Origin of the sequence: uncultured Algoriphagus sp. (genome assembly GCF_963974365.1) — a bacterium.
In the GTDB taxonomy this organism is placed as follows: domain Bacteria; phylum Bacteroidota; class Bacteroidia; order Cytophagales; family Cyclobacteriaceae; genus Algoriphagus.
Genome location: NZ_CAXBBX010000017.1, coordinates 1 through 57,671 on the forward strand (window position 1 = coordinate 1; position 57,671 = coordinate 57,671).

At 40.5% G+C, this 57,671-nt stretch carries 46 protein-coding genes and 1 pseudogene (1 of these 47 running past the window's edge); 19 read left to right on the forward strand and 28 right to left on the reverse strand.

Going from position 1 to position 57,671, the window contains the following annotated elements:
- Window positions 1-2,101 (reverse strand): annotated as a pseudogene (locus AACZ87_RS19835) (hypothetical protein); the annotation flags it as partial.
- Window positions 2,102-2,647: 546 nt separating this feature from the next.
- On the opposite strand from AACZ87_RS19835, the gene AACZ87_RS19840 reads away from it, so the two are divergent.
- Both AACZ87_RS19840 and AACZ87_RS19845 read left to right on the forward strand, forming a co-directional pair.
- Window positions 2,648-4,084 carry an aldehyde dehydrogenase family protein gene (locus AACZ87_RS19840; protein WP_339869781.1) on the forward strand — a complete coding sequence of 479 codons (1,437 nt, stop codon included), beginning with the start codon at window positions 2,648-2,650 and terminating at the stop codon, window positions 4,082-4,084.
- 2 nt (window positions 4,085-4,086) lie between these two features.
- Window positions 4,087-4,962 carry an alpha/beta hydrolase gene (locus tag AACZ87_RS19845; RefSeq protein WP_339869782.1) on the forward strand — a complete coding sequence of 292 codons (876 nt, stop codon included), beginning with the start codon at window positions 4,087-4,089 and terminating at the stop codon, window positions 4,960-4,962.
- Window positions 4,963-5,003: 41 nt separating this feature from the next.
- Here the strand turns inward: AACZ87_RS19845 and AACZ87_RS19850 are convergent, their stop codons facing one another.
- Window positions 5,004-5,237 carry a hypothetical protein gene (locus tag AACZ87_RS19850; protein ID WP_339869783.1) on the reverse strand — a complete coding sequence of 78 codons (234 nt, stop codon included), beginning with the start codon at window positions 5,235-5,237 and terminating at the stop codon, window positions 5,004-5,006.
- Window positions 5,212-5,814, reverse strand: coding sequence for a sigma-70 family RNA polymerase sigma factor (locus AACZ87_RS19855; protein WP_339869784.1), 603 nt, complete (start codon window positions 5,812-5,814; stop codon window positions 5,212-5,214). Before AACZ87_RS19855 ends, AACZ87_RS19850 begins: the two co-directional genes overlap by 26 nt.
- 349 nt (window positions 5,815-6,163) lie before the next feature.
- Between AACZ87_RS19855 and AACZ87_RS19860 the strand changes: the two genes are divergently transcribed.
- Together AACZ87_RS19860 and AACZ87_RS19865 are read left to right on the forward strand one after the other, a co-directional pair.
- Entirely contained in the window at window positions 6,164-6,508 is a 345-nt protein-coding gene (locus AACZ87_RS19860; RefSeq protein ID WP_339869785.1) for a DUF3127 domain-containing protein, read from the forward strand.
- A gap of 13 nt (window positions 6,509-6,521) precedes the next feature.
- A complete protein-coding gene (locus AACZ87_RS19865; RefSeq protein ID WP_339869786.1) occupies window positions 6,522-6,983 on the forward strand; it encodes a hypothetical protein in 462 nt (153 codons plus the stop codon).
- On the opposite strand, the gene AACZ87_RS19870 is transcribed toward AACZ87_RS19865, so the two are convergent.
- The 4 genes from AACZ87_RS19870 to AACZ87_RS19885 are packed head-to-tail and all read right to left on the reverse strand — an operon-like array spanning window position 6,980 to window position 10,632.
- Window positions 6,980-7,123 carry a hypothetical protein gene (locus tag AACZ87_RS19870; RefSeq protein ID WP_339869788.1) on the reverse strand — a complete coding sequence of 48 codons (144 nt, stop codon included), beginning with the start codon at window positions 7,121-7,123 and terminating at the stop codon, window positions 6,980-6,982. The two genes, AACZ87_RS19865 and AACZ87_RS19870, sit on opposite strands and share 4 nt — an antisense overlap.
- 37 nt (window positions 7,124-7,160) lie before the next feature.
- On the reverse strand, window positions 7,161-7,676 hold the full coding sequence (gene purE, locus AACZ87_RS19875; protein WP_339869789.1) for a 5-(carboxyamino)imidazole ribonucleotide mutase: 516 nt from the start codon (window positions 7,674-7,676) through the stop codon (window positions 7,161-7,163).
- The gene (locus AACZ87_RS19880; RefSeq protein WP_339869791.1) at window positions 7,673-8,818 is read right to left on the reverse strand and encodes a 5-(carboxyamino)imidazole ribonucleotide synthase; all 1,146 of its coding nucleotides are present in this window, start codon (window positions 8,816-8,818) and stop codon (window positions 7,673-7,675) included. The genes purE and AACZ87_RS19880 overlap by 4 nt, the downstream gene beginning before the upstream one ends.
- A gap of 44 nt (window positions 8,819-8,862) precedes the next feature.
- A complete protein-coding gene (locus tag AACZ87_RS19885) occupies window positions 8,863-10,632 on the reverse strand; it encodes a DNA mismatch repair protein (RefSeq protein ID WP_339869793.1) in 1,770 nt (589 codons plus the stop codon).
- Window positions 10,633-10,742: 110 nt separating this feature from the next.
- On the opposite strand from AACZ87_RS19885, the gene AACZ87_RS19890 reads away from it, so the two are divergent.
- The 3 genes from AACZ87_RS19890 to AACZ87_RS19900 are packed head-to-tail and all read left to right on the forward strand — an operon-like array spanning window position 10,743 to window position 12,504.
- The gene (locus AACZ87_RS19890) at window positions 10,743-10,916 is read left to right on the forward strand and encodes a hypothetical protein (RefSeq protein WP_339869797.1); all 174 of its coding nucleotides are present in this window, start codon (window positions 10,743-10,745) and stop codon (window positions 10,914-10,916) included.
- Between the two features lie 25 nt (window positions 10,917-10,941).
- Entirely contained in the window at window positions 10,942-11,772 is an 831-nt protein-coding gene (locus tag AACZ87_RS19895) for a hypothetical protein (RefSeq protein WP_339869798.1), read from the forward strand.
- Between the two features lie 54 nt (window positions 11,773-11,826).
- Window positions 11,827-12,504 carry a nitroreductase family protein gene (locus tag AACZ87_RS19900; RefSeq protein WP_339869800.1) on the forward strand — a complete coding sequence of 226 codons (678 nt, stop codon included), beginning with the start codon at window positions 11,827-11,829 and terminating at the stop codon, window positions 12,502-12,504.
- 53 nt (window positions 12,505-12,557) lie between these two features.
- Here the strand turns inward: AACZ87_RS19900 and AACZ87_RS19905 are convergent, their stop codons facing one another.
- The 3 genes from AACZ87_RS19905 to AACZ87_RS19915 are packed head-to-tail and all read right to left on the reverse strand — an operon-like array spanning window position 12,558 to window position 15,226.
- On the reverse strand, window positions 12,558-13,418 hold the full coding sequence (locus AACZ87_RS19905; protein WP_339869802.1) for a mechanosensitive ion channel domain-containing protein: 861 nt from the start codon (window positions 13,416-13,418) through the stop codon (window positions 12,558-12,560).
- A gap of 27 nt (window positions 13,419-13,445) precedes the next feature.
- Window positions 13,446-14,150 (reverse strand): methyltransferase domain-containing protein, encoded by a 705-nt coding sequence (locus AACZ87_RS19910; RefSeq protein ID WP_339869804.1) that lies wholly within the window; start codon window positions 14,148-14,150, stop codon window positions 13,446-13,448.
- The gene (locus AACZ87_RS19915; protein WP_339869806.1) at window positions 14,150-15,226 is read right to left on the reverse strand and encodes a type III polyketide synthase; all 1,077 of its coding nucleotides are present in this window, start codon (window positions 15,224-15,226) and stop codon (window positions 14,150-14,152) included. The genes AACZ87_RS19910 and AACZ87_RS19915 overlap by 1 nt, the downstream gene beginning before the upstream one ends.
- Window positions 15,227-15,483: 257 nt before the next feature.
- On the opposite strand from AACZ87_RS19915, the gene AACZ87_RS19920 reads away from it, so the two are divergent.
- Window positions 15,484-16,326, forward strand: a complete 843-nt coding sequence (locus AACZ87_RS19920; RefSeq protein ID WP_339869808.1) for a UbiA family prenyltransferase — start codon at window positions 15,484-15,486, stop codon at window positions 16,324-16,326.
- Here AACZ87_RS19920 and AACZ87_RS19925 read toward each other — a convergent pair.
- Window positions 16,323-17,438, reverse strand: coding sequence for an NAD(P)/FAD-dependent oxidoreductase (locus tag AACZ87_RS19925; RefSeq protein WP_339869810.1), 1,116 nt, complete (start codon window positions 17,436-17,438; stop codon window positions 16,323-16,325). The genes AACZ87_RS19920 and AACZ87_RS19925 overlap by 4 nt on opposite strands.
- Window positions 17,439-17,545: 107 nt before the next feature.
- Here AACZ87_RS19925 and AACZ87_RS19930 point away from each other — a divergent pair, with 107 nt between their 5' ends.
- Together AACZ87_RS19930 and AACZ87_RS19935 are read left to right on the forward strand one after the other, a co-directional pair.
- Entirely contained in the window at window positions 17,546-20,071 is a 2,526-nt protein-coding gene (locus AACZ87_RS19930; protein WP_339869812.1) for a zinc-dependent metalloprotease, read from the forward strand.
- Between the two features lie 283 nt (window positions 20,072-20,354).
- Window positions 20,355-20,762, forward strand: a complete 408-nt coding sequence (locus tag AACZ87_RS19935) for a transcriptional repressor (protein WP_339869814.1) — start codon at window positions 20,355-20,357, stop codon at window positions 20,760-20,762.
- On the opposite strand, the gene AACZ87_RS19940 is transcribed toward AACZ87_RS19935, so the two are convergent.
- A complete protein-coding gene (locus tag AACZ87_RS19940; RefSeq protein WP_339869815.1) occupies window positions 20,759-20,986 on the reverse strand; it encodes a hypothetical protein in 228 nt (75 codons plus the stop codon). The two genes, AACZ87_RS19935 and AACZ87_RS19940, sit on opposite strands and share 4 nt — an antisense overlap.
- A 150-nt stretch (window positions 20,987-21,136) precedes the next feature.
- Between AACZ87_RS19940 and AACZ87_RS19945 the strand changes: the two genes are divergently transcribed.
- On the forward strand, window positions 21,137-21,610 hold the full coding sequence (locus tag AACZ87_RS19945; RefSeq protein ID WP_339869816.1) for a YcxB family protein: 474 nt from the start codon (window positions 21,137-21,139) through the stop codon (window positions 21,608-21,610).
- Window positions 21,611-21,804: 194 nt separating this feature from the next.
- Here AACZ87_RS19945 and AACZ87_RS19950 read toward each other — a convergent pair whose 3' ends face one another.
- Complete coding sequence (locus AACZ87_RS19950) at window positions 21,805-24,930, reverse strand: S41 family peptidase (RefSeq protein ID WP_339869818.1); 3,126 nt, start codon at window positions 24,928-24,930, stop codon at window positions 21,805-21,807.
- 105 nt (window positions 24,931-25,035) lie between these two features.
- A complete protein-coding gene (locus AACZ87_RS19955; RefSeq protein ID WP_339869820.1) occupies window positions 25,036-25,542 on the reverse strand; it encodes a fasciclin domain-containing protein in 507 nt (168 codons plus the stop codon).
- 188 nt (window positions 25,543-25,730) lie between these two features.
- On the opposite strand from AACZ87_RS19955, the gene rlmH reads away from it, so the two are divergent.
- Complete coding sequence (rlmH, locus tag AACZ87_RS19960; RefSeq protein WP_339869822.1) at window positions 25,731-26,204, forward strand: 23S rRNA (pseudouridine(1915)-N(3))-methyltransferase RlmH; 474 nt, start codon at window positions 25,731-25,733, stop codon at window positions 26,202-26,204.
- A gap of 231 nt (window positions 26,205-26,435) precedes the next feature.
- The gene (locus AACZ87_RS19965; protein ID WP_339869823.1) at window positions 26,436-27,257 is read left to right on the forward strand and encodes a hypothetical protein; all 822 of its coding nucleotides are present in this window, start codon (window positions 26,436-26,438) and stop codon (window positions 27,255-27,257) included.
- Window positions 27,258-27,550: 293 nt separating this feature from the next.
- Here the strand turns inward: AACZ87_RS19965 and AACZ87_RS19970 are convergent, their stop codons facing one another.
- The 3 genes from AACZ87_RS19970 to AACZ87_RS19980 all read right to left on the reverse strand — a co-directional run bounded on the left by AACZ87_RS19970 (window position 27,551) and on the right by AACZ87_RS19980 (window position 30,585).
- On the reverse strand, window positions 27,551-28,066 hold the full coding sequence (locus AACZ87_RS19970; RefSeq protein ID WP_339869825.1) for a peptidylprolyl isomerase: 516 nt from the start codon (window positions 28,064-28,066) through the stop codon (window positions 27,551-27,553).
- Between the two features lie 144 nt (window positions 28,067-28,210).
- Window positions 28,211-29,842, reverse strand: coding sequence for a capsule assembly Wzi family protein (locus tag AACZ87_RS19975; protein WP_339869827.1), 1,632 nt, complete (start codon window positions 29,840-29,842; stop codon window positions 28,211-28,213).
- 77 nt (window positions 29,843-29,919) lie between these two features.
- A complete protein-coding gene (locus AACZ87_RS19980; protein ID WP_339869828.1) occupies window positions 29,920-30,585 on the reverse strand; it encodes a hypothetical protein in 666 nt (221 codons plus the stop codon).
- 138 nt (window positions 30,586-30,723) lie between these two features.
- Here AACZ87_RS19980 and wecB point away from each other — a divergent pair, with 138 nt between their 5' ends.
- Window positions 30,724-31,824, forward strand: a complete 1,101-nt coding sequence (gene wecB / locus AACZ87_RS19985) for a UDP-N-acetylglucosamine 2-epimerase (non-hydrolyzing) (RefSeq protein WP_339869830.1) — start codon at window positions 30,724-30,726, stop codon at window positions 31,822-31,824.
- Window position 31,825: 1 nt separating this feature from the next.
- Window positions 31,826-32,314: a cupin domain-containing protein gene (locus AACZ87_RS19990; protein ID WP_339869831.1), complete on the forward strand. Its 489-nt coding sequence runs from the start codon at window positions 31,826-31,828 to the stop codon at window positions 32,312-32,314.
- 47 nt (window positions 32,315-32,361) lie between these two features.
- Here the strand turns inward: AACZ87_RS19990 and AACZ87_RS19995 are convergent, their stop codons facing one another.
- The 5 genes from AACZ87_RS19995 to AACZ87_RS20015 form a co-directional block, all read right to left on the reverse strand.
- The gene (locus AACZ87_RS19995; protein ID WP_339869832.1) at window positions 32,362-35,265 is read right to left on the reverse strand and encodes a TonB-dependent receptor; all 2,904 of its coding nucleotides are present in this window, start codon (window positions 35,263-35,265) and stop codon (window positions 32,362-32,364) included.
- A 79-nt stretch (window positions 35,266-35,344) separates the two neighbouring features.
- Window positions 35,345-36,580: a hypothetical protein gene (locus tag AACZ87_RS20000; protein WP_339869834.1), complete on the reverse strand. Its 1,236-nt coding sequence runs from the start codon at window positions 36,578-36,580 to the stop codon at window positions 35,345-35,347.
- Window positions 36,581-36,766: 186 nt separating this feature from the next.
- Window positions 36,767-37,738: a MoxR family ATPase gene (locus AACZ87_RS20005; RefSeq protein WP_339869835.1), complete on the reverse strand. Its 972-nt coding sequence runs from the start codon at window positions 37,736-37,738 to the stop codon at window positions 36,767-36,769.
- A 203-nt stretch (window positions 37,739-37,941) separates the two neighbouring features.
- Window positions 37,942-38,565 carry a pseudouridine synthase gene (locus tag AACZ87_RS20010; RefSeq protein WP_339869894.1) on the reverse strand — a complete coding sequence of 208 codons (624 nt, stop codon included), beginning with the start codon at window positions 38,563-38,565 and terminating at the stop codon, window positions 37,942-37,944.
- 4 nt (window positions 38,566-38,569) lie between these two features.
- A complete protein-coding gene (locus tag AACZ87_RS20015; protein WP_170124589.1) occupies window positions 38,570-38,746 on the reverse strand; it encodes a hypothetical protein in 177 nt (58 codons plus the stop codon).
- Window positions 38,747-38,886: 140 nt separating this feature from the next.
- Here AACZ87_RS20015 and AACZ87_RS20020 point away from each other — a divergent pair, with 140 nt between their 5' ends.
- A complete protein-coding gene (locus tag AACZ87_RS20020) occupies window positions 38,887-40,011 on the forward strand; it encodes an amidohydrolase (RefSeq protein WP_339869836.1) in 1,125 nt (374 codons plus the stop codon).
- A 118-nt stretch (window positions 40,012-40,129) separates the two neighbouring features.
- Here the strand turns inward: AACZ87_RS20020 and AACZ87_RS20025 are convergent, their stop codons facing one another.
- From AACZ87_RS20025 to AACZ87_RS20035, 3 genes are all read right to left on the reverse strand, one after another.
- On the reverse strand, window positions 40,130-40,909 hold the full coding sequence (locus AACZ87_RS20025) for an NIPSNAP family protein (protein WP_339869838.1): 780 nt from the start codon (window positions 40,907-40,909) through the stop codon (window positions 40,130-40,132).
- Window positions 40,910-41,187: 278 nt separating this feature from the next.
- Window positions 41,188-43,410 carry a M1 family metallopeptidase gene (locus tag AACZ87_RS20030; RefSeq protein ID WP_339869840.1) on the reverse strand — a complete coding sequence of 741 codons (2,223 nt, stop codon included), beginning with the start codon at window positions 43,408-43,410 and terminating at the stop codon, window positions 41,188-41,190.
- A 190-nt stretch (window positions 43,411-43,600) separates the two neighbouring features.
- Window positions 43,601-44,182 (reverse strand): HupE/UreJ family protein, encoded by a 582-nt coding sequence (locus AACZ87_RS20035; RefSeq protein WP_339869842.1) that lies wholly within the window; start codon window positions 44,180-44,182, stop codon window positions 43,601-43,603.
- Window positions 44,183-44,265: 83 nt separating this feature from the next.
- Between AACZ87_RS20035 and AACZ87_RS20040 the strand changes: the two genes are divergently transcribed.
- Window positions 44,266-44,757, forward strand: coding sequence for a DUF6702 family protein (locus AACZ87_RS20040; protein WP_339869844.1), 492 nt, complete (start codon window positions 44,266-44,268; stop codon window positions 44,755-44,757).
- Here the strand turns inward: AACZ87_RS20040 and AACZ87_RS20045 are convergent.
- Entirely contained in the window at window positions 44,754-48,278 is a 3,525-nt protein-coding gene (locus AACZ87_RS20045; protein WP_339869846.1) for a VCBS repeat-containing protein, read from the reverse strand. The two genes, AACZ87_RS20040 and AACZ87_RS20045, sit on opposite strands and share 4 nt — an antisense overlap.
- Before the next feature lie 346 nt (window positions 48,279-48,624).
- Here AACZ87_RS20045 and AACZ87_RS20050 point away from each other — a divergent pair, with 346 nt between their 5' ends.
- Together AACZ87_RS20050 and AACZ87_RS20055 are read left to right on the forward strand one after the other, a co-directional pair.
- Window positions 48,625-51,729 carry a TonB-dependent receptor gene (locus AACZ87_RS20050; RefSeq protein WP_339869848.1) on the forward strand — a complete coding sequence of 1,035 codons (3,105 nt, stop codon included), beginning with the start codon at window positions 48,625-48,627 and terminating at the stop codon, window positions 51,727-51,729.
- An 18-nt stretch (window positions 51,730-51,747) separates the two neighbouring features.
- On the forward strand, window positions 51,748-53,256 hold the full coding sequence (locus tag AACZ87_RS20055) for a RagB/SusD family nutrient uptake outer membrane protein (RefSeq protein WP_339869850.1): 1,509 nt from the start codon (window positions 51,748-51,750) through the stop codon (window positions 53,254-53,256).
- 668 nt (window positions 53,257-53,924) lie between these two features.
- Here AACZ87_RS20055 and AACZ87_RS20060 read toward each other — a convergent pair.
- On the reverse strand, window positions 53,925-55,436 hold the full coding sequence (locus tag AACZ87_RS20060) for a RagB/SusD family nutrient uptake outer membrane protein (protein ID WP_339869852.1): 1,512 nt from the start codon (window positions 55,434-55,436) through the stop codon (window positions 53,925-53,927).
- 22 nt (window positions 55,437-55,458) lie between these two features.
- Window positions 55,459-57,671 carry the 3' portion of a TonB-dependent receptor gene (locus AACZ87_RS20065; protein ID WP_339869853.1) on the reverse strand. It continues 865 nt past the right edge of the window, so only the last 2,213 of its 3,078 coding nucleotides appear in the window; its start codon lies off the right edge, out of view — the gene reads right to left on this strand; its stop codon occupies window positions 55,459-55,461.

The following is a 57,671-nucleotide window of genomic DNA, read 5'->3' on the forward strand; positions in this document are numbered from 1 at the left end:
TACCCGGTGCACAAACAGCTGCCGGATTCGTTACCGTGAACGTCGGCAATGGATTCACCGTCACCGTCACTGGCTTGATGGTCACACAGCCTGCTCCGCTCGTTGCTTTGATATAATAGGTGCCCGCTCCCAACTGGGTAGCATCACTAATTTCGTTTGCAGTCGCTGCAGCATCTGTCCAGTACGTGAACACCGCTCCCTGGGAAGCATCAGATACTGAACCTGTGATGTCTGCAGTACCCGGTGCACAAACAGCTGCCGGATTCGTTACCGTGAACGTCGGCAATGGATTATTAGTCAACTTCACTTCATCAGGACCAGATTCACATTGAAGGTTCTGCTGAGTGCTGGAGTTAAAAGTTAAACTCCAGACCAATATAACCTCTTCCCCAACAGGAACGCCAGTTACGGTTGTATTATATAGTGTTGGATTAGTAATACTGGCACCTTGAGGTGGTGTATTTTTAAAAGTCCAAACCCCAGTATTTCCATTACTCGGAATATTTCCATTCAATGTAAATGTACCATTTCCACAATTCTGCTGATCCTCACCTGCGTCAGGCTTCTGCGCCACATTTACTTTTATAGTAGTGGAGGTATTCGCAAAATTACAATTCCCACCCGTATTGACTGAAACAGTCACTTTGTATTCTGCACTGGATTGAAGATTTGTCAATGACAAAATTGATCCATCTTCCCCCTGTATCACTTCCCATGGATCATTTTCAGAATTACGTTTCTCCCAAGTAAAAATATAGGTGGTATTAAGCTCTTCGTTTGTCAACTCTGCTTTCAATTCGGTATCACCTCCCGCACAAAGCTCAGCAGGATTCGCTGTCAAATTAACTTTATGTTGATATGGAGTTACCCTCTTTTGAGAAACGGCTCTACAAAACTCATTACCCAATGTAGACATACTACCTGCAACTAATACCCTAAAGTCATAGCTTAAATTTTGATCAAGAATAGAAACACCTGGAGAAGATTCTTCAGCATATGGGTTATCAAATGTAACATTTGATCCGGTACTACTACTTGATGACAAAACATCACCGATAGAGGTCCATGGAGTATTAGCGGGAGCTCCATAAGCTCTATACTGTAATTGATAAAAGGTAGAGCCTGGGTAAAGAAAGGTAGTATTTGTCTCTGTAATTGTAGCCTTAAGTCCTGGATCATCACCAGGACACACATTGTCATTTCCAGTCAACAAAACAGCTGGTCCAAGAGGGGCAAAACTAATATCATCAATACCCAAATCATTTCCATATTGATTTGGGACAACATTGGTTATTTCTAAATAAACTTTGTCTTGACCAGTAGGCATAGTAAAATCAAAAGTCAACTCATACCAATTATTTCGTGGTTTGACTTGGTTATCTGTTGAGGTTCTTGCTGTGGCGTTAGGAAGTCCAGGCAACAATGCCCCCTTTGTTCCATTCCCATTGACTGAAAAAATATCGAACCTTACCCGTGGGTGAGCATTATCATTTCCTCCCCCACCTTGTGGATTATTATTTGTATTCAAATCGTTAATCCAAACAGAAAATCTAAATTTTGTACCTGCGCAGAGTCCTTCAACTACCCTACTAAAATATGTAGTGGTACTAGAGTGAGCGTCAATCAACAACATGTAGCCTTCATAGGAACCTTCAGGCGTCCCGTCTGGCTTTAAAATGGTATGGTCTTGACCTCGGTAAAAATACTGCTGGTAATATCCTCGCGAGTCATTCGTAATAGAGTATCCACCGACACCTGAATTTCCAGACCCATTGTAAAAAACTGGCCCCCAGTTGCCATTTTGGACAGATGTTGGTGAACCACTTATATTAGGATTACTGCCTTGCCTCCTTTTTTGATAATTAAGTCGACCTGCAGCAGTAGAACTACTTTTCCAATAATAAGGGGAGAAAAAATCCATTGATTGGATATATGAAAGACTATCTCTTTTAAAATAAACATTAGTCCCACCTAATCTCCCATCATTAAAATTATCTCGTGTAGAGCCATCGTTGATAGTCCCAAACGTCTCTAAAAATATCGGGTCTCCAAGTCCCTGAGAAAACACTGATTGCCCCGAGACAAAAAATAGCAGGAACATAAGCCCTACCGTTAAAAAATTTGTCAGGCCAAAATTAATTTTCGCCCTTTCGAAAAATCCACTGGATTGTGGTCGGGAGCTGAATTGACAATTGGATGTACTGTCCATATCGTTAGTATTTAAAATTTTTCTTGTTCGTAATTGTCTTTCTATAATCTTCTATTTGTCAGATACTTGGCAGATAAAAAATCTTCCTTTTTAAGTGCTTTTTTCTTTACTCGCTGGTGGCTTTAACTCTCCAAAGTGCTTGAATGTGTAGCCATTTCCCCAAACAACTCAACTTATTTGCTGTAAAAATACACTTTTATGTTTTTCATATCCAAACATTTGATAAAAATTATTAATACATAATACGTTTTTTTTTATGTGAAAAGAATATTAAAAGTGTTGAAAATCACTTTCCTACTAATTCAACAACCAAAATCAACTAGATTTTTTCTTTAAATCAATCACATTAAAACTTTTGTATGTTTGATTAATCCTCTTCTCTGAGTAACATTTGTACATTGACCTCAGCTAGATCAAGAATATTCACACAGCCACACCATGCCACTCAATACAAGCGAAAAACCGTCAGCGATTAATATTTACCAACTTTTCAAAAGTCAGCACCCAACCTCCTTAAACTGGAGGACTGCCTCTGTAGAGGAAAGAATTGTCCGACTAAAAAAAATAAGGACTTGGATAAAAGATCATCAACAAGACATCAGAGATGCATTGAGAAAGGATTTTAACAAGCCCGAACCAGAAACTGATCTGACAGAGATATTCCCGGTAACAAGCGAAATCAATCACGCTATAAAAAACCTAAAGAAGTGGATGCGACCAAAATCCGTGTCTACTCCTCTTCCTATGCTGGGAACTACTGCTAAGATTCATTTAGAACCCAAGGGGACTAGTCTAATAATTTCGCCTTGGAATTACCCTTTCAACCTTACAATCGGTCCTTTGATCTCTGCTATAGCTGCAGGATGTACAGCGATGATCAAACCTTCTGAGATGACTCCGTACACCTCAGAGTTAATTTCTAGGATGATTTCTGAGCTCTTCTCTGAGAATGAGGTCGCCGTTTGTTTAGGCGAAGTGGAAGTTTCTCAAGCTTTACTGAAGCTTCCGTTCGACCATATATTTTTCACGGGAAGCCCGGCAGTTGGGAAAATTGTCATGAAAGCTGCAGCTGAGCATCTGACATCTGTCACATTAGAATTGGGTGGCAAATCACCTGTGATTATTGATGCAGATGCAGATTTAAAAGACGCTGCTGAAAAATTGATTTGGGGGAAGTATGTGAATTGTGGCCAAACCTGTATCGCACCAGATTATATTTTGGCACACGAATCGGTCTATGAAGCCCTCATTTCAGAAATGAAAGTTGCATTGCAAAAAATGTACGATCCCGCCTTCAAAGGGATAGATCACTCGCCCGATATGGCTAGAATAGTAAATAACAAACACTTCCAGCGACTTATAAACTATGTGGAAGAAGCTGTATCGAAAGGAGGGGAAATTGCTTTTGGTGGTAAGAGTGACTCAAAAACAAATTATATAGAACCTACCATTCTCACCAATGTGTCTGATGACATGCTGGTAATGCAAGAAGAGATCTTTGGCCCGCTATTTCCAATGATCCCCTATACTACCTTAGATGAAGCAATAAGGTATGTGAACTCTAAGCCAAAACCTCTAGCTCTCTACTATTTTGGCAAAAACTCCGAAAAATCAGCCAAAGTCCTACAGGAAACTAGCTCTGGAAATGTGGTAGTTAATGACTGCGTAATCCATTTTCTTCATATGGAATTACCTTTTGGCGGGGTTAATAATAGTGGAATTGGAAAAGCACATGGCTTTCATGGCTTTTTGGCCTTCAGTAATGAAAAAGGAGTGCTAAAACAACGTGTCGGACTTAATAATGTAACTCTGCTAAGGCCACCTTATGGAATCAAAGCAAAACAAATAATAGCTTCATTAATAAAATGGTTTTGAAAATGATGAATAGATTTTATTGCATTTCAAAAAAAATCACCCTTGGAGTTTTTATCCTAGTTACTATTTGGGGCTGTTCTTCAGATGGAGATGAAAACCCATCAGGGAGACTCGAAGCACTAGACTTGTCTGATCAGTCTTATGGATCTGAGCCTAATCAACTCATGGATGTGTATCTTCCGGCGGGCAGATCCACCACAGACACCCCACTACTTATATACATTCATGGAGGCGCATGGGTAGAAGGCAGCAAAGAAGAGTTTAAACAATTTAGAACATCCCTCACGGCTGCTTTGCCAGAATACGCTTTTGTCTCAATCAATTACAGCTTATATAACTTTGCTTCAGGAACAAATAAATTTCCAACACAAGAAAAGGAGGTAATAGAGGCTTTAAACTATATCCAAAGTAAATCCTCGGAATGGAATATCTCTGACACTATTATACTCGCAGGTGCCAGCGCAGGTGGACATTTAGCATTATTACATGCCTACAAGCATGGCTCCGCTGAAAAGTTTAAGGCGGTTGTAGCATTTTTCCCTCCTACCGATCTTGCTGAATTATATGACTTTAGCTTTCTTACAGTAACGGGACTTGGAGGGCTACTAGGGGGAAACCCTATAGACAAAGCTGATTCTTATGCCGCATCAAGTCCTATCACATTTATTGATAGCCAATCAGTACCCACTATCTTTTTCCATGGAACAGCGGATAATGTGGTGCCAATTTCCCAAAGTGAACTATTAGAAACAGCTTTAAAAGAGGCTGGAGTAGAGCATAAATTCATCTCTGTGCCAAATCAAGGTCACGGCTTTACCTTAGAAACCTATCCTTCATTATTTCAGCAAGCTGCAACCTTCATCAACGAGCAGCAATAAAAAAATCCCGCCAGAAGCGGGATTACCATAATATCATAGTTTCAGACTCTCTCAAGTCCCGTAGATTGAGCTCTCAACTTGATTGCCTGTACTACTTTTTCCGAAGGTTGAAGCTGGATTTGATCCATCTGCTCTATTGTGCTCAGCATTTCTACATAATCTTGCATCAGTGATTCATCACTGTGTAAGGCTTGCACTAAGAGTTCTTGCTCTACCTCCGACATTTCCTGGTAAATATATCTTACCAAGTCATTTGGGGTAAATGGTTTTATCATATGCAAAATTTAGTTGTTTCATCTTCTTCCGCAGATGGATTAGCGCGTATCGCATTCTTCCAAGAGCAGTATTAATACTCACACCTGTCTGATCTGCAATTTCCTGGAAACTCATATCCAGATAATGACGCATAATCAGGACCTGCTTTTGAGTTTCGGGAAGCTCATCTATCAGACGCTTCACGAGCTCAATATTCTCATCCCTTACCTGCCGGTCTTCTACATTCTCCTCAGCAAATCTCAGCGAGTTGAATATATTAGAACCATCCTCCATTAGTATGGTTGGATATCTCTTGGCCTTTCTGAAATAATCAATGGCCAGATTGTGAGATATCCGCATCACCCAAGGCTGAAACTTACCTTCTTCGTTGTATTTATCTGAGTTAAGTGTTTTGACCACTTTAACAAACACATCTTGAAGTAAATCTTCAGCGACCTTTTGATCCTTAACGATCAAAAATATTGTGGTGAACATCTTACTTTGGTATCGATCTACTAATAGATCAAAGGCAGCATCACTGCCATTTCGATACTGTGCAATCAATTCGCTGTCCTTAGGACCAATTCGTTTACTCATTTTAAGTTGGTTTATTATAAACGTAAAGGTCTAGGCCATAGTATCCAGTAAGGGTGAAAGAAAAAGAAAGGTCTTTAAAAGTAGGTTTTCGAAAACAACTCTGCAAAGAAAATTCAAGGATTTTATTTCACAAAGTATAAGAAGAACACAATCCAAATTTTATTTTTCAATTAAAGCCTAAGGCAATATATTATTTGAAACATACAAAATCCAGAGTACTCATTAACCAATGTTTATGCCAAAAAATGTTAAAATCCACATTTAGATCGAAGTAAATTGAACCTATCCAATCAGAACATTTCAAGTGCTTTGTGTAACTTCGCGGAGTTAGAAATTTAAAAAAAATACAATGGAATTGAGCGGAAAAATTATCCAAAAACTACCCGAAGTAGGTGGAACATCAAAAAGTGGAAATTCTTGGAAAAAGCAAGAATATATACTGGAAACCCCAGGGCAATACGCCAAAAAGGTTTGCGTGTCAGTTTGGGGAGATAAAATCGATCAGTTCTCTATTTCAGAAGGCGATAATGTCACCATGAGTATAGATGTAGAAAGCAGAGAATACAATGGTCGGTGGTATACTGAAGTGAAGGCTTTCAAAGTAGATAGAAATGGCGGTGGATCAGCCCCTTCACATATGCCTGAAATGGATACTTTCCATTCAGAGGGAGAAGAAGATAAATTACCTTTCTAATAACTTCGGTCCTATGTGGGATGATGACGATGATGATGAGTCAGGATGGGACGAAGACGATGAATTCGACGCACGCAAGGAACACGAAAACATCTATAAGCACCCATTAATAAAAAAGGCAAAGGACATCTTTGCCTTAACCCGCGCTTTGGTAGGAAGTCTGGATGAGGCTCGAAGGGAGCTTTACGGCAATATCATGATGGAAGATGCGATGGTGTTGAGTGCCAAATTCGCTGCTGCAGAAGCAATCTCGGACTACGTACTCAAAATGGAAAAGGCTATGATCATGAAAGTGCATGCTAAAAACCTAAATACCATGACTTATCAATTAGGAATGGAAGAAACCCACGCTGAGGAGCATCTTGATTTACTTCGAGAGGCTATTGAGGAATACCGCATACTTTTCATAGACTGGAAAAATGGCTTTGACTCAAATGAAAAAAATGATGATGGCTGGGGAATCTTTACGGATTAACTACTTCCAAATTGGAAGCCGAAATAAGCGCCTACACCCATCAAAATCAAAGTAATTACTCCCATCAGGACTAAAACATCTAATGGAACTTCCCAAGGTACATCTCCGATTTTAAATCGAATTATCTTTTTCCAATTCATAGCAACAAGCAAAAATGCGGCTCTTCAGCCGCATTTTTTATTTCTTTAAAATCTCCTTCCAGCCCTTCGCTTCTATCTGAGCGGCAGATTCTTCTACTTTTTCCTTCAATGATTTTTTATATGCATCCAAACTTTCTCCAACCTTAGAATCGAAAGACCCTACAATGGAAGCCGCAAGAATTCCAGCATTTTTCCCTCCATTTAAGGCAACCGTCGCTACCGGAATGCCTCCTGGCATTTGCAAAATCGACAGAATGCTATCCCAGCCGTCGATGGAATTGGAGCTTTTGATGGGAACCCCAATTACAGGAAGACTGGTCATGGAAGCTACCATTCCAGGCAAATGAGCCGCTCCACCAGCACCTGCTACGATCACTTTGATGCCGCGCTCACGGGCTGATTGTGCATAATCTATCATCCGCTGCGGTGTACGATGTGCAGACACAACTGTCAATTCATAGTTTACTCCCAATTCCTCTAGCATTTGTGCAGCTTCTGCCATAATCGGAAGATCGGATTGGCTGCCCATGATAATTCCTACCTGTGGATTCATGATATAGATTTGATTTTAATTAACTCTTTTATTCGCTGCGCTTTTTCTTTCAAGCCTGCAACCGTATCTGATACTATGGTCACATGCCCCATTTTTCTAAAAGGCTTTGTAATTTTCTTGCCATACAAATGAATATAAACTCCCTGCTCTGCAAGTGCTTCCTCCTGCCCTTCTACCAAAACTGGCCCTGTAAATCCATCTTCTCCGAGCAAATTAATCATGGCAGCCGGACATCTCAAGTCAGGATTTCCTAGCGGCCAATTCATCACGGAGCGCAAATGCTGCTCAAATTGCGAGGTGTAATTAGCCTCTATGGTATGGTGACCACTGTTATGAGGTCGAGGCGCGACTTCATTCACCAATACATCACCTTCCTTGGTCACAAACATTTCAACAGCCAAAATCCCTACCATTCCCAATTTCAGAATTACATCTTTGGCGATCTGTTCAGCTTTCTCTGCCACTTCTCTGCTGATCTCAGCTGGCGCAAAAAGAAACTCAACCAAATTGGCTGTTGGGTGAAACGCACATTCTACTGCAGGATAAGCGATCAAATCCCCAGCTTCATTCCTTGCCACAGTCACTGCAATCTCCTTATCGAAATCAATCAATTTTTCTAAAAGACCCGGAGCGTCAAATGCATTTTCCAAATCGGCTTCAGACCTCAAGACCTGAACACCACGTCCATCATAGCCCTCTTTACCCAGTTTATTTACAGCTGGAAGAAAATCAGCATTGTGGATAACTTCAGCTTTGTCCGCCGTCAGGATAAAATCCGCTGTTGGAATCCCGTTTAGTTGATAAAACTGCTTTTGCTTTCGCTTATCTTTTATCAAGCTCAGTATATCAGGCTGTGGATAAACCTTCTTCCCTTCACGCTGCAATTTCTCAAGTGCCTCTGTATTAACACTTTCAATCTCAACCGTAATAACATCACAGCCGTGACCAAATGCATAAACAGTATCAAAATCCTTTAAAGAACCTACTGTAAATCGCTGTGAAAGATCCTTGCATGGCGCATTTGGATCTGGATCCAAAATGTGGATATCCTGATTATAGTTGATTGCCGACTGTATAAGCATTCGGCCCAATTGACCTCCTCCGAGGACTCCCAAAATGGGTGATTGCGATGGTATTGCCATAATTTATTTGTAATCAAAAATAAGATAATCTCAAGAAACAGAACTCACTTTTCCTGCTGAAAGCGAATTCCCATTAACTCCATGAGTTTATGTGCATTGAAACTCGGGCATGCTCCCCGTTTTATTTTGTAGTCAAAATCTATGTTTTGATCATGAATCTCAGAATGAAAACTGTAATTCCTCACAGTACTCATTCTTTCTTCCAATTCTGCTAACTCAATATCGTGCGTACTGATGATTCCAAACGAATTAGTATCAACCACTTGCCTGATCAATGCTTCAGAACCAGCGATTCTATCTTCGGTATTGGTTCCTTTTAAGATTTCATCCAAAAGAAAGAAGATTTGCTCTCCCATTTCGATTCTGTCGATCAATTTCTTAATCCTGCTGAGTTCCGCATAAAATGAGCTGACACTTTCTCCCAAATTATCCGAATTCCTCATACTGGTATAAAGTTGAAATGTACTAAATCCAAATTCCTCAGCGAAAGGTCTCAAGCCTAGATTCACCAACACACAATTAATCCCGAGCGTTCGCATAAAAGTGGTCTTTCCACTCATATTTGCCCCCGTGAGCAAAACCACTCGTTGATTTCCGTCGATTTCGAAATTATTGGGCACTGCAGTTCCCGGCAAAAGTAGAGGATGAGAAACTGACTTGGCTTTGATTCCTTTCTCAATAGAAATAAGTTTCCCATTTCCACCAACTTCATTTTCAAATGCTCCTAAGGAAATCAAAACTTCCCATTCTACTAGTTGGGCTGGAAAGTGAGCAACTAGATGACCATATTTTTTCTTCCAAGAAACTAGTCTAACGTATAAAAACAAGTCTGTCCAAAAAATGAGGTTAATCGGGATATACAGAATATTTATCCGGTTTTGGATCCACAATCCTAAGCTGTCCAACTGATCAAAAAGTGTAGAAGCTTTGACCTCTTTGGTGAGGAATGGTGCCTGTTTCTCCCTGAGAAGAGTTGATTGCATTGGCTCTTTTTCAAGTACTGCCAGCCAATAGCGATATGTTTTCAATTGATGGCGACTCGGAATCGACTCAGCTGCCTTCTTCAATGGCTTAAATACCAATCCCAAAAACACCATTCCAAGCAAAATCCAAACACCCAAAAACGCTCCTGGAATTATTCCTAGATAGATCAACGTAGAAAGAGTTATACCTCCGATTGGACCGAGGAAAGCTCCAATGGTAACTAATAGTGTACTCTTGTCACTTTCTTCCAACCATTTGGTCCAGTCAGAATTTGATTTCTCCTCATTATAAAAAGCAATTCCTATGCTTTCCATCGCTTGAAGAAATTTGAATTTTGTGGATAACTCACTAGAAGCTTCCCTAAAAGCCCCAGCTTTCACACTATCAAATTCAGATTTTATTTTGGCAGCAAGGGTTTCCTTCCCTTTTTTAGAAACAGTATGATTCAGGAGTTGGAATAAAGAGTGGTCTCCGAATAGGTCCAAGTCATTCGAGAAAGGATGGGCTTTTTCTTGAAATTCATTACCAGAATCTAGATCTTTTAATTTTCTACCAACTCGCTTTTCCCTAGCCAAATTCATTTTCTCAAGTGCTAAATAAATAGCCTCCTGATCCTTCTGATCATTATATTTTCTGATCAAAGAGATGAAAATCGCTACCGAGACTCCAAAAAACAAGAACCAAACCGGACTCTCGGCTACCGACAAAACAAATAATCCTCCCATGCCAAAAAAGACGACCAAACGCATTAGAGAGTAGGTTCCGACCTTACTTTTAACCGTTTTTAGCTTCTCAGACAGATTAGAATTTTCAAAATCAAATCCTTTCATGCCCAAAGATAGGAATTGAATCACGCTAACTAATCAAATTGGCGCAATCCTTGACACGTATTCAAATTTTTAGCAAGTCATGGACGTTAATCATTAACTGCATCTGAAAAATGAAAAATACCAACCCTGAACAAACGAAAGAAAAAGAAATAGAAGCTGAGGACTGGGACATCTCCAACAGAATGGGAATTCTACCCGATGATGTCTCTTTTACTCAAAACATCGGCTGTGTAGGTGGAAAGTCTAAAAAGCCAAACAATTCAACAAAGAAACCAACTAAATAATTACCAAAATCTATCCTAAAAGAATATGAAAAAGACACTTAACTCCACTATTTTATTCCTGATGATCTTTGGAATCATACTCGTATCGAGCTGTGATTCAAATGATGAGGCACCTGTTCCAAATCTTGCAGTAGTCAATGAAGACGCTGAAGTAAATGTTGCCTTCGAAGATTTAGATAACCTCACGCTGTCTGTACTGAGCACCAGCGGTCTAAGTGCTAGAACAAACGTAAATATCTCAGGTTCTAAAATTTGTGAAGGAGCAATAATCACCTTAGATGAAAGTGCAAAGAAAATTAAAGTTGATTTTGGTGACGGCTGTACCAGCACAAATGGCGTCATGAGAAAAGGAATCGTCAATTTGGCTTACACTGGTAACCTATTGATTACGGGTGCAAAAATCACCACTACATTTGAAGACTATGAAGTCAATGGTCATATGATCGAAGGCACAAGAACACTTACTAATAAAGGTGCGAGCCTTGAGAATGGCACGATCACTTTGGAGGTAACAATCGAAAATGGAAAAGTCACTTGGCCTGATAATACGTTTGTGACGCTGGTGAGCGATCAGGAACGTATCATCAAACTTGGTACTCAGGGAGAATATGAGGCTTCTATTACAGGTACAGCTTCGGGCACCAGTCGCGAGGGACTCAACTACACAACTTCGGTTACAGATGCATTGGTTTATACTAAAAGCTGTATTGAATCGGGCGTGAAAATCCCAAACTCTGGAATCTTGGCATTTCAATACAGTGGAATTGAAGTGACTGTGGATTACGGAGATGGAGCCTGTGATAAAATGGCTACTATCTTCTATCCAAATGGATCGAAGCCAGTGACGCTGGATTAATTCACTTCCAATTATAAAATCAAAACGGCTATCTTTCGGGGTAGCCGTTTTTTTATGGAAAAGAAAATAATCGACGCTTTTGAGCATGTCAGATATGAGCGCCCACAGCTCAGTCTAGAGGAAATGATTTTGCGCTCAGAGCAGTTTTATCAGGATATGGATCAGCGTCGGACAGTTAGAGAATTCGATTCACGTCCAGTTCCAATCGAAATTTTGGAAAAAATCATCCTCACAGCAAGCACAGCTCCCTCTGGTGCGCACAAGCAGCCATGGACATTTTGCCTGATTTCAGATCCTACTATTAAAAAGAAAATCAGAGATGCAGCAGAAGAAGAAGAAAAGATCAGTTATTCGAGCCGGATGCCGGATCAATGGAAATCTGATTTGAAACCATTGGGAACAAACTGGGAGAAACCGTTTTTGGAGGAAGCGCCCTATTTAATTGTAGTGTTCAAGCAGTCGTATGGTATGGAAAATGGTGAAAAAATCCAGCATTACTATGTAAACGAATCCGTAGGAATTGCTTGTGGATTTCTGATTGCTGCAATTCACCAAGCTGGGCTTGCTGCAGTAACTCATACGCCAAGCCCAATGAATTTTCTGAGTGAGATTCTTAAAAGACCCTTTAATGAAAAACCCTATCTATTGATTCCAGTAGGCTATCCAAAGTCAGAAACATACGTGCCAGCTATCAAAAGAAAGTCCCTTAATGAAATCATAAAAAAGTTTTAAAAACAGAAAGGCGATCATTGTTGTGATCGCCTTTCTGTTTTTAGCCATTCAACTTAAGAAGCCTCTTCTTCTTTAGCTTTTTCCTTGATTTGATGAACAACTCGCTGAGGGAAAGGAATTTCGATTCCGTGCTTTTCAAACTCTGAATTGATCGCTTCCATTCCGGCAAAGTACATAGGCCACATTTCGGATGATTTTGCCCATACTCTCACCACTATATCTAGTGAGCTATCTCCAAAGTTGTTTAATGCAACAAAAGGAGCCGGTTCTTTCAAAGCTCTTGGGTCATTTTCAAAAATATTCAATATGATTTCCTTTGCCTGCTTGATGTTTGTACCATAGGCTACGCCTACCTTCAATTCGGCTCTTCTGGTCTCTTGGGTACTCATATTGACTATATCATTATTAGCCAGAGTTCCGTTGGGAATGATAACCTCTTGATTGTCGAAAGTCATCAAATGTGTGTAAAGAATCTGCACTCTAGCCACTGTACCTGTATGGCCTTGCGCCACTATTACATGTCCTACTTTGAAAGGTTTAAAGGCAAGAATCAATATTCCGCCTGCAAAATTCGACAAGGAGCCCTGCAATGCCAAACCAATAGCCAAACCTGCAGCACCAAATACTGCCAAAAATGACGTTGCATCTACTCCAAGAGTAACCGCTACAGAGATAAATAGCGCGCAAAACAGCAATACTTTAGCAAAACCAAAAAGGAAATCATTTAATGAAGGAGAATCTTCCCTTTTTTCAAGCGTATGTTTTATAAAATTCAATAATTTCTTAACGATGAAACGCCCGATGAAGTAGACAAAAATGGCAGCTATCAATCTAAGTGCTATCTCTACTGCTAGACTTATGCCGTCAGCATACAATGCGTCTGTTGTTTCTTGAGAAATTCCCCAATCTTCCATGTTTTGTGTGTTTATTTGGATGGATAATTAAAATACAATATTCACTCGCCAGCGAAAAGCCCAATGCCAGCTAATTTCAAAATTTTCTATTTCCGCAGATTGCAAAATTCTTTCCCAATCTGATCTCGAAAAGCTCCTTAAAACAGATAAACAGGCGTCATGCTGAACCATTTTTGATTTGCTAAATACCCGAGTCAACCACTTAATGCTATAATAAGCAAGTGGATGCCTGTGCAAATCATTAATGACTATTCCTAATCGGGATTTTGCTCGAAGAGAGTTCAGCAATGTAACTAACTCGCTGTCTGTAAAATGATGTGTAAAGAGCGTACACGTAGAGATATCTACTTTTTCTTCGGAAAATTCATTGTCAAAAACATTTTGAACATTCCAGGTAACTTTGGGTAAGTCAGCTAATCTAACCGCCGCAAGTTCAATAATGTTCCTATTGGCATCGATTCCTGTAAATTTAATGGGTTTTTTTAAACTTTTAGCCCAATCATCCATTACTCTGATCATATCTCCACCTCCGCAGCCAATATCTACTACTGAATAAGAATCTTGTGGATAACTCTTAAAAATCTTCGCCAGACCAGAAGTAGTTACATAATTCCCTCCCAGCCATCGATTGATAGTTTTAAGCTCGCGCAAAGTCTGATTGAGTTCTTCTCCAGAGCAATTGAGATCGTCCATCAATTCTTTCTCTTTACTTCGCTGCGCAAATTTGCTCATCACTTTTCCAGCAGTAAAGTTTCTAACGTAAGCCCAGGCCCAAATCCCATAGAGAGTATATCTCCTTGAATTAGATCATCATGTATCATCCGCTGCAAAACAAAAAGTATGGTCACTGACGACATATTTCCAAATTGCTTGAGCACTTCCATTGCATGAGTATTTACAGATTCTTCCAGACCAAATGCTTCTTGAACTTTCTGGAGTATCTGTTTCCCACCCGGATGAATAGCAAAGTTATCCACTGTGGATAACTTGAATTTCTGCTCAAACTTCTCTTTCAATTGGCTAATGCCTTGATCCAGAAGTGTAGGGATATACTTGCTCAAACGCATCTCAAAACCAAAATCTCCGATCCCCCATGCCATATCTTCCTCGCCTTCACGAAGAACTTGACTGAGATAAGATTTGATTTTTAATCCATTCTCAGATCGCATCACCAAAGCCGCAGCTGCCCCATCTCCGAAGAGTGAATTGGCAAGAATATTATCCTCCACATATTCTTTCTGAAAATGCAGAGTACAAAGCTCTACGCAAACCAACATTACTTTCGCATTTGGCTCTGCTTTCACTATTTTATCTGCCAATTTCAATCCCGTAAAAGCTGCATAGCAACCCATGAAATGTACGCAGTAGCGCTCCACTGTATCATCGAGATCAAGACTTTTCATCAAGGCCAACTCTACGCCCGGTGCCATCATTCCGGTGCATGATACCAATATTAAATGAGTAATATCTTGAGCTTTTATATCAGATTTTGCAAGGCAATTAATCACCGCCTCTTCACAAAGACCTGGAGCCGTCTGACGAAATACTTCCATCCTTGCCTTTGTGCCAGGGAAGGGTTCAAAGTCTTTTGAATTCGGGAAAAAAGAAAAATCAGCTGGGTCTGACTTCTCAAAATCATTCAGCACACTATAGCGACTGGAAATTCCAGACTTTCTATACAAAAAGCCCAATTTCCTTGACTCGACTTCATCCAACTGATGTGCCTTCTGCATGAAGCTGGCTATTACTGACTGATCGATTGGATTGCCTGGATTTGCCACTCCTATGCTTACGATTCCACTTCTCATAAACAGCAGTTTGAGTTTGGGAAAGTTACCTTCATGTACAAAAATTTAGTTGGTCTTCGTTCTTTCATTAAATAAACCTTAACAGATTTGATTCATCCAATTTTCAGTTCTTCTGATCAAGTTAATTGAATATATCTAAATTGGCGGAATGCATTGTAACTATCTCCATCTGGAATAGTTATCAGCTCAACCTCATTTACGATATGATCTCTAGTTCTAGCCTTAAGCATCTTCGAATTCCCTTTTCACTCTTTTTGATGCCCATCTTTTTTTTTGCTTTGGCACTCACTCCCAACCATAATGAGTCGAGAATTCTTTGGGTGTTTATTGCTCTTCATCTTTTTCTGTATCCGTCAAGTAACGGCTACAACAGTTATTTTGATAAGGACGAAGAAAGTATCGGCGGACTAAAGCATCCACCTAAAGTCACAAAAGACCTTTATTGGCTTTCATTGGTCTTTTTCCTCATTGCGATTGGAATTGGAGCAAGTATCAATTTCAGTGTGGCGCTTATGATTTTGATTTATGGGCTGGTGAGTATGGCTTATTCTCACCCCTCCATCCGGATCAAAAAGTATCCTTGGCTGAGTTGGTTCATTGCTGGATTTTTCCAAGGATATTTCACGTTTGCCACCGCTTATGCCGGACTTAGCAATTTAAGTTGGGAAGTCCTATACAAGCCTCATGTGCTGATCCCAGGTCTGTTTACCAGCTTGATGTTGTGGGGGAACTATCCGCTGACACAGGTTTATCAACATAGCGAAGATGCTCGGAGAGGCGACCGAACATTAAGTTTGGTGTTGGGAATAAAAGGCACTTTTCTTTTTTCAGCCATGGCATTTATGGTGACCGGCACTGGGTTCGCGTGGTTTTTCTTTGACCGTAATCAACTCAACATTCTTTGGATTTATCTAGCTGCGATGACCCCAATTATGCTTTACTTTTTGACTTGGTTTAATTTCATCCGAGTGAATCCATCTAAGTATGCTAATTATAACTGGGCAATGGGGATGAATTATTTCTCGGCATTAGCGCTCAATGCTTTCTTCATTTATTACTTTCTGGAAAACACGCAGATCATACAAGCTCTGGGCTATTAAAAAGGTTTTCCGTGCGTATTCTTTATGATTTGATCTGAAATAAAAGGCACATGCTGAATTAACTTTCTTGTCAATATCGATGCTTGATATGAACCGAAAAGGCGCTGAACATTCCTGCCGAGCCAGAGTCTCTGCTCAAAAAGTGATTTCCAGGAATGCTCATATCGCGCTTCTACTTCATCTCTGGACTTCCCTTCCAAAATTGCTTCTGCCGCCAATTTTCCCGCATGAATAGCCATAGCCATACCATTGCCACAAAGTGGAGTGATTAATCCCGCCGAATCACCTGCCATGAGAATGTGATTTTCTACGGGATTTTTCCGCTCAAAATTGATTTCATTGATCACTTCTGGCTTGTCAAAAAGGATTTCACTTTCCGTGAAAAATTGTTTCAGGCTAGGGTTTTTCCACAAAACTTCTCGTTCCATTGCCTCAATTGAGCCATATTTCCTCAGCTGCTCACGATCCCCCAAATAGCACATGTTGACTTTGCCTTCCTCTATGGTGTTCAGCCCACAATACCCTCCTTTGAAATTATAAAGCGCAACTGTGCTTCTATCGAAATCAGTCTTTATGTGATATTTAACCCCTATATAAGGACTTCTCTTTTCGATGAATGCTCGTTTGAGTGTTTTGTCCAGTTTAGATCGCTTGCCAAAAGCTCCTATTACATTGTCAGATTTTATCTCTGTTCCATCTGTCAACTCGATCCTAAAAAAATTCTCCTTTTCATCAAAATCCACGGTATCTACTTGTACTCCAGTTTGTACTGCCCCACCTTTTTCCAAAACTTTATGATAGATATGATCATCTAGCACATAGCGGCTCACGCCAAAGCCCCCTAAGTCCAGAGGAGTGGTGACGCTCTTCCCGGTAGTGTCAGAAAAAAGAAATGAGGTAATCACAGGAAGTCTAAACTGATCAGGTAAAAGATTCTCCCTTTCTAAAAAATCACGTACTTCATTAGAGAGGTATTCTCCACATACCCGATGAAAGGGATAGTGCTTTTTTTCGACCAAAAGTACCTCATGTCCGCTCTTGGCCAATAAATAAGTTGAAATCAAACCTGCCAGGCCACCTCCAATTACGACCGTATTATACTTATCGTTCACAGTTCTGCCTTTAATTTTATATATAAACCGCTCATCAAAAATGAATGCTCCTTACAGTTGCTTTCCAGAAATTCACGGTTTAGAAAATACCTAACCAAATAATAACTATGAGAAATACGATACCCAAATTACTCAAGAGATTAACACTAGTCCTTGGCGTAATGGGTGTAATGTTTTATTCTACGGATACTTTTGCTCAGAAAAAGAAGAAAAAGGATGCCAAGAAGGAAACGTCCGCACCAGCAACCCCAGCCAAACCAAAAGGTAATGATTCAGATCCAAAACCTTACAAAGATGTAATCACTGCTAAGGCAAAATCTAAGGATGGCCTTTTCAAGGTTCATCAGATTGAAGACAAATACTACTACGAAATCCCCGACTCTTTACTCGGAAGAGACATGCTCATGGTCACCACTATCGCTAAAACTGCTGATGGTTTAGGCTATGGTGGAGAGCGTACAAACACATTAATGCTTCGTTGGGAAAAATACAACAACGATATCCATCTAAAGGTTATCTCTGTAAATAACTACGCCGCAGATTCTCTTCCTATCGCGTTGGCTGTGAAGAATTCCAACTTAGAGCCTTTGCTCCAAAAGTTTGCAATCAAATCTCTTGCAACGGATTCTACTGGAATCGTAATCGAAGCCACTGATCTATGGGCAAAAGATGTACAGGCTTTAGGCTTACCAAAAGGCCAGCGTACCGCTTACAAAGTAACTCGTCTGGATACAGACAGATCTTACATTGCTCATATTCATACCTATCCAATTAATATCGAAGCAAGGTATGTGATGACCTATAGTGCCAACGAGCCGCCATCAAACAGTTCTACTGGTTCAATTACATTGGAAATGAATTCTTCCATGTTACTTCTTCCAAAAGAGCCAATGAAGCAGCGTCTAGGAGATCAGCGTGTAGGATGGTTTAGCCGTTCTATCGTCGATTATGGAGCTGATGCTCAGAAAGCTCAGAATCGTACCTTCCTTGACAGATGGAGATTGGAAGTAAAAGACGAGGACATGGCTAAATTCAAGGCTGGCGAATTGGTTGAGCCGAAGAAGCAAATTGTTTATTACATCGACCCAGCTACCCCTAAGCAGTGGATTCCATACTTGATCGCAGGTGTGAATGACTGGCAGGTTGCATTTGAAGCTGCTGGTTTCAAAAATGCAATTGTAGCAAAATTAGCTCCTACTAAAGAAGAAGATCCTGATTGGAGCCCAGAAGATGCGAGATATTCCGTAATCAGATATTTTGCTTCCGACATCCAGAATGCTTACGGACCTCACGTGTCTGATCCTCGTTCAGGTGAAATCTTAGAATCAGATATCGGATGGTACCACAATGTGATGAACCTATTGAGAAATTGGTTCTTCATCCAAACTGCTGCGATCAATCCTGATGCACAGAGCGTACAATTTAAAGATGAAGTAATGGGTAGATTGGTACAGTTTGTCTCTTCTCACGAAGTAGGACACACCCTTGGACTTCCTCACAACTTTGCCTCTTCTCATGCTTATCCGGTAGAAAAACTAAGAGATGCTGCATTTACCAAAGAAATGGGAACAGCGCCATCGATCATGGATTACGCGCGATTCAACTACATCGCCCAGCCTGGTGATGAAGGTGTAAGTTTAATGCCAAACGTAGGTCCTTATGATAAATATGCTGTGGCTTGGGGTTACAGACCTATTCCTGATGCTGCTACTCCAGAAGATGAGTTGGCGACTTTAGATAAGTGGATTTTGGAAAAACAAGGCGATCCAATTTACAGATATGGACGTCAGGGAAATAGCTATGACCCTACTGCACAGAGCGAAGATTTGGGAGACAACTCAATGAAAGCTTCTGAATATGGTATCGCTAACCTGAAGAGAATCATGCCAAATCTAATGGAATGGACCGCTGAGTCAGGTAAACCTTACAAAGATTTTGATGATCTGGAAGAAATGTATGGCCAGGTAATCACTCAATTCAACAGATACATGGGTCATGTAAGAACCAATGTCGGTGGTGTTGCTGAAGTTTACAGAGCGGTTGGGCAGGATCTACCTGTCTATACTCATACTTCTAAGGACATTCAAAAGTCGGCTGTAGCGTTTCTAAATAATGAGCTTTTCACAACTCCAGAATGGATGATGCAGGATGACATCTTCGCGAGAACAGAAGATTTCGGAGCTTTAGAAAGAATCCGCGGTGTTCAGGCTGGTACGCTGAATTCAGTACTTGACTTAGGCAGACTTGGACGTGTGATCGAAAATGAAGCACTTAACGGTAACGACGCTTACAAGATAACTGAGCTATTCGATGACCTAAGAAAAGGTATTTGGTCAGAACTTCCTGCAGGCAAAACAATTGATGTGCATAGAAGAGCACTTCAGAGAGCCTACATCGAGCGCATGGAGTACCTCATGACTACTGACGGCCCTACTATCCCAGCTTCATTCAGAAGATATGTAGGCACGCAGATCAATGCTTCACAATCTGACATCAGACCAATGGCAAGAGGTGAATTGAAAACTCTACAAAGAGATATCAAATCAGCGATCTCCAGAACTTCAGACAGAATGTCTAAACTTCACTTGGAAGATGCATTAGAAAGAGTAAATGCCATTCTTGATCCGAAGTAAGGTTTAAGAAGAAACGATAAGTTAAATGGGCGCCAGTTTTGGTGCCCATTTTTTTTGCAAAATTTCGCCCGCAAGGGAGCTAAGGCGCAACTTTGATTAGCCCAATCAAATAATTCATTACCTCCAAGGTCATAGCTTTGATTATTTTCAAAAAGGTTTGCTTTGACTCGCAATAATTGGCGAATTGATTCTAATTTTTAAAAATCTTTGCACTGCAGCGCCTTTGCGGGATTTTCACCACTTGAAATCAATTTTTGATTAGTTTTGTTTCAAACACATGAACATGTCCTCACCACTTTCCATACTTCAGAGTCATAAACTACGCATCACAGATTGTCGGCAGGAAATTATCCGCGAGTTTCTGGACAAGCAGGTGGCGTTAGCTCATTCTGATTTAGAAGAATCTTTGGATAGCCAATTTGATCGGGTGACGATTTACAGAACGTTAAAAACTTTTGTGGACAAAGATGTGGTTCATAAAGTCCTCGATGACAGTGGAGCGACTAAATACGCCCTTTGCTCGCACGAAGAAGAAGATCACAACCATGAGCATGTACATTTCAAATGTGAAATCTGCGGAGAAACTACCTGCTTGGAATCGATCACGCTACCGAGCATCAAATTGCCAAACGGTTTCAAAAAGAAAGAAATGAGTTTACTGGTGCAAGGAATTTGCAATAAGTGCCATTAATACTCCACTGGCTCTGGCAGCCTTGTTTTCGGTGAATCAGTCGGCCATTGAACTCCTGGCGGTAGGTCAATTTTTGGTGGCGTAAAATCCTCTACCCCACCGTCTCCATCATCCTCACTGCTTCCTCCTTTTTTCAAAGAATTTTTTGTCATAGTTGCCATGACATATATAAGGATGACATAAGCCAAACCACACAGAATCAAATCGATTATTAGACTACTCATCGCTAAAAATTTGAGATAAGATAATTGAATACAAGATTTAAATCAATGGTAATGCCGATTTGTTTTCACACAAAGATCTTTTTTATGATTTAAGTGGGCTTGTTAATTCCCTTGGATAGGTGGATATTTGCGCTCTGAAAAAGAAAAGTGATGATAGTAAAAACAAAAAAATATCAACTCCCTACTGGCACCTATATCAAGATGGCTTTGGTCAATGTTTTGAAGGAACAATGGTGGGTTATTCCAATAGCATTAGTGATTATGTGCGGTTATTTTTGGATCCCTTCGATCTGGTGGATCATCGGGGCATTGATCGCATATGGCCTTTATGTACTGTTTTGGGCGATTCAATTCACTGGCGTTACGCAGATGGAGCAAAACAAGGTGATATTCGACAAGATGGCTTATGAGATAGACAGCCGTCAGATCCTGATGAAAATCAACACGAAGCAAGGTATGCCGATTCAGTGGAACATGATCAAAAATGCTGAAGTTAGAAAAGACGCTTATGTACTCTACATGTCAAAAGCTCAATTCATCCACCTCCCTTTCCGTATTTTCAATTCAGAAAATGAGCGAAAATTTATGGAAACTATCCTGAAACGTAAAGAGCTTGTGAAATAAGCACTTCCCCAAAATAATGCAAAAGCCTCCCAAATCGGGAGGCTTTTTGTCTTCAAAGGCATTCCAAATACGGTTTATATCCTGATTAGACGCAAATACTTTTTGCTGCCAAAAGTCAAAAAAAAAATCACATTTTTCATCATCTCCTATTTCATTCACTGAAGAAACCAACCGTAGCTACCTCCTCAGTTTCTTTATTTCAGCTTCTCCATAATCACCTGGATTGCTTTATCCAATTGCTTTTGATTTCCTTCCAGCCGATCCACAAATCCTTCTTCAACTCGGATATCAGGATCAACTCCCTCTTTTTCCAAGTTTCGCCCATCAAGGGTATAACATCCCCATGAAGGAAGTCTGTAGAACGAACCATCTACCAAGCCTTGGCCTGAAGTGAAGATAATCCAGCGATAAGTCTCCGTACCTATAATAGTACCCAATCCCAATTCCTTAAATCCTGCTGCTGTCATCTCTGCATCAGACAGTGATTGCTCATTGATAAGCAAAACAATTGGCTTATCTGATGGAGAAAAATTCGGCTGATTGGTCAGCGCTCCATCACGGTATTTCCACTGCAAGTAGCTTTTTTGACTTAGGAATTGTAAAACTTGATCGTGGACATTTCCGCCAGTATTGTACCGTAGATCCAAAATCAATCCTTCTCGATTTCCTTTGGTGGAAACCATGTACTCCAGAAAATGCTGCAGTTCTCCCCCACTCATATTTTTCATATGTACATAGGATATCTTCTCATCCGTTTTCGTATTTACATAGGCTTCATTCGTATCCATCCACTCATCATACAGCCAAGTTTTCATCGCATTGTAGGAAGTTGGGTGTACTTTGACTTTCACTTCTTCACCTGCTCTTTTGAAGGTCATTTCTAATTCATCATTAATAGACGGAGCTACAAAATAAGCTTCTCTATTTTTTGACTTATCCACATCTTTTCCGTTCACTGCAATCAGCTCGTCACCTGGTTTCACTGGAATAGGGTCAATATCAAGTGGACTATCTGATATCACTTTGTCCACAACGAATGGTGAATCATTTTTAAAGATAATCCCCGTTTCCATAGAGCGTGTTCCTAGATAGATCTCTTCTTCTTTTCCGCTGGAGTTGAATCCAAAATGAGATGTATTTAGCTCTCCAAGCATCTCATTAAAAATCAAGGTTAAATTGCCTCTGCTTCGCAAATAAGGTAGAAACTTAGAATATCTGTCTCTCAATTCCTGCCAGTTCTGTCCATGAAAATCACCGTCATAAAAGTTCTGCTCCATTCCTGCCCAAGCCTCATAATACATCTGCTCAAACTCATCTTTCAGATTTTTGGAGAAGGAATGGGATACTTTTATTTCCTCAGTTTTGTTAGTAGATGGATCGAGCGTACTTACTTTTCCACCAGCCAATAAGTATAACTTATCCTTACTTTCCACGATCTCATATCCCCCCATTCGATCATCACTGACTTTCTCTGTCTTTGGTCTTTCAAAATCTTCCAAGGTAGTTTTCCACATCTTTGAAGTTCCCTCATCGTGGTTAGAAATATAGAAAACAGTCGTCTTGCCATTCTTCTGATAAACATAAGGAGAGGATTGCTGACCAAAGCTAGGCCCAATCTGCTCTAGCCTTTCCATAAAGTCCCCTTCGGTAACTTTCACTTCAACTTTTTCTTCCTTTTTATCTTTATCCTCTTTCTCTTTCTCCGCAAAAAGCTCATCTACTTTATCTGATTCAAAGAGATCTGCAAACTTCTCTAGCTTCATTCTATACATGTGCGCCTCAGTAGTTCCATAAGGATAACTAGGCTGAGTACGGTCCGTGATGAAATAGATGTACTTACCATCAGGGGACCACACAGGATTTGTTTCTGTGACAAGCGTCTTTGTCAGATTAAGAGTTTTCTTAGAGGGTCTATGATAAATCATCACTTCTCTTTCAAAATTCCGAATTGGAGAAAAGACTATGTATTGGTCATCCGGGGAGAAAAATGCTTTTGGAGTATAGAGCCCCCAAAGTTCATCTTCCACAACTGTTTTACTTTCAAACGTTTTTAAATCAATTTCACGGACCATATTTCTTCCACTGATGTACACACCTAAGCTTCTACCCTTATTCAGAGTAAGCTCCCGATTTTTGTCCAGGTCAGTTGTCAATTGCTTTTCCTCGCCAGGATTCTGGGCTGATTGAGTAAACCAATTGTGATAGCCTTTTACAGTGCGGGAATAAATCAGCGTTTTGTTATCCGCCAACCACTTCACTTCCTCCACAGCTTCTTTTGAATCGGTCGGAATCTGTTTGACAAACTTTCCTTTCATGTCTGAGATAAAAAGTACTCCTCTAGATACAAAAGCCATTTTCTCACCATCTGACGACACATCAAAATAACTGATATTACCACCTACTTCTCTTGAGATTTCTTTTCCTAAGGTTTGATTTTGGAACAAGGTAAATGCAGGTTTACTCGTCACACCTGTCTCCACATCATACACGTGGATTTGATAGTCCTTTTGAAAAACAACCTTTTTGCCATTGGCACTCACTTTTGGCCACATCACAGAGGTAGGAAAGTCTGTCAGTTGGGTCTTTGTGTCGCCCTTGAATGTGTATAAATTATATTCTCCATTTGCCTCATCAGACATGAAGTAAACGTTTCCCTCTTGGTCTATGCTTGCCCCAAAGTCCTTCCCTTCGTAATCCGTGTATTGCTTGAAAGCTCTAGAAGTTGGATTATATGATTTAATGTCTGGATTATACTCTCCTTTGTAGCGTTTTCTGTGGGCAAAGCTTTTACTTTCCCAGCTTTCATTGAAAAATATCTCACCTGTTTTGGGATTGACAGCAGTGTTGTGAATAGTATTGAAGTAATTGGGAAAAAGACGTTTTGGTGTAGCCCCATCAATTGTAATCTCGAAAGCGGTGTATCTATTGTAGCGATCTGAGGTAAAATAAATCGTTTTACTATCCCAGCCCCATGAATCCACTTCATCTGTAGCCTCATGAAAAGTCAATTGCTGAATTTCTCCTCCGTCAATTGGCATCAGGAAGACATCCGTATTTCCATATTGCTCGGCTGAGAAAGCCAACCATTTTCCATCAGGAGATACAGCTGGTTTGGTTTCCTCACCAACCATAGCTGTCAATCTTACCGACTGGCCTCCAGCAGTAGGTACTTTCCAAAGATCGCCTTCGTAGCTGAAAATTATTGTTTCTCCATCCGGAGTAAGTGTAGGCCCAAAAGTAAAATAAGGAGAATCTAACGTTTGCGCTTGCGAAAAAGCATATACAAAAAATAGAAGGAGGGCAAAGTATACTATTCTCATTGCGTGGTTGTGTTAGGATAAGATTACTAAAGTTAAAAAACCACATCCAAAAAAAAAGCCCGTCTAAATAAGACAGGCTTTAGATGCTAAAATGGGTCTCTCAAATTACATTGGAGGCATAATCACTGTGTCGATCACGTGAACTACACCATTATCAGCTTCGATATCCGCTGCAGTTACTGTAGCATTGTTGATCATTGCTTTTCCATCTGCCAGAGTAACTTTGATTGAGCTTCCTTCAACAGTCTTAGCCATTTGGCCATTTTTCAAGTCAGAAGACATCACTTTCCCTGGTACGACATGGTAAGTAAGAATTTTTACCAATTGAGCCTTGTTTTCAGGCTTTAGCAAATTCTCCACTGTTCCTGCAGGAAGCTTCGCAAAAGCATCATTGGTCGGAGCAAAAACGGTAAAAGGACCATCTCCTTTCAAAGTAGCTACCAAATCCCCCGCTTTCACTGCTGCTACCAATGTGGTTAGGAAATCTTGAGAAACTGCCAAATCCACTATGTCCGCGTCAATTTTAGTTTCATGAACTGTGTTCATTTTGGGCGTAAAAGATGATACTACCACGAGCATCACTAACGTCATTACTAAGCCTAATTTTTTCATTGTTGTTAAGTGTTATAGTTATAATTGGTTGAATACATCTATAACCACACATCTAATCAATTGTTTTTCAGTTCTTTAAAAATTGTAGTTGACTCGTCAATGAAAAATTCAAAAAACATAGAACACCCCAATTTTAGACCTTTCAGGTACATTAATAGACCATAAATAGAAATTTCACATATTTGGGAATGCAAATCAAACTTATCGCAATAGGCAAAACTGATAGCAAAGCGATCATTTCTCTGATCGAGGAGTACAGCAAGCGTCTGAATTTTTATATCAAGTTTGAATTTGAAGTGATTCCAGACCTGAAAAAAACCAAATCTCTTTCGGAAGTCCTCCAAAAGGAGAAAGAAGGTGAATTGATTCTGAAAAATATCATCCCTTCCGATGACGTGATTTTATTAGACGAGCGTGGCAAAAGCTTTAGCTCTATGGATTTCTCAGCATTTCTTCAAAAGAAAATGAATAGCGGACTGAAGCAGCTAATTTTTGTCATAGGAGGTCCTTATGGTTTTTCAGATGAAGTGTATTCCCGGGCAAATGGCAAGCTTTCCATTTCCAAAATGACTTTTTCGCATCAGATGATACGCCCATTCTTTATCGAACAGCTCTACCGAGGGTTCACTATCCTGAGAAATGAACCCTATCACCACGAGTAGAAAGTAATCTGTCTCATTGATCAGTTGGATTCGCGCTAGAACTAATCATTTTATAGTTTAGAGGCTAGTTTCGGTCGGACGATGAATGCTCATTTCATACAATTCAGACTAAAAATCACCCACTAGCATTACTCCAATGTTAAGTTTTGAGTTGTCATATGATTTAATGTTACCAAATTGTTAACTTTACGTAACATCCAGCGTTAGATAATAACATTAGCTTCATCTATCTTGAAAAAAGTATTGCTCACATATCTTCTAATTTCAGCCTTTAGCTTTCTTGCCAAAGCTCAGGATGCTATTGGGATTTTAGATGAGTTAAGCTTTGACAACAGTTCAGAGAAAGAACTTTGGGAAGCGGGCCAAGAAAATCCCTATTTGCTTTTTAGAGCAGTTCAGGCAGAGAAATCACTTTCTGATGAAAAATGGAACGACTTACTCGCAAAATTGGATATGAGATTCGAGAAAAAAGGCACTCATATAAACGTGCTTCGACAAATTTTTGAAAAGTCTCACCAGAATTTATTTAAAGTATATGAGCAGCATTCTACTTTCAATGACATGCTCGATGAAGGTAAGTTTGACTGTGTGAGTGCTTCTGCAGCTTTAGCTTTATTGCTAGAGCGTTATGATTTCAGCTATAAAGTAGTAGAAACTGATTACCATGTGTTTATAGTAGTGAACTATGAGGGCAATGACATCATTTTGGAAAGTACACTTCCAATTGGCGGCATGATCACTGCACCTTCTGAGGTAGCATCATATTTAGAAGGGTATAAAGCCGATGCTACTGCGCAGCTAAAATCCTACAACCAACGTCTGGGAGCTCCAAAAGTAGATTTATCTGACAATGCAATTTTTAGAAAAGTCAACTTGACTCAATTAGCAGGCTTACAGTATTACAATGACGCCATCTCACATTTCAATGAGCAAAGTTTCGATAAGGCGACGGTTCAGCTTAATAAGGCTTTAAAGCTATACGGTTCAGATCGTATCGAAGGACTTAAAGCATTAGCCGAAGAGCAGGCAACTCTTCTTGCAAGCTCTAACTAAAAATGGCCTCCATATAGGAGGCCTAAATCTGTTGGAACAATCACCCCTGTTGTCCAAACAGCCCATTGAAAAATTACCTTTATCCAATTTTAGTAAACAAACTTTTTAATTAACAGAACTTGAATTCAAACCACAAAAGCTGTGAAGAATCCTATCAAGGAAGATTTTTTGATCAAATAAATTATAACTTCTCTTGTCCTATAACGGATAAAATCATTCGTTAAAATTATTCTACCTCTCTCTATAACCCTATACGACAAATGCCCTATTCGAAGAACAGGGCATTTGAATTTTTAGTGGTGGTGGTGTCCATCAGGACCATGAGCATGGCCGTGCTCGAGTTCCTCAGGCATTGCGTCTCTTACAGCGATTATTTTCCCCTCGAAGAATAGATCATATCCAGCTAGTGGAGGATTGAAGTCCATGTGAACTCCTTTGTAGTCAATCTTAGTGATCTCCCCGCGAATCTGACCGCCCTTGCTATCCTGCATTGGGATGACATTGCCTATTCGGAGCATATCCTTATTCACTTTCCCTTTTTCCTTAAAATTAGCTTTTGGAATAATGGTCTTTTTCTCCTCTATATAGTCACCATAGGCTTCATCAAAACCTAATAATGCAGAAAACTCCTCTCCAGCAGATTTGCCCAATAATGCTTCTTCGAATTTTGGAAATACTTCACCAGCATTAAAAAGAAAGTAAAATGGCTTATCCTCCGGGACAGATTCATACTGAACCATGCCAGTCTCTCCATCATCTACTTTGAGCTCATAGCAAACGGCTACTACTTTGTTCTTTTCTACTTTCATATGTTTAATAGTATTTTTTAGCTGACATATGCCTGCATTTCCCCAGACAGAAATTCTCTCAAGGTTGTAATTCTTCCAACCTGATGAGGCGATTGTCTTCCCTGTTTGAGCAAGCTGGATTTCATATATTCTTGAGACTCCTGCTTATTGAAATATGTACGCAAATCCAATTTGGCCTACGAAGTTCTTTCGGTCGTAACCCGGTACAAAATATTGATCAGGATTATTTTCCAAATACCATTTATAGTTTAAGGTATTCACGTATTGAAGTCGGGCATTCAGCAGGACATTGCCAAATTTCCAATCCCCGATCAGCGAAGGAACAAGATCTACATATTTGTTTCTCCAGTCTTTAGATGCCTCATATCTATAATAGTAGTAATCATTATTATAAACAATTCGCTCCATCTGGAAGCCTATTCTATTCATCTTATTCACCCAAGCCAATTCCAGAAAAATCACATTACTTGCAGGTCCATTTCCAGCTCCCAGTACTTGCCCGTTTTGTGTATACCCTTCGACGACATGCTCATGAATATACCAGGTATTAAGTGCTCTAATATCCTCTCTGATAGTCTGGCCGGTCTGCGTCATTTCAGAACTGATTTGGAAATAATGCCCTGGCTTTTTCAAACTCATCAAATGAGAAAATCCAAAGGTAAATGCACGACCAGACTCTGGGGTGATCATAAAGTCATTCAGCTTGCGGTCGTTGTCCCGAGTTCCATACTCACCATAGAATTCGAAGTGCCCTTCTGGGCTCAACCATCTGAAAAAGCCTGAGCTAAATTGCTGTCTCTTTTCTTGAGTAGGATCTACAATATTCTGCGCTTTTTTCCTTCCATTGAAAACGGGAAGAATATCACCTAAATCAGAAATATCATGTCGATACATCTGACTGGTAGATCCATATCCAAGAAATAGCCCAGGAACCCATTTAGGCTGATAAGTCAATATCAATCCTGATAAAAACCGCTTATTATCCTCCGGTTTTGGAATTAGAACATTGTTTTCTTGGATTCTATAATCAGGCCAAGGAGGCAAAAATCCTGATGATTTAAGAAACCCTCCGATCAATTGTCCTTCAAAGGATCCAATTTTTGTCTCTACAGGCTTTCTAGTGTTTGCGGTAAAATGAATAAATCCTGGAGCATTATTTCCAAGTAGAAGGGAATTCCGTCTTCCAGGTCCCCACCATAGGTTTTCGGAAGAAACACCAAACGAGTATTCTTTCAGATTATATCTAATGCTAGATTGACCTAGGTAAAGTTGTGTGTATGAACCCTCTCCAAATCGCTCAGGCATATCTATGCGATTCATATAGTCATAATAATACAGAATACTTAACTGATGCTCAATCGGAAATCCGAGGTAATCTCGATTTTGAGCCAATAGTAGCTCAGGCTGAAACTGTAAACTCAGCCCTCCATATTCCACATATGCACCTGGGCTTAGAATAGTTTGAGCCCCACGGTTTGGAATAAAAGCACCATCATTGACACCAAAGGCATAAGTAGAATTGTATTGAAATTTGACTACAGCCGGCATAAATAAAAACTTGCCCTTATTGTCTTTACCAAAAATCTTATGGACATGTGTGAGATCCATGTCCACCACAGAACTGTCGAGATCAAATCCATATTTTATCCCAAATGCAGAGGTTGGATAGAGGGGCCTGATCATAAATGACGTGGCTGAATCCACATCCCCAAGCAATTGTGCACGTCTCAGGTAATCATCCAGCACAGGAGTGCCCACGGGAACTGTTTGAGCCATTGTATAATGACTTATCAAAAGGAATAGTAGAGAAGCTCCTAAACAACTATTCAAAAATCTCCTTGTCTTCATCATTCTCATTTCAAAGTAAGGGCTTCAACTGTGACTGCGGCTAAAGACCAAGATTCGTCGCATTTAGGATCTGGAGAATTCTCAGCCACCAAATCCGAATTCATGAAGATTCTTGCATTGGAATTTTTATGCTCAATTATTTTAGAAACGCTATAACGCGTAGTGTAATTAGGGACGCTTCCAAATATGCAAAGTCCAGGCATGTTCGTTTGAATTGCGCCAGTCTTTGGTCTATTAGTCTGTGAAAAATCGTTTGGATAGGACTGGTAAAGGCAATAAGTCGATTCACAAGGTGTATTGGAAAAAGTAGTTCTGAAAATTTCCTCACTATCAACTCCAAAAAACCACTGGTCTGGACCACTTACGCCATCTGAAGTATTACCATCCCACGTATCATGGATTAGAATCTCAAGCGTCACCTTCAACAGGTTATGAGTAGGAAGACCCGTTAGATTTAGAGCAATTTCCTCATTGTGATAATAGCCTACAATAGTATCATTTTCAAAAATTAGTATCCTGCCATTCTCAAATCCTGCGAGGTCTAACGTTGAAAAATCATTGGAATAAACCACCTGTTCTGACTCAAGGGTTTCTGCACAAGAGAAAAATGAAATTACGGCCACTAGAAATAAAAGAGCTTGAACTCCTTTTGACCAAGTATAATGATGCATCAAATTCAGTTGGTTAAGAAAAGATAACCCTGCAAAGAAACAAAAAAGGAGCCAAACGAGACTTAACAAAACAAGGGTAATTTTAACCTAGGTCTCCAAAATGATTCGCTATTTTTGGTCAGAATATAAAATCAAGCGATGGCTACTTTTACTATTGTCGCAGGTGCGCGACCGAATTTCATGAAAATAGCACCTATACTTCATGCGATTATAAAAAAACAACAAGAAGGGATTGGAGTGAAATTCCGTCTAGTTCACACAGGGCAACATTATGATAAAAAGATGTCGGGTGACTTTTTTGAACAACTGAATATCCCTGAGCCCAATGCAAACTTAGGCGGAGGTGGCGGAACTCAGGCTGAACAAACGGCCGCTATTATGATCGCTTTTGAGAAGGAATTAATGGAAAATCGACCAGATTTGGTGTTAGTCGTGGGAGATGTCACCAGTACTTTAGCTTGCTCAATTACTGCCAAAAAACTCCAAATCGACGTAGCTCATGTGGAGGGAGGGATTCGCTCTGGGGACCTGACAATGCCAGAAGAAATCAATCGTATGGTGACAGATAGCATCACTGATCATTTTTTTACGACTTCTGAAATTGCAAATGCTAACCTGAGAAAAAGTGGATTTGCGGAAGAGAAAATTCATTACGTTGGCAATACAATGATTGATACGCTAATGGCTCAGATGCCTAGGTTCCAACAACCAGACGGTGAGATTTTCGAAAATTTGGAACAAGGAAAATACTTTGTCATGACGATGCACCGTCCTGCAAACGTGGATCAAGAGCATAAACTCAAAGCTATGATTGATGCAATTCTGGAAGGGACAAAAGGATTACCGATTATTTTTCCTGTGCATCCAAGAACTGCCAAAAACTTACAATCCCTTGGAATAAATGCTCCAAACCTACATATGAGTGATCCTTTGGGATATCTGGAATTCAATTACCTGGTAAAAAATGCCAAAGGTGTCATAACCGATTCAGGAGGAATAACTGAAGAAGCATCGGTCATGAACGTGCCTTGCATCACGCTTCGCGACAATACTGAACGTGCTGAAACCATCCACCTTGGCACCAATGAACTCGTAGGGACCGATCCAGCCAAGCTAAAACCTTATTTGGAAAAAATAATGCAAGGAGAATGGAAGCAATATCAGGGAATCCCTCTGTGGGATGGAAATACGGCTGTACGTATTGTGGACATATTGATAGATTCATACCCAGCCAGCTGATATGAATGTGAAAGAAAGAATTGCTTTTTTGGTAGATGCGCTGTCATTGATTCCTCATCCTGAAGGCGGATTTTATGCTGAGACCTACAGATCAGGAGAAACTATCCCAACAGAAACTGGTCAAAGAAATTTGACTACAGCTATTTACTTCCTGCTTACTTCCGAAAACGTATCCAAATTTCATCGGATCAAAAGTGATGAGCTTTGGTTTTTCCACGAAGGAAGTAATTTAACCATACATGCGTTGACTGAAAAAGGCCATCAGCAATTTTCACTAGGAATCCCCTCAAGTAAGAATAGCATAGCTCCTCAGCATTTGGTACGCGCCAACACTATTTTTGGAAGTTCTGTAGATAGCCCTGAGAGTTACGCTCTAGTTTCCTGTGTGGTCTCTCCAGGATTTGATTTTATGGATTTCGAGCTTTACGAAGCTGAAGATCTTCTAGAAAAATACCCAGATGCTTCCCCTATTATTAAGCGTCTGACATAAAAAAGGCTCCCTTTTGAGGAGCCTTTTTCACTTGTGGTAGTACTAGATTAGAATGAGAAAGAAACTCTCATGTTGATTTTTGTTCCTGGAGAAAGGCTACTGAAAATCTGATCTTGTGCCTCATAGGACTTGTAAACATACTCTTTCTTAGAATTCAGTATATTCTGTACACCAAAACCAGCTTGGATACGCTCATCTGCTCCGAAGGTCTTGTTGACATTCAAGTTCAAGCTATTGAATGGCACAGAATAAGTATCTGTTCTGTTTCCAAACCCAACATATTGAAGGGATGAACCTTGAACGTTATAAAACACCCCAGCTTCCCAACCAGTAGTAAAGGAATTGTAGCTCAAGCCTGTATTGATTAAATAAGGAGCTTGTCCTGCCATGTCTCTAGTATCGCCAATCACTTGACCTTCTCTTGCTGTCAATGATCTAGATCTGTATTCAGATTCAGACATTTTGATCTGAGACTTAGTAATAGTTACGTTCGTGTTCCAAGTGAAATTCTCGAAGCTAGGAGCGATGAATTTTAATGACTTTCTGAATTCAAATTCCAAACCTGCTACTGTACCATTACCCACGTTTCTAGGCTGGAAAGTGCCCGGATCTGAAAGGAATTGTACCATTTCGATAGGCTTTTCAAATGTCTTGTAGAATGCACTTACTGAAAGCATTTGACCTCTTTCCTGAAAAGCTTCCCATCTCAAATCAAAGTTGTTCACGTGAGTAGAAACGAGGTTACCGTCCCAAAGAACTTCTGTACCGCCGTTGGTAGTTTCTGGATAAAGCCCGCCAATAAACGTTCTACCGGTGATCGGGTCAAGGATTTCAGCATAAGAAAGTTCCTTGAAAGAAGGTCTGGCGATAGTTCTTGAAGCAGATGCACGAAGGTTTTGATTGTCTTTCAGATTGAAAATCAAGTTAACAGTAGGAAAGAAATCCATGTCATCCAATACTTCTACCAAATCATAATCGATCGTTCCTGTCTGGTTAGTACCAGTATAGTATTGGTTGAATTTCTCAACTCTCAATCCTACGATTGCTTTCAATTTCTCAGCAGGATTTGCTTCCAATGAAGCGTAGCCAGCAAAGTTTGTAGCAATCGAATTGTACGCATTCGCATTGATAGGAATAAAATCCGCATTATATCTTACACCATTTCTATTGTCAGCAGAGAAAAGGTTTTCGTCAAGCAAAATCTCATTTGGATCACCTGTGAATTCAGTATTTCCTGTAGCAAACTGGAAGCTTTGAATGTTGAAATCACGCTGCTTAAACACATAATTTCCACCAAACTTCACTTTACCTTGTCTTGAGAAAAGAGTCAGGTTTTTGGCAATATCGCCTTTGGCCACGATGCTGTATTCTTCCAAGTCTCTCCAGATTCTAGCAGGAAGACCCACTTCTGTAGACACCGTATTTGTAGGCTCTCTAAATCTTGTAAACCTAATGTCTGGATCAGAAATAGTAGACCTTGTAGGAGCTAATTTCCAGTTGATTTCCCAATCATTTCCATTGAGATAATGTGTGCCGGCAAGTAAAATACTCGTCAATCCTCTTTGGCTATACTCTAGGTTATATTGTCTAGCTTCGAAGTTTGCTCCCAGGTTGGTATTGATAAAAGCGAAATCAGCTGCCTTAGACTCGCCATTCTGCAAATGCATCAAATTCAATTTGAATTTGGAATTGTCCGTTTTCAACGCGATTCCTGCAAGTCCTCCAAGCAATACATTGTTTACACCAAAGTCTCCACGCTGTCTTTCCAAAGGCTCAAGCTCCGTCTGATCAGCCTCTCTAGGCTTAGCATACAAGTTATACTCCGCATCCTGGTAGAACTCTGTTTCATTCTTGTAGGTAAATGCAAAATTATAGCCCCACGTTGCTTTTTGCTTAGCTATCTGATTTCCTAAAGAAAAGCTAAGACCAACATCCATCAAGCTATTCGCTCTATATCCGCCTAGTGTTTTATTGAAATCACCTAGAATCTGCTGATACTCCAATCCTTGTGGACTATTTGGGTTACCTACTGCATCCCCGTACTGAGGGATATCCGTTCTTCCATCAGTAGGAATAGCTCTAGTTCCGTCATCGAAACCTAAAAAGTCTGTGCTACCACCGTCATATTTCAGGTAGTTTGAGTTGAAGTGCATCGATGGGTTGATACCTCCGCTGAGGCTCAATCTCATGGATTTTTCCTCAGGAAAATCTTTAGTTTCAATATCTACTACACCACCTGTGAAATCAGCAGGTAGTTCAGCAGTGAAAGATTTAGAAACGATAATATTGTCGATCACATTGGTAGGAAATATGTCCATCTGGATCGTATTTCTATCAGGATCAAGGCCTGGAATATCCACGCCATTCAAAACAGTTTTGGTGTATCTATCACCAAGTCCTCTTACATAGATGTATTTACCACCTTCGATGGACACACCCGTCACACGCTTTACAGCAGAAGCAGCATCACCATCACCAATCTGACGGAATGTGCTGGCTGATATACCATCGATTAAGTTAGCAGCATTTCTCTTGACAGAAAGTAGAGCTGACTCAGTAGTTCTGATCGCTGCAGCTGAAACAGTCACTGTCTCCAGATCAGAAGCTTCCTCAGCCATCATTAGATCACTGATCACATTTACTTCTCCAGCTTGCACCACTACCTCAGTAAGGTTGATGGAAGAGTAAGAAATGTAAGACACCTGCAATGTGTAGGTTCCTGGAGCTACTTTAATTTCAAATTTACCGTCGAAGTCAGTGACGGCGCCAGTAGATGTTTCTTTGACTAAAACTGAAACACCAAATAGAGGTTCGCCTGTACCTTCTTCGAAGATAGTACCACGAATGATACCGTTTTGGGCAAAAGCAAATCCTGCAAATACTTGAGAAAGTACTAACAGAATTAAAATCAGGAATCCCTTCATGAGTGGATTAGTAGATTGATTTTTCATACAGCAATTAGAATAAATTTCAAAAGAAGGAAGAAAGTAACCTTGCAAGTCCTTCCTTCCTTCTTTCAAAAGTGTTTGTTTATTTAAGATCAGATATTGCGCCTGCAGCTGAAGTCCAAGACCAAGTGCTAGCGAAAGCTGCTTTGTCAGCACCTACTGTGTTTGCTCCAGCGGCTACACTTGTAGCAGAGGCAGCAGTGCCATTTTTGAATACTGTCGTTAAAGCAACACCATCAGCAAGCGTAGCTTCAAGATTCATGAATTTCAATGATCCGTCAGCGAAAGTTGCCAATGTCTTGTCTCCGCTTAAAGAAAGATCGCCACGACCTTCAGTGTCAGCAGGATTAGCGAAATTAAAGAAGTAGATGTTTTCGAAAGTACCTCTCGCTCCATCTCTGAAGTCACCAAGTTCTGCTACAGCATTACCTTTTACAGTTCCGTTTTTCAACGTATGACCAGCATTATAAGAACCTTCTGGACCGTCAATTTCTAGGCAGTGATCAGTTTCGCCACCAGCAACTACGATGAAGTTATCCAGAGTACCAGCCCAAGCTTGGTCAGTATCAAGTCCGTCATCACCAGCATTCCAGATGATTGCATTTTTCACACTAACAGTACCGCCAAACCATTCGATTCCGTCATCTTGGTTGCCAATAACTTCTATGTTTTCAATTACAGTTCCTGAACCCACAGCACCTAATGTTAGGCCATTGATTTCGTTACCTTCACCGATGTTAGCACCACCATGACGGATAGATACATACTTTAGAGTTCCGGAGTTATCTGCGTCATCAGTTCCACCGTATAGTCCGTTAGTATCGGACGGCGGAATACCTTCGATTTGAGTTTCAGTTACGTCGCCGGCTAAAGATGCTTTGGCTTTACCTAGGATGATCAACCCACCCCAAAGACCAGAAAGGTCAGCCTCAAGATTTGGTGAAGCGATCTCACCTGGCATGATTTCGTCAGCGATTGTAGTAAAGATGATTGGAGACGTTGCAGTTCCTTGCGCATCTATTTTAGCACCTCTTGCAATAATCAAAGCCGTAGCGTTAGATCCAGATCCTACTTCGCCTTTTACGATAACGCCTGGCTGTATAGTAAGTGTGTTTCCAGCAGTAACTGCAATTCTACCACCTAGGACATACGTCTTACCAGTTTCCCAAGTAGTGTTAGAAGAAATGTTCGTATTTACCAATACGTCATCAGTTTCAGGATCAACAGGATCTACTGGTTTGTCATTTCCGTCGACACAGCTTGTGAATCCAATCACGATAGCTGCAAACAGGATAAATAGGGAATTGAACTTTTTCATTGATATTGAATAATTGATATGGTTTGCCTTATTTGATGTTGCAAATCTGACTCAATTATTCACCTCAAGAGAATTTTCCGAATTATGCTTTTTTTAATATTGATTACAGAATTTAATATTGGAATAACAAAAAGTGCATAAAAAAAGGCTTCTCTCTCGAAAAGCCTTTTTTTGCTGAATTAGCAGTTATTTCAATGTTACCGATTTGTTAATAGGAACTTTTTCCATTAGAATTTTTACAAGATCCCTTGTATTTATCCCATCAGCTTCTGCCTCATAATTGAGAATTATTCTGTGATTAAGCACATCTTCTGCTATTTCCTTGATGTCTTCGGGCAACACATAATCTCTACCATCCATGAAGGCAACCGCCTTGGATGCTAGGTTCAAATTGATACTTGCACGAGGAGAAACTCCAAATTGAATGTACTTGGCTTCTTCCTTCAGACCATATTGCTCCGGAAATCTAGTCGCAAAAACCAACTCTATGATATAGTGCTCTAATGGCTCAGCCATTTTTACCGCATTGATCTGATTTCGGATGTCAAAAATCTCATCTTTTGAAAGTATCGCATTCACTTCTGAGCTGAAAGACATATTTGCCATTCTACGCATCACTTCCATTTCATCAGCTTTGCTTGGGTAGTCTATATGAACTTTCATCATGAATCTATCCACTTGTGCTTCCGGAAGTGGGTAAGTTCCCTCCTGATCTACCGGGTTTTGCGTAGCAAGTACTAAGAAAGGTCTGTCCAACAAGTATGTAGTATCACCGATAGTCACCTGCTTTTCCTGCATGGCTTCCAATAGCGCCGACTGAACCTTAGCTGGAGAACGGTTAACCTCATCCGCCAAAATCACATTGGAAAAGATCGGTCCTTTCTTCACTTCGAAACTTGCTGCTTGAGGATTGTAGATCATCGTACCTATCAAATCCGCCGGTAGCAAATCTGGCGTAAACTGAATTCTGTTGAAATCAAGATGAAGCACTTTGGCCAGTGTATTTACTGTCAAGGTCTTCGCCAAGCCCGGCACACCTTCCAAGAGAATGTGTCCATTGGTAAAAAGTCCAATCAAAAGTCTGTTGACCATTCTGTCCTGGCCTACTACTACTTTCTTTACTTCCTGTATTACGTCTGCTATTTTTTCCTGATGCATGGAATCTGAATCTTTGAGTGCTTTTTAATCGGAGACTAAAATAGAGGTTTTTGTCCCAAAGGACAATCTTAAATCTTAGAAGCGGTAATGCCTTACGATTAAAGGGATTTTATGATTTTTTAAGAAGGTATTTCTCGCGGCGACGCAACCATAGATAACCTTTGAGGTTTACAAAACCTCGAAGGTTTTGAGCGGGAAAGGACCTACCTCCTTAATTTATTCCCCTCCGTCTTCTTAAACCCGGTCAGCCCCAACTTATGGTAAATCGTAGTTTCGTCGATCTCCTGCACTTCACCAACTTTGAACCCCTGGATGGTGAGTTTCTCCATTGACCAGCGCACTAATCTCAGCGTGGGGTGACCAATCGCCGCAGTCATTTTACGCACCTGACGGTTTTTGCCCTCGATCAAAGTCAAGGAAACCCAAGTATCTGGAATGGAAGCTCGGTAACGAATAGGAGGATCACGATCAGGAAGTGAAGGAATTGGATCCAAAACCTTGGCTATCGCAGGTTTAGTCTTGTAATCTCTCCCATCCACGTTGATCACTACTCCCTGCATCAATCCTTTCAATGCTTCCGGCTCAGGAGATCCTTCCACCTGTGCGTAGTAAGTTCGCTGGTGTCCAAAGCGAGGGTTAAGCAAATGATGGTTTAGGGATTTGTCATCCGTAATAATTAGAAGACCCTCAGAGTCTTTGTCCAGTCTGCCGACAGGGTACACCTCCTTCGGAAAATCAAAAAGAGAGGCAAGTGTCTGCCCCTCTCCAGAAAATTGACATAAAACCCCGAAAGGCTTATATATAATAAAGTATCTAGCCAAAGTCAGTTAATTAACTGCCGCAGCCTACGCAATCGATGCTTGAATCGGTCGGCTTCACACCGTCACGTTCCATCTTCAGGTTATGGATTTTGTCACGAATCTCCATGTCTGCAAACATGTCACCGGTGATTTGTGATTCCAAAGCTTGGATTTGCTCGTTGTAGTTTTGAATTTGTGCTTCGCTCATAAAAGTTAGATTAAGGGTTGAAATGATATCCTAAAATAGCCAGCGATCTTGAATAGTTCCAGATCGAAGCCTCATTTTTTTCGTCAAAAATGATTCCAACTGAGCTGTAGAAACTTACCTTCCGAAAATAATTAATAAAAATGCCCCTTACAGAACTTTTAAATCTTCGCCAGCTTTTACATCAAACGCCAGAAATTGCCGGTGAAGAATCTGCCACAGCGGAGAAGATTTTAGCTTTTTTTGCAAACCTACAACCAGATCAAACCATTCAAAATTTAGGGGGAACTGGGCTAGCTTTTATTTTTAAAGGAAAAAATCCTGGTAAGCGAATTTTATTCAGAGCTGAACTGGATGCATTGCCAATTCAGGAAACAGGAGATCCAAGCTATAAAAGCCTGACTGCAGGGAACGCACATCTTTGCGGTCACGATGGTCACATGACGATTATCTGCGGGCTTGGTGAAAAACTAGCGAACAAAAGACCTGATTATGGCGAAGTGGTTTTGCTTTTCCAGCCAGCGGAGGAAACCGGCGAAGGTGCCAGAAGGATTTTGGATGATCCGCAATACAAGCAAATCAAACCAGATTATGCTTTTGCACTACATAATTTACCAGGATTCCCACTTCATCAAATTGTGACCCGAAAAGGTACTTTTGCTGCTGGAAGTACAGGTTTGACTATTACTTTAACTGGCAAAACCTCCCATGCCGCTCATCCAGAAGCGGGAATCAATCCTTCTCAGGCAATTGCACATCTGATTAAAACTCTTCCGGCACTACCCTCTACACTCAAAAATTTTGCTTTGGTGACCGTTATCCATGCTGAGATTGGAAGCTTGGCTTTTGGCACCAGCGCAGGAAAAGCAAGTTTGAGCGTCACTATCCGAGCCTTCGATCAAGGTGATTTGGAGGATTTGATCGCTAGAGTAAAAGCCGAAGCTATGGGAATCGCGAAGTTAGAAAAGCTCGGTGTAGAATTCAGTTTGGTAGAATCTTTCGCTGTCTCTAAAAATAACCCTCAAGCCGCTGAGATTGCTGAAAATGCGATGAGGCAGTTAGATTTTAATATAATAAAAAAACCAGATCCCTTCCGCTGGTCGGAGGATTTTGGGCTTTTCAGCCAAAGCTGTCCTTCCTATTTATTTGGATTGGGATCAGGAGAAAATTGTCCTCAACTCCATGAACCTACCTATGATTTCCCAGATGAGTTGATAGAGACTGGAGTGAAGATTTTCGAGGGGATTGCAAGAACCGTGAATGGGTGAAAAAAAAACCTTCCAGGTTTTCAAAACCTGAAAGGTCTAGCTGAAGTCCAGCTTGTGAAGAAGCAGGCCAACAGCAATCAATATATCTTTGCACCGTAGCGCCTTGGCGGGAGATCTCTTACAAATCTGAATATTCAGTTGGATAAAGCAGCTTTGTATCATTTCGAGATACCGTATTGGCATATTCTGGCAAATCTTTCATAGCAGCCCAAGCCGGATCTGCTCCAAATACTTTCCAATGTTCATTTCTAATTTCCATATTTTCATGGGTTGTCATGTACACCAAGTTAGGCATGTTTGCACCCGCTATGGTTTCAGCGTAGAAAATTGGACTGCAATTTATTCTGCTGAAAATATCCATCTCACCAGAGTTAAACATTTTCACTTTTTGCTTGTAAAGTCTTTCAGTTGGCCCTTCATAGCTTCTCAATTCGTAAACTCTATCCTTTTTAGCATTAGTCAATTCAGACTCGGTGAATTTAGGCTGACCAGTCATCGCCTGAAGTATGGATGTTTCAATTCTCTTATATGGAGGCTTGTCATAAGCAGCATTGATGTATGCACTACCAGCTGTCTGATAGGTTTGATCTTTTTCCAATTTCCCTTCCAACGCCAAGTACTCATCCATGGATTTAAATGGAACAAACAAATAGACTGCTTTACCAGCATTTGGTTGAGAAGCTATAGGTTTGAATACGCCAACTTTGGCAATGCCATGCTTGTGTGCAGCTGGAATAAATGCCTTTGCAAGATATTCATCTAGCATAGCCTCTTGCTCAGCATTCTCGATGTGGTAGGTTCTCAGTTCGTAGAAATCTCTTTTTTGGGCAAAAAGGTTTGTACTCACGAGAAAACACAAGGCGATAAAGCCAAGAGGGATCAGGTTTCTTACTTTCATTTTAGGTTTGTTTAGGTTTAATTGTTCAATATAGAGCTTATCTCAGCGACTAAAATACAGTTTCTAAGATATGCATGAAAACCGTTGGTAAATTAGAACAGGATGATTGATTTTTCGCACCACCCTTCAGAACACACGAATGGTAATTCATAAGTATTAAACACACCAATTCAAGCTACCAAATCCGGCTTCTGGAGAAGTAGGAGACTCGGGGTTTTAGAAAGTACCGTGTACTCCTGTGGTTAAAAAAGAAAAGCCGACTCTCGCCGGCTTCTTCCTTACTTATTGTTTTGAGCTTCTTTCATTGGATTGCTACCAGTAGATGTTCCTCTAGCAGCTCCAGAACCTTTGAACAATTCAAATCTGCTTGGCTGATACTGAGGTGGCCAGTAGTTGCTGGACTCATCGATATCGGCAGTTTCTCTTTTTGGATCTAAGATGATCTGAGTTACCTCTTTCTCTTTCACAAATACTTTCGTCACTTCAGTTTCATTCTTTCTCCAAATCTCCACAGGAATTCGATCTATTTCAGATGTTCCATCAGCATATTGGAATTCCAAAATGATAGGCATCACCAAGCCACCCACGTTTTTGAAGGTTATTTCATAGAAATTCAAATCACTTTCCATCAGCTCTTTTTCTTTTGGAGAAAGACTAGCCATAAACTTAGTATAGCTTTCCTCATCTTCTGGAGTTACGGTGAAAGGATCATATGTAGTGTAGAAATCACGAGTTGCAGGATTTGCTTCGATCACCGTTTCTTTCACATCAGTTCTGTTGAACTCCTTGGAAACGTAATCCTCCTCACGGTCTGCTTCAGCTTTCATAGCTGCCTTTCTTTCTGCTGGAGTCCGATTTTCCATTTTGTATAAAGCTACATTCTCGATAGCTATGTCCACAGGCTCAGTCCCATAGAACCAACCTCTCCAGAACCAATCCAGATCAACTGCAGAAGCATCTTCCATCGTACGGAACAAATCCTCCGGAGTAGGATGCTTAAACATCCATCTGCGGGCGTACTCTTTGAATGCATAATCAAATAACTCGCGGCCCATTACTGTCTCACGAAGTATATTCAACGCAGTAGCCGGTTTTGCATATGCATTTGGCCCAAACTGAATGATATTCTCAGAGTTCGTCATGATCGGCTCAAGGGTATTTACACTGCTTTTCATGTAAGGCACAATTTTGTGCGCTGGACCACGACGAGAAGGGAAGTTTCTATCCCATTCCTGCTCCGCCATGAACTGCATAAAGGTGTTCAATCCCTCATCCATCCAAGTCCACTGACGCTCGTCAGAGTTCACAATCATTGGAAAGAAGTTGTGTCCTACTTCATGAATGATCACGCCGATCATTCCGTTTTTAACCGCTTCAGAGTAAGTTCCGTCAGGATCAGGTCGTCCATAGTTAAAGCAAATCATCGGATATTCCATCCCGTTGGCAGCTTCTACTGAGATAGCCGTTGGGTATGGATAGTCAAACGTATGGGCAGAATAGGATTTGATTGTATGAGCCACTACTCTGGTAGAAAATTGTCCATAGAGCGGATTGGCCTCCTTAGCATAATAAGACATTGCCATTACGTCTTTTCCGCCCTGCTTTACAGCCATCGCGTCCCAGATGAACTTCCGCGAAGAAGTCCAGGCAAAGTCACGGACGTTCTCTGCCTTGAACTTCCAGGTCTTTTTCTCAGTGGACTTATTTTTCTCCAATTCTGTCGCTTCCTCCTGGGTACGGATCACGACAGGATTATCGTATGTTTTCTTCGCAGTATTCCATCTATTTAGCTCAGTAGATGAAAGTACCTGACTTGCATTTTGCAACTCACCAGTTGCTCCAACCATGTGATCAGCAGGCACGGTGATGTTTACTTCATAATTTCCAAATACCAAAGCAAACTCACCAGAACCCATGAATTGCTTATTTTGCCATCCTTCGAAATCAGAGTAAACAGCCATTCTTGGGAACCACTCAGCCATGGTGTACAAGTAGTTGTCATCACCTTCAAAATACTCATAACCTGGACGACCGGAAATGTATCCCACTCTATTGGTAATGTTGAAAGTCCATTCTACTCCGAAAGTAAAGCTATCACCAGCTTTCAATGGAGTAGGTAAATCAATCCGCATCATGGTTTTATTGACAGTGACTGGAAGAGGATTCCCTTTGGCATCTTTTACTTCCAACACCTTGTAACCAAAATCATCATTTGCCCAAATTATACTTTCGAGCGAACGCAGTGTCATTCTATTATTGATTGAGCTTTCGGCTGCTTTTGGAGAATCAGAATCTGGACCTCGCTGGTTTTCTTCCAGCTGCACCCAGAGGTAGGTCAATTGATCAGGAGAATTATTGATGTAAGTGACCTTTTCTGATCCTTTAATGGATTGATTTTCATCATCGAGCTCCACATTGATCACATAATTTGCCTGCTGCTGCCAATACATGTGCCCTGGAGCGCCTGATGCAGTGCGATAGACATTTGGTGAGCGAAGCATGGTGCCGAGCTGCTCAAATCGCTCTGCATGATTCTATTCTGATTGCTGCGCAAACGCAGGGAAAATCCCCGTGATTGCAAGCGCTGTAAGTGCAAGTAATTTTCTCATATCAATTCATTTTATATCAATCTTCAATCTCATAATCTCTTTTCACTAATCTGTCACTCCACACCTAGCATTCAACTTTCCTCTACCAAAACTTCGTTTCCAGCATCAGCATTAAAGCCACACCAAATACCATAGATGCCACGACTAAAGTCCATTCTTTACGGCTCACTCCCGCTATCCCCACGAGTATGGAGGTAGCCAATAGAAATATGCCAACGATTACCAGCTGTCCCAATTCCAAGCCTAGGTTAAATGCTAGTAAGGGCTGCCAAATGCTTGCCTCCTTACCCAAAAGACTTCGGAGATAGATAGAAAACCCAAGACCATGAATGAGCCCGAAGAACAGCGCAAAGAAATAATTAATAGATAGTCCTTTGCCGGATGCAGGTTTTGGATTGAGAATTGTAATAAATGCTGTAATAGCTATCGTCACCGGGATCAAAAACTCAATGAGTTCAGAATTTACGTTGATCAATCTAAATGTGGCGAGTGCCAACGTGATGGAATGCCCTATGGTAAAAGCGGTAACTAAAATCACGACTTTGCGCCAATCTCTAGGGATAAAGACTGCACACAGTGCCAATACGAAAAGGATATGGTCATACCCATTAATATCAAGGATATGCTGAAGACCTAAACGAAAATATAACTCAAATGAATTCATAGAATGGGTGAAATACCTCTAAAGAAGTAGATTGCGCAATAATACTGGATTATTCCCAGAAAAGACAGGCAACAGAACACCAAATGCAACAGTTTTACTTATACATGATCAGCTTGGGATGGCTGGTATTTGCACATCCCTTCCACATCAGTTTGACGGAAATAAAATGGAATACTGAGACAGAGCAATTAGAGATTTCGCAAAAGATCTTCTGGGATGACTTGGAGATTGCCCTGAGTGGATACCACGATGAATCCATTGATTTTTTAAATCCAGCCAATAAGGAAAAACTAAACAAACAAATCGAATCATACTTACGGGCGCAAAATGAAATCTGGATAGACGATAAATCAGTTGAAATAAATTTCCTTGGCTATGAAATAGAAGATGATGCTGCATGGTTCTATTTAGAATCCGAGAAGGTGAAAGAACCCACTTCAATAACAATAAAAAACAGTTTACTAACCGAAGATTTTTCAGATCAAAAGAATGTCATACAGGTTTACTTCAAAACCAAAAGTCCAAAAAGCATAATTCTAGGAAAAGGTTCTGAAACTGGCAAATTAGACAACTAATTAAAATCAATCCTTCTACGCATTCCTTTATAATTTACTGATACGACTGAATCCACCCCAGCTTCTGAAGTCAGCTTCCTAGTAGACTGACTCAAATATCCTGAACCATAGAAAAGCTCTCTTTTCATAGTCGGCTTACCATTTCTATAAATCAAAAGAAATTGATCATCCTTTGCTGGCTGAATAACTTTTGAGCTCTGAATAGATGATCGGAAAGCCAACAAAGACTGATTGTATCTACTGACCAAAACAATTTCTCTACCGTCGGCACCCATCAGTTTAGCCACTGCCCTGCTTTCTCCAGGGACTTCCAGCCCTAGCTCTCTTCCAAATTCAAAGCTTTGGTACAGCTCATTTTTAGCTTTGATCAAAGCGCCGCGCCCGGCATCATTTCTTCCGGTGACCGTTTCATTTCCATGAAAATTTCCAACAGCAAAAATACCTTCAGGAATCTCTAGCATTCCAAAAATGCGCGAAAACTGCGCCTGCTGAGGGAATCCATTAAAATGAACAGAGTCCCCAAGATTTCTCAACACGCCAGACCGGAACTCATGCGCTTGAAGAGTAAGTGCCATATCTTTTTCTTCAGGAGAAAAAAACTGGTCTTTTCCGACATATGCAAATTCACGGTATATTAAAAATTTATTCTTCCATTTTGGCACTTGTCCGACCAGCTGATTTCTACTGGCAAGAGGGTAAATTGTATCTCCGAAGTATTGGAAAATGACAGGATCCACACTTCCGTTTTTGTCAAAATCTGCAAAATGGATCTCCAATGGCTTTTTTTGCAAAGCTCGATATCTTGAATTTTCTCCCACGTTTCCCAAAGAATAATTCGGCATTTCACCATCCTCAAAAGTCATTGGGTAAATGCTATTCCACCAGCCATCTGATTTCCATGATTCCGATCCAACCACCTCAGCTGTAAAGTTCCTTTTACCTCCTTCATTTGTCTGCAAGAAGACTGTAACCGGCATCCATTCGCCAGAGACTAGTAAATCCAAGCTACCGTCTTGGTTATAATCTGTCCAAAGCGCTGCACTGACCATCCCTACCTCACTTAATCCAGCGGCAAATTCCACAGTCACATCCACAAAAATACCTGCTCTATTTTCAAGCAGAAAAGACTTTGGCGACTCTGGGTATCTTCCAGGCTTGACTCTCCCTCCTATAAACAAATCCAAATCACCGTCCTGATCAAAATCTGCAGCAGTTACTACGGATCCGGAGCTTAAAAGCTTTGGAAGACGCAAAGAATCCCCCTGAAAATTCCCTCCCCCAGTATTAATATAGAGTACATCCTGATAAAGTTCATTTTCCGCATCATACCTGCTGCCACCTGAGACCACATACAGATCCAAGTCATCATCGCCATCTGCGTCAAATAGTAATGATCCCATTTCATCTGAGATCCCTGAACCTTCTAACTCCACAGAAATAAAGTCCCCGCTCCTTTTCTGAGTAAAAATACGTCCAGGGTGTCCAACAGATCCAGACAAATAGAAATCATCCAGTCCATCACCATCTACATCTCCCACGGCAATCCCAGGCCCCAGACTGCTATGCTTTATGGGTAACAACCCTTGCCTGTTGAAATCATTGTAGGATACGGCACTAGCCACATAATTAATCCCTAAGGCTGCTGATACTTCTTCATAAGTTGAGTTTTCAACATTTGCACTCGCAAAAAATTCAGCTCCCGAAGACTCTTGGGACAGTGTTAAGTTTTGATTACTTACGGTATTTCCCATTTTTGAATGCGTGCCATCTGGCCAGATGACCACGAGAGAATCAATAGATTTATGGTTTCCTAGACCAAAAATCACGTCTCCAAACATGGCAGATTTATAGCCTTTCGAAGGATGCATTGTTTTGCTTAGGATTCGTACACTTCCATTCTCATTTAGGTAACCTCTTACTTCAGCCCCGATCGCCAGCGGATTTGGAGGACTACCTTGAAGTTTAATTTTCAACCAGTTTACCGTGGTATCTTTAGATGCATTTTCAAGTTTATTGTTCCGGAAAACTCCTGCTATATCATTTAGATTATTGGTGACCAAATCCAAATCTCCATCTCCATCCAAATCCCCAAATGCCATACCATTAGAAATGCCCAACCCATCGATCCCCCAACTACCAGAAACATCTTCAAAAGTCAGGTTACCGGTATTTCTGAAAGCATAATTATTGAGCTTGACTTCCTTAAGTAAATTTAGGCCGTCCATGCGCAACTTTTTCTTATCCTCTGGTGTCATGAATGGACCAAGATTATTGGTGTAATTGATATAATCCATATCGGTAATATCTTTCCCATAGCCATTGGAAATGATCAAATCCTGCATCCCGTCCATATCAAAATCCGCATACAATGGCGACCAACTCCAGTCCGTCTGGGATATTCCAGCCAATTCACCAATTTCCGCAAAGGTTCCATCACCTCTGTTTAATTGAAGCGTATTCCGAACGTATTGAGGCTCATATCCTTTAGATAGATTTGCCTGATACAAGTTGTAATTTTCGGTGGGCGAAAACATGGTTTTCTGCCTTAGATTGTCCGGAGGAAACATGTCTACTACCACCAAATCAGGCCAGCCATCTCCATTGATGTCTCCCGCATCGACGCCCATGGCATTGAAGCTTTGGTGATCAATTCGCTCTTGGATTTCATTTTGAAAAGTTCCGTCTTGCTGATTGATGTAGAGAACATCGTTGGTAAGAAAATCATTTGCCACATAAATGTCGGGCCAGCCATCTTGATTGACATCCGTTATGGTAAGTCCTAGTCCATAACCTTCATAGGTTATTCCTGCTTCATTAGTCACAGCTACAAATTGTCCTTCCCCATCATTTCTTAATAAGAAATCATTGCTTTTGCCTGAACCATCAGTAATTCTAGGTCGGCTGATATTCCGTTGGAAGCTTTCAAGAGCGTTTGCCAGTAGATAGCAATCCAAATCTCCATCCTTGTCAAAATCAAAAAAAGCGGCTTGAGTAAAATACCCTACTGCATTCAATCCATATTCGGCTGCTTTCTCTTCAAATAAGGGAATCCCATTTTCATCATTTCCCTGATTAACAAATAGCAGGTTTGGATTTACTGACTCATTTCGATTAGAAACAGAAAGGTAAATATCCAATCGTCCATCTCCGTTGATGTCTGTAAATGTCACTCCCTCTATCCAAGATTGTGTAGATATCTGAGATTTTTCCGTGACATCTTTAAACTTAAAATCACCTGAGTTGAGATAAAGTCTAGAACTTATCTGATTTCCACCAAAGAATAGTTCAGGCAAACCATCTCCATTTAAGTCGGCTATTCCTACCCCAGAACCATTATATATGTAGTCGAAATCTACAATATTAAAAGTGTCAGATTCTGTAAGCTGATTAGCAAAATCAATTCCTGTATCTGAGGAATCTAACTTTTGAAAGAGCGTGTTATCAGCTGGCTTGTTGCAAGCGAATAAAAATACAACTATTGAATAGACGGGTATGTACTTATGAAAACTAGATTTTATCACTATAGGTAGATTTTGGTTGGATTAGGTCGGACAATTAAAAGGGTTGAGATTTTAACCTAAAATTGATTCCCTATCAAAAATAGATGAAATAGAAGTTATCGCTTGGACCATGAAGGCAATTTTAAATTTAAAAATCACTAAAATTCTGCAAAGACCTTAAAAAAGCTTCCACTTAATGAAAATAAACCACTTCCTCCATCAATTATACCTCAAAAAATTATTTAACCAAAATATTAGGGAAGATCATAATTAAATTATTACATTGTTACTCGTGTCATAAAAACACAATTACAATACCCATCTCAAACCTGGCAGATTAAAAGGATCTGACCACAAATTTATTGTTATGAAAAAAACGATTTACCCAAAATCGCGAACACTTCCGCCATGGCTAAACCTGCCATGTATAGTGTTCAGCATGCTCATGCTAGTGTTAATCGCAGCACAGGCAAATGCCCAGTCGAGAACCGTTACTGGCATAATCAAATCACCGGATGGCCAAACAATGCCGGGTGTCAACGTTCTAGTCAAAGGCACAACAGTAGGAACTGCCTCAGACATTGACGGAGAATTTAGTCTTTCTGTTCCTTCCAATGAATCCGTTCTGGTCTTTTCATTCATTGGATTCGTATCCAAAGAGGTAACAGTAGGAAATTCAAACCAATTAAGCGTAACCTTAGAAGAAGATCTCTCTCAGCTCACAGAAGTAGTCGTGGTAGGCTATGGTACCCAAGAGCGAGCGAAGGTGACAGGAGCTATTTCGTCAGTTGGATCTGAAGAAATCACTGCGCTACCAGTAGCCAGTCTTTCTTCAGCGCTTCAAGGTAGAGCCGCGGGTGTAGCGGTGACAAATACCGGATCTCCTGGTACTAATCCTCAAGTTAGGATCCGAGGAATCGGTACTGTAGGAAACAATGATCCATTATACGTGATTGACGGTATGCCAGCTGGAGGCCTAAATGAAATCAACCCAGCTGATATAGAATCCATAGAAATACTTAAAGACGCATCTACTGCTGCGATATATGGGTCAAGAGGAGCGAACGGAGTTGTCTTAGTCACTACCAAAAAAGGAAAAGCAGGAAAGCCTCTAGTAAGCTTTGACGCCTATTACGGCTCACAGAGTGCTTGGAAAACCCTAGACCTGCTGAACACAGATCAATACATTGCTTTTGGTACAGATCTTTTGCAAAATGCCAATTCACCTCTCCCAGAAAGATTTGGAAATTTAGGAGAGTTTGCAAATAATGATATTGATTATCAGGATGAAATGTTCCGCACTGCCCCTATTCAGAATTATAATGTTAGCGTAGCTGGAGGTACAGAAAATGTGCTTTACAACTTCTCTGTAGGTTATTTCAATCAAGAAGGAATCATGAGAGGAACGGATTTCGAGCGTTATTCTGTACGTTCAAATACGGAGTTCAAGGTAAATAAACGTATCAAAATAGGCGAAACTTTTACCGTTGCATATTCCAATCGGAATAACGAACCTTTCTCCGGGGGAAGAAGCCAGCTGGAGCACATCGTAAAATCTGTTCCATATATCCCTATCAGAGATGCATCCCGTTTGGGAGGATTCAGAGCAACTGACAGAGTAGATGGTTCGGATCCTGAAAATCCAGTACTGAATGCTACACTACGTAGGAATAACGACCAGAACTTTAAGATGTTAGGATCTGCCTACATCAACGTGAATATTATTGATGGCCTAGATTACAAATTCCTACTAGGGATGGATGTGGGAATAGGTAACAATTACCAATATTCACCATCCTTTAATGCTGGAGATTTCCAAATCGCAACATTTGCTTCTATTTCCCAAAATAGATCCACGTATGTGTCCCCGCTATTCAGCAACCAATTAACCTATTCTAAAGATCTTGGAAAACATCATTTTGATCTGTTAGGTGTAATTGAAAAGCAGACTTCCACTTCTTCTGGACTGTCAGGAAACGGCCAGAATGCTTTGACCAATGACGTACGAGAATTGCAAGGTATAGAAAACCAAACGACCTCGTCCAACAGGACAGAATACGCTTTGATTTCTTACATAGGTAGAGCTAACTATGATTACAATCAAAAGTATTTGATCAGCGCAAGTATCAGACGCGATGGAGGCTCTAGATTTGGCCCAAATAATAAGTGGGGGGTTTTCCCATCTGTTTCTGCGGGATGGAGAGTGAGTCAAGAGAATTTTATGAAGGGAATATCCGCCATTAGTGATCTGAAGATCCGTGGTAGCTATGGTGAGACTGGAAATAATAATATTGGAGATTATGTTTATCAAGGAACGATAAACTCAAACATGTTTTACAACTTCAACGGCTCTCTAGAATCTGGCAGTACTATTTCAGCACTTGCCAATGCTAATGTGCAGTGGGAGACCACAATCATGAAAAATATAGGCTTTGATCTAGGTCTTTGGAACGACCAGTTCACCTTCTCCTTTGAATGGTTTGAAAACACCACTGAAGACATGCTTCTTGGTGTCCCAATTCCTCCATCTTTAGGTTATGATGGAGCTCCGGTAGCAAATGTTGGTTCTGTGAAAAATAATGGTATTGAAATTACCGCAGGATATGAACTTAGATCCGGCGATTTCCAATTGGGAATAAACGGTAACATAGGATTCATCAACAATGAGCTTACCTCTTTAGGTTCTGGTAATACTATATTTGGCCCGAGTTTCAATGGTGATGCAATGACACTTACTGAAGAAGGCCAGCCAATAGCTTATTTCTATGGATGGATTGCAGACGGCATATTCCAGACTAATGAAGAAGCACAGACTGCTCCAAAACAAAATTTACCTGATGATCTAAGTACTTACAACCCCGCTGTGCATACGAGTGCCGGTGATATTCGATTCAGAGATATAAATAATGACGGAGTGATCGATGCAGGTGATCGCACAAACCTAGGACATTATCTCCCAGATTTTACCTATGGTTTGAATGCAAATGCTTCCTATAAAAACTTTGATTTCACGATGTTTTGGCAGGGTGTTTCAGGTAATGAGATCTTTAGCAACCTGAGATATCATACTGAGGGAATGACCAGATTATTTGGCGCAAGTAGTGCAGTATTGGATCGATGGACTCCTTCTAATACAAACACTGACGTACCACGTGCTGTCAATAGTGATCCAAATAGAAATGCTAGGGCAAGCTCAAGGTTCATAGAAGATGGATCCTATCTGAGATTGAAAAACATCTCTTTAGGATATAGTATTCCTAAAACGGTTTTAGATTCTTGGAGTAAAGGAACAGTATCAAAGGTGCGTGTTTACTTCTCCGCTCAGAATTTATTAACTATAACAGACTATTCTGGATATGACCCTGAAATCGGGGCAAGAACTGGAATAAATTCTTCGTTGGGTACCGGTATTGACTATGGTCAATTCCCTGCGGCAAGAACATTCCTAGGTGGTATTCAAGTATCCTTTTAATCATTAACTAGAAAAATCATGAAAACAAGATCCACACTATTGGCAATTATAATGTCAGTGGGCTTAGTAGCCTGTGATGAAGATATATTAAGTCCTGTAAATCCCAATCAACTAGGGGCAGAGACATTCTATAAAACAGGCCCGCAATTAGTGGCTGCTGTAAACTCAGCCTATGCAGGTCTTCAAGCCAATAATTTATATAACAGGGAGTATTTCTTCCTTCAAGACTTACTATCTGATGATGCAGGTAGTGGAGGAGCACAACTAGAAGGTGCACGTGCCCAAGTTTTAAATCATGTATTTGATGCATCAAACCCTCTCGTAGAAGCGAATTGGAGAGGCTGGTATCGAATAATCCATAGAACGAACTTAGTATTGGAGAATGCTGATAAGGCTACAGACAACATCACGGAAGAGCTCAGAAGTCGCGTAATCGGCGAAGCTTATTTCCTCAGAGGTTTAGCATTTTACGAATTATCGACTTTATGGGGAGGTGTTCCATTGATGACTTCAAGTGCAACTTCTCCTGATGGGCTACCAAGGTCGACACAGGATGAAGCGTTTAACCAAGCACAAGCTGACTTGACGGAAGCTATTTCCAAACTTCCATTGAAAGGTGAATATTCAGGTGCAGATGTAGGGAGAGCAACAAAAGGAGCTGCTCAAGCATTACTGGCCAAGCTGTTGCTTTTTAAAGGTGATTTTGCAGGTGCAAAGCCTTATTTGACAGAGATAATCAATTCTGGTAAATATTCGTTGGTAGATAGATACTTGGATAACTTCGAAGTAGAAAATGAAAATAATAGCGAGTCCATTTGGGAAATCCAATTCTCGGAAGACTTCGGAAATGCAGGTGCTTGGAATGGAGATGGAGGAGACATCGCTGAGGTTACTTTCCGTGGCCAGGAATATGGTCCAAATGCCTGGAGAAACATTATTCCAGGAGCAAATCTAGTAGTCGCATTCGAAACTGCTCCTAAAGAAGATCCAAGAATGAGTTACAACTTCTATCGCCTAGGTGACACATTTAATAGTGGGAATAGCGTCATAGATGCTACAACAGTTCAAGGAGATAACTCTAAGCCAAGCTGGAGAAAATATCAGATGATCTACAGAAGAGACAATGAAAATTCGCAATCTGGGATCAATTTCCGATCAATCCGATATGCCGATGTATTATTGATGATGGCTGAGGTAGAAAACGAAACTTCTGGACCAGCTGCAGCCTTGCCTTACCTGAACAGAACGAGAAACAGAGCTTCAGTGATGATGCCTGAATACCCTACAGCTGCTTATCCTACTGGAACTAAGGAGCAAACCAGAATTGCTATTCAACATGAGCGTCAGGTAGAAATGCCTGGCGAGCAGGTGAGAAACCGTGATATCCGTAGATGGAGAAGACTTGGATTCTTAGCGAATGAACCTATCACAAATTGGTCTTCCCGCTATGACCTCCTTCCAATACCAACTTCAGAATTGGATAATAACTCCGCCTTGACTAACGCAGACCAAAATCCAGGATACTAAATCCTCTAATTAAACACAGATAAATAGCCGGGGTGACTCGGCTATTTTTTTTTCAGCTTAAATCTAATTACTGTACTTTTTTACTTCCACCTTAGAAAAACACTTCGAGCGAGCTTTTCTGTTCTCAGTAATTCAAAACACATTGAATCTAAAGTACGCTCCCATGCAAGCATATCAAGACTACTCCAATATGCCCACAGATTGTTGATAAATAGCCAAATATCGTCGGCGCTTTTACTAATAGTAGCAACTGCTAGCTGTTAAGGTGTGGCAATATCCAATTTTAAGGGGTTGCAGTAGTTAGTCTGCTTGGCATTCAGAGTGAAAGCCATTTGAAAAACAAATAGAGGAATACTGGTAATGCGCTAATCATGCGCATTTAGCACATCAAGCTGTCTAACTTAATTTCTAGGAGTTAGGTCAATTAGCACGTGTTTTTAAAGCACTAAGACTACTCGGAATCCTGCCTAACCAATTTATATTCTTTAAGCACCTCGGCAAGCTAAGTGTCAGGAGAAATTAATTTTAACGGAGGGGAGAAAAAGCGGTACCCGACTTTGCCGAGTCCATGTATCTCAACACATGCTACTTGCAAAGAACCGTATAATCCATACAGCAAAAAAAAGTCCGACCCTAAGGCCGGACTTTAATAATATTTAAAACTAAAATTAATAACCAGGATTCTGATCGATTGGGGCCGAAATATTTGTATTTAATTCATCCAATGGAATTGGCCAAACAAATAAGTGGCTGCTATACTCTAAAGAGTGATCCATCGGAATAGTACCACCCTCATAGAAGCTGATTTTTGTAATTGATCTAGAAGTAGCCTTAAGTGGGATACCAGACATCAAACCTTCTCCAGACAATCTGTGAATATCTGACCATCTTCTACCTTCGGCAAGAAACTCAATTCTTCTCTCATTGAATATTGCATCAAGTAAACCTTCTCCCAAGCCTCCCACTGTATATGCGGGAACAGATGCAGGTAAAGCACGACTTCTCACTGAGTTCAATAAAGTAACCGCCTCTGTCATTTTGCCAGTTCTAGCATTAGCTTCAGCCGCATTAAGTACTACCTCAGCAAATCTCAAAATTATGTTAGGATCTGTGTAAGTAGTCGCATCTTGATACTTATCTGTGAAAATACCTGTTGCACTGCTTGTTGTCAATAACGTACGACGAGTATCTTCTGGACTCCAGAAATCAGATCTCCAGATAATCGGGCTTATTTTCACTAAGCCTCTAGCTCCTAGATCAGGGTTTCCATACATAGATGGAAGGGCACCATTTACTCCAGGATTAGCTTCTGCAGAGTTTACGAAAGAGAAGATGTTATCAGAACTAGTACCACCTCTGAAAGGAGTAGCTGGATTAGCTGTAACAGCATATTTAGAAGTTAATTTGTTGTACTCGGCCAATACTCCTGCCCAATCTTTCATATGCAATTTGATTCTGGATTTCAGAGCAATCGCAGCACCTTTGTTGGCTCTGAAAGCATTACCTTCTGGTAAGAAACCTTCCGCAGCATCAAGATCTTGAAGAAGTTGTGTATAATCTTCTCCTACTGTTCCTCTAGGTACAGCTTCTCCAGCAGGAACTTTAGTAACGTCATCGATACCAAAAATTCTGTAAGGAATTCCTGGAGATGATGGATCGTCAGAATAAGGCCTTGCAAAGTGTATAAGCAATTCATGGTGAGCTAAAGCTCTCAAGAACAACATTTCACCCTTGTAGGCAGAACCATCTTCAGACGATAATACACCATTTTCAACAGCAATATCTAAATTTTCCAAAATGATGTTAAGTCTGTTGATCATTCTATAAAGAGAGATCCACATACCCACATTGTTTGCAGAACTAGGGCTGTATGAGTTGTTATAAGTGATTTCGTAGAAAGCCTGATCGTTGTACATATCCTCGCCTCTCATATCACCTTGCTCCACATTAGCAGCTCCGAAAGGATAACCACGTTGAACAGCGCCAGCGTAAAACCCTCTTTGTGCAGATTCATATACCCCTAGGATTGCTGACTCAATTCTAGCTCCTGTAGTAAATGCCTCAGAATCTGGAATTAGGTTAGCTGGGACCAATTCAGTCACATCACAAGCACTAGTAAAGCCTAAAAGGGCCGCACCAACCAATGCTAATTTTATATTTTTTATTGCGAATTTTTTCATGATAATTTTTCGGTTGGAGTGATTAGAAACCTACGTTTATGCCGAGTGTATAGGTACGAATGATCGGAGCGACATTCCAATCTACACCGAAGCTTAGCTGACCAGAGTAAGAGTTTGCTTCTGGATCCAAGCCTGAATAGCTAGTAAATGTGAATGGATTCTGAACCTGTCCAAATATTCTCACATTTGTAATCGCTCCATTAAATGCGGACTCCAATGCAGAAGTAGGCACAGTGTATCCAAGAACGATATTCTGGATTTTCACATAATCACCTTTCTCTACGAATCTAGAGTTAGACACAGAGTTTTGCCACATGTTTTGATCCTGACCTGAGTAAAGCTTAGGAATGTCTGTTACTTGACCGCTTTCTGTCCATCTGTTTAGGATACTTGCTTGGTTATTAGAGAAACCTTGACCTAGCAAACCTCTGAGAGATTCGTTCATAATGTAGTTTCCACCAGAGAATCTAGTAAAAATCTCAGCATCGAAGTTTCCGAATTTGAAATTGTTAGACCAGCCTCCTTGCCACTTAGGAAGTGTATTTCCCAAGTATTCTTGAGTAGGTCCAGAAGCTGCGGTAGATACATTTGAAGGATCAGCTGCATTGTATTGTTTAAAGCCAAGTGCACCTGGTACCAAGTTGTATTGTACGATGTTTTCGCCAGAATAATACATTGGGTTACCATTTGCAGGGTTAACACCTGCCCACATTACTCCATATAGCTGGGCTACTGGATTTCCAACTTCAGTCTTATTATAAGTACCTGTTAACGGGCTAATCAAGTTAGTAACCTCATTTTTGATAAATGTGATGTTGAAATCAGTATCCCAAGAGAATTTACCTCTATTGATTACATTAGAGAATACTCTCAATTCAAAACCAGAGTTCTCCATCTGACCTACGTTCTGATTGATGCTGTTACCAGGAACACCCAAAGAAGGTGCTGTCGGTGCAGCTAGGATCATACCGTCAATGTTGTTTTTGAAGTAATCTGCGGAGAATGTTACTCTCCCTATGGTCATATCCAAACCGAAGTTTAGTTTTTTGGAAGTTTCCCACTGAAGGTCAGCGTTAGCAATTCTATTGTAGCCGATACCTGCACCTGCACCACCTAGAACTGGGCTATATCCTCCATAAGCAGCAAATGAATCTATACCTGTATTTCCTACTTCAGCATAAGAAGCTCTCAATTTCAAATCAGAGATCAGGTCAGAATTAAAGAAGGCTTCATCAGAAAGTCTCCATCCCACAGAACCACCGAAGAATGTTCCTCTTTGATTTTCTACTGCCAAATCAGAGATTCCGTCGTTTCTAACAGTGAAGGAAGCCAAATACTTACCCTTGTAAGAATAGTTGAATCTACCGAAGTAAGAATCATATCCTCTTTCTGTGTAGCTACCACCTGAAAATTGATTATTGTAAGAACCCGTAATCAAGTTATTTCTTCTGAAATAGTCATCTGAGATATCTGTACCCTGACCACTAAAGCCATAATATTTAGCAAACTGATATTCCAAACCAGCAGTTACGTTTAAGTTATGGTCATCAGCAAAAACGGTCTGATAGTTCAACGTATTTTGCCAGTTCCACTGGAAAGCTGGGTTAGTAGCCATATAGACGCTACCATTTGAGCTTCTACCGTCACCATGTCTAGCATCAAGAGACTGGAAATCGTCTGCCATTGTCAAATCAACACCAATTTGTGTTCTTGCAGTCAATCCATTGATAATATCTACTTCACCGTAGGCGTTTCCTATCATACGGTGCGTACGGCTTCTATAGATGTTGTTTTGGATCACAAAACCAATGTTTGGAATGTTGTTATCTGGTCCAGCAGCGTTAGCTCCAAATCCCGTCGTTGCACCGTTCGCGGTTACGTTAAATCCATCAAATGTTGTATTCTCTGCATCATAGATTGGTACGTTTGGCAAAGCACGGGTAGCATTGTAAATCGCTCCTGAAAGTGAATTTGAACCATTATTTAGGCCAAAAATCTCAGTATAAGAATAGGACATAGAAGTTCCCACTCGTACAGCTTTAGAGATATTGTGATCAATATTGCCTCTGAAAGAATACCTGCTTAATTCATTTGGTCTTATCGGAGATTCCTGATCAGTATATCCTAAAGAGAAGAAGTATTTCGTAGCTTCAGATCCACCGCTAATCGATAGGTTCTGCTGCTGAGTAAATCCTTTTCTGAAAACAAGATCTTGCCAATCTGTATTCACGCCTG

Bases quoted from the DNA above. Each gene is read 5' to 3' on its own strand.
- AACZ87_RS19905 (WP_339869802.1), bottom strand. From the start codon at position 13,418: ATGGAAGATTGGGGAATTTCTCAAGAAACAACAGACGCATTGTATGCT.
- AACZ87_RS19935 (WP_339869814.1), top strand. From the start codon at position 20,355: ATGTCCTCACCACTTTCCATACTTCAGAGTCATAAACTACGCATCACA.
- AACZ87_RS19955 (WP_339869820.1), bottom strand. From the start codon at position 25,542: ATGAAAAAATTAGGCTTAGTAATGACGTTAGTGATGCTCGTGGTAGTA.
- AACZ87_RS19900 (WP_339869800.1), top strand. From the start codon at position 11,827: ATGGAAAAGAAAATAATCGACGCTTTTGAGCATGTCAGATATGAGCGC.
- AACZ87_RS19995 (WP_339869832.1), bottom strand. From the start codon at position 35,265: ATGAAAAATCAATCTACTAATCCACTCATGAAGGGATTCCTGATTTTA.
- AACZ87_RS20055 (WP_339869850.1), top strand. From the start codon at position 51,748: ATGAAAACAAGATCCACACTATTGGCAATTATAATGTCAGTGGGCTTA.
- AACZ87_RS19870 (WP_339869788.1), bottom strand. From the start codon at position 7,123: ATGAATTGGAAAAAGATAATTCGATTTAAAATCGGAGATGTACCTTGG.
- AACZ87_RS20000 (WP_339869834.1), bottom strand. From the start codon at position 36,580: ATGAAAAAGTTCAATTCCCTATTTATCCTGTTTGCAGCTATCGTGATT.
- AACZ87_RS19845 (WP_339869782.1), top strand. From the start codon at position 4,087: ATGATGAATAGATTTTATTGCATTTCAAAAAAAATCACCCTTGGAGTT.
- AACZ87_RS19895 (WP_339869798.1), top strand. From the start codon at position 10,942: ATGAAAAAGACACTTAACTCCACTATTTTATTCCTGATGATCTTTGGA.
- AACZ87_RS20020 (WP_339869836.1), top strand. From the start codon at position 38,887: ATGCCCCTTACAGAACTTTTAAATCTTCGCCAGCTTTTACATCAAACG.
- AACZ87_RS20035 (WP_339869842.1), bottom strand. From the start codon at position 44,182: ATGAATTCATTTGAGTTATATTTTCGTTTAGGTCTTCAGCATATCCTT.
- AACZ87_RS19850 (WP_339869783.1), bottom strand. From the start codon at position 5,237: ATGATAAAACCATTTACCCCAAATGACTTGGTAAGATATATTTACCAG.
- AACZ87_RS19975 (WP_339869827.1), bottom strand. From the start codon at position 29,842: ATGGCTCAAACAGTTCCCGTGGGCACTCCTGTGCTGGATGATTACCTG.
- AACZ87_RS19930 (WP_339869812.1), top strand. From the start codon at position 17,546: ATGAGAAATACGATACCCAAATTACTCAAGAGATTAACACTAGTCCTT.
- AACZ87_RS19915 (WP_339869806.1), bottom strand. From the start codon at position 15,226: ATGAGAAGTGGAATCGTAAGCATAGGAGTGGCAAATCCAGGCAATCCA.
- AACZ87_RS19945 (WP_339869816.1), top strand. From the start codon at position 21,137: ATGATAGTAAAAACAAAAAAATATCAACTCCCTACTGGCACCTATATC.
- AACZ87_RS19920 (WP_339869808.1), top strand. From the start codon at position 15,484: ATGCCCATCTTTTTTTTTGCTTTGGCACTCACTCCCAACCATAATGAG.
- AACZ87_RS20060 (WP_339869852.1), bottom strand. From the start codon at position 55,436: ATGAAAAAATTCGCAATAAAAAATATAAAATTAGCATTGGTTGGTGCG.
- AACZ87_RS19980 (WP_339869828.1), bottom strand. From the start codon at position 30,585: ATGCATCATTATACTTGGTCAAAAGGAGTTCAAGCTCTTTTATTTCTA.
- AACZ87_RS19890 (WP_339869797.1), top strand. From the start codon at position 10,743: ATGAAAAATACCAACCCTGAACAAACGAAAGAAAAAGAAATAGAAGCT.
- AACZ87_RS19990 (WP_339869831.1), top strand. From the start codon at position 31,826: ATGAATGTGAAAGAAAGAATTGCTTTTTTGGTAGATGCGCTGTCATTG.
- AACZ87_RS19855 (WP_339869784.1), bottom strand. From the start codon at position 5,814: ATGAGTAAACGAATTGGTCCTAAGGACAGCGAATTGATTGCACAGTAT.
- AACZ87_RS20040 (WP_339869844.1), top strand. From the start codon at position 44,266: ATGCAACAGTTTTACTTATACATGATCAGCTTGGGATGGCTGGTATTT.
- AACZ87_RS19910 (WP_339869804.1), bottom strand. From the start codon at position 14,150: ATGAGCAAATTTGCGCAGCGAAGTAAAGAGAAAGAATTGATGGACGAT.
- AACZ87_RS20025 (WP_339869838.1), bottom strand. From the start codon at position 40,909: ATGAAAGTAAGAAACCTGATCCCTCTTGGCTTTATCGCCTTGTGTTTT.
- AACZ87_RS20050 (WP_339869848.1), top strand. From the start codon at position 48,625: ATGAAAAAAACGATTTACCCAAAATCGCGAACACTTCCGCCATGGCTA.
- AACZ87_RS20030 (WP_339869840.1), bottom strand. From the start codon at position 43,410: ATGCTTCGCTCACCAAATGTCTATCGCACTGCATCAGGCGCTCCAGGG.
- rlmH (WP_339869822.1), top strand. From the start codon at position 25,731: ATGCAAATCAAACTTATCGCAATAGGCAAAACTGATAGCAAAGCGATC.
- AACZ87_RS19885 (WP_339869793.1), bottom strand. From the start codon at position 10,632: ATGAAAGGATTTGATTTTGAAAATTCTAATCTGTCTGAGAAGCTAAAA.
- AACZ87_RS19880 (WP_339869791.1), bottom strand. From the start codon at position 8,818: ATGGCAATACCATCGCAATCACCCATTTTGGGAGTCCTCGGAGGAGGT.
- AACZ87_RS19860 (WP_339869785.1), top strand. From the start codon at position 6,164: ATGGAATTGAGCGGAAAAATTATCCAAAAACTACCCGAAGTAGGTGGA.
- wecB (WP_339869830.1), top strand. From the start codon at position 30,724: ATGGCTACTTTTACTATTGTCGCAGGTGCGCGACCGAATTTCATGAAA.
- AACZ87_RS19865 (WP_339869786.1), top strand. From the start codon at position 6,522: ATGTGGGATGATGACGATGATGATGAGTCAGGATGGGACGAAGACGAT.
- AACZ87_RS19840 (WP_339869781.1), top strand. From the start codon at position 2,648: ATGCCACTCAATACAAGCGAAAAACCGTCAGCGATTAATATTTACCAA.
- AACZ87_RS20015 (WP_170124589.1), bottom strand. From the start codon at position 38,746: ATGAGCGAAGCACAAATTCAAAACTACAACGAGCAAATCCAAGCTTTG.
- AACZ87_RS19970 (WP_339869825.1), bottom strand. From the start codon at position 28,066: ATGAAAGTAGAAAAGAACAAAGTAGTAGCCGTTTGCTATGAGCTCAAA.
- AACZ87_RS20005 (WP_339869835.1), bottom strand. From the start codon at position 37,738: ATGCATCAGGAAAAAATAGCAGACGTAATACAGGAAGTAAAGAAAGTA.
- AACZ87_RS19950 (WP_339869818.1), bottom strand. From the start codon at position 24,930: ATGAGAATAGTATACTTTGCCCTCCTTCTATTTTTTGTATATGCTTTT.
- AACZ87_RS19940 (WP_339869815.1), bottom strand. From the start codon at position 20,986: ATGAGTAGTCTAATAATCGATTTGATTCTGTGTGGTTTGGCTTATGTC.
- purE (WP_339869789.1), bottom strand. From the start codon at position 7,676: ATGAATCCACAGGTAGGAATTATCATGGGCAGCCAATCCGATCTTCCG.